This window comes from Stutzerimonas stutzeri, assembly GCF_024448985.1.
Taxonomy (GTDB): Bacteria; Pseudomonadota; Gammaproteobacteria; order Pseudomonadales; family Pseudomonadaceae; genus Stutzerimonas; species Stutzerimonas stutzeri_AP.
Window position 1 is genome coordinate 1 of record NZ_JAMOII010000008.1, and the last position, 56,342, is coordinate 56,342.

The 56,342-nt window shown below is 59.3% G+C and carries 55 protein-coding genes and 1 pseudogene (1 of these 56 running past the window's edge); 12 read left to right on the forward strand and 44 right to left on the reverse strand.

The window, feature by feature from the left end; genetic code table 11:
* The 5 genes from NA647_RS11045 to ispF all read right to left on the reverse strand — a co-directional run.
* Window positions 1-176, reverse strand: a 176-nt coding sequence (locus NA647_RS11045) for an undecaprenyl phosphate translocase family protein (RefSeq protein WP_256057855.1), incomplete at its 3' end; no start/stop codon positions are given.
* Between the two features lie 17 nt (window positions 177-193).
* A complete protein-coding gene (locus tag NA647_RS11050) occupies window positions 194-829 on the reverse strand; it encodes a protein-L-isoaspartate(D-aspartate) O-methyltransferase (protein WP_029404859.1) in 636 nt (211 codons plus the stop codon).
* A gap of 41 nt (window positions 830-870) precedes the next feature.
* Window positions 871-1,620 (reverse strand): 5'/3'-nucleotidase SurE, encoded by a 750-nt coding sequence (gene surE, locus NA647_RS11055; RefSeq protein ID WP_256057739.1) that lies wholly within the window; start codon window positions 1,618-1,620, stop codon window positions 871-873.
* Window positions 1,620-2,660: a tRNA pseudouridine(13) synthase TruD gene (gene truD, locus NA647_RS11060; RefSeq protein ID WP_256057740.1), complete on the reverse strand. Its 1,041-nt coding sequence runs from the start codon at window positions 2,658-2,660 to the stop codon at window positions 1,620-1,622. Before truD ends, surE begins: the two co-directional genes overlap by 1 nt.
* A complete protein-coding gene (gene ispF, locus NA647_RS11065) occupies window positions 2,657-3,130 on the reverse strand; it encodes a 2-C-methyl-D-erythritol 2,4-cyclodiphosphate synthase (protein ID WP_256057741.1) in 474 nt (157 codons plus the stop codon). The genes truD and ispF overlap by 4 nt, the downstream gene beginning before the upstream one ends.
* 179 nt (window positions 3,131-3,309) lie before the next feature.
* On the opposite strand from ispF, the gene NA647_RS11070 reads away from it, so the two are divergent.
* Together NA647_RS11070 and NA647_RS11075 are read left to right on the forward strand one after the other, a co-directional pair.
* Window positions 3,310-3,612, forward strand: coding sequence for an ArsR/SmtB family transcription factor (locus NA647_RS11070; RefSeq protein ID WP_256057742.1), 303 nt, complete (start codon window positions 3,310-3,312; stop codon window positions 3,610-3,612).
* Window positions 3,613-3,636: 24 nt separating this feature from the next.
* A complete protein-coding gene (locus tag NA647_RS11075; protein ID WP_256057743.1) occupies window positions 3,637-4,686 on the forward strand; it encodes an alkene reductase in 1,050 nt (349 codons plus the stop codon).
* A gap of 90 nt (window positions 4,687-4,776) precedes the next feature.
* On the opposite strand, the gene fghA is transcribed toward NA647_RS11075, so the two are convergent.
* Both fghA and NA647_RS11085 read right to left on the reverse strand, forming a co-directional pair.
* Window positions 4,777-5,622: an S-formylglutathione hydrolase gene (gene fghA, locus NA647_RS11080; RefSeq protein WP_256057744.1), complete on the reverse strand. Its 846-nt coding sequence runs from the start codon at window positions 5,620-5,622 to the stop codon at window positions 4,777-4,779.
* Window positions 5,623-5,715: 93 nt separating this feature from the next.
* Window positions 5,716-6,831 (reverse strand): S-(hydroxymethyl)glutathione dehydrogenase/class III alcohol dehydrogenase, encoded by a 1,116-nt coding sequence (locus NA647_RS11085; protein WP_256057745.1) that lies wholly within the window; start codon window positions 6,829-6,831, stop codon window positions 5,716-5,718.
* Window positions 6,832-6,952: 121 nt separating this feature from the next.
* On the opposite strand from NA647_RS11085, the gene NA647_RS11090 reads away from it, so the two are divergent.
* The 3 genes and pseudogenes from NA647_RS11090 (at window position 6,953) to NA647_RS11100 (ending at window position 9,530) form a co-directional block, all read left to right on the forward strand.
* Entirely contained in the window at window positions 6,953-7,852 is a 900-nt protein-coding gene (locus NA647_RS11090) for a LysR family transcriptional regulator (protein WP_256057746.1), read from the forward strand.
* 131 nt (window positions 7,853-7,983) lie between these two features.
* Window positions 7,984-8,286 (forward strand): annotated as a pseudogene (gene hpf / locus NA647_RS11095) (ribosome hibernation-promoting factor, HPF/YfiA family); the annotation flags it as partial.
* A gap of 77 nt (window positions 8,287-8,363) precedes the next feature.
* The gene (locus NA647_RS11100; protein ID WP_256047842.1) at window positions 8,364-9,530 is read left to right on the forward strand and encodes a hypothetical protein; all 1,167 of its coding nucleotides are present in this window, start codon (window positions 8,364-8,366) and stop codon (window positions 9,528-9,530) included.
* Between the two features lie 59 nt (window positions 9,531-9,589).
* Here NA647_RS11100 and ispD read toward each other — a convergent pair whose 3' ends face one another.
* The 23 genes from ispD to rpsB form a co-directional block, all read right to left on the reverse strand.
* The gene (ispD, locus tag NA647_RS11105; protein WP_256057747.1) at window positions 9,590-10,282 is read right to left on the reverse strand and encodes a 2-C-methyl-D-erythritol 4-phosphate cytidylyltransferase; all 693 of its coding nucleotides are present in this window, start codon (window positions 10,280-10,282) and stop codon (window positions 9,590-9,592) included.
* Between the two features lie 8 nt (window positions 10,283-10,290).
* The gene (gene ftsB, locus NA647_RS11110) at window positions 10,291-10,569 is read right to left on the reverse strand and encodes a cell division protein FtsB (RefSeq protein ID WP_131648951.1); all 279 of its coding nucleotides are present in this window, start codon (window positions 10,567-10,569) and stop codon (window positions 10,291-10,293) included.
* Window positions 10,570-10,749: 180 nt separating this feature from the next.
* Window positions 10,750-12,039 (reverse strand): phosphopyruvate hydratase, encoded by a 1,290-nt coding sequence (eno, locus tag NA647_RS11115; protein WP_256057748.1) that lies wholly within the window; start codon window positions 12,037-12,039, stop codon window positions 10,750-10,752.
* A 33-nt stretch (window positions 12,040-12,072) separates the two neighbouring features.
* Window positions 12,073-12,918, reverse strand: coding sequence for a 3-deoxy-8-phosphooctulonate synthase (kdsA, locus tag NA647_RS11120; RefSeq protein WP_256057749.1), 846 nt, complete (start codon window positions 12,916-12,918; stop codon window positions 12,073-12,075).
* The gene (locus NA647_RS11125; RefSeq protein WP_256057750.1) at window positions 12,915-14,546 is read right to left on the reverse strand and encodes a CTP synthase; all 1,632 of its coding nucleotides are present in this window, start codon (window positions 14,544-14,546) and stop codon (window positions 12,915-12,917) included. The genes kdsA and NA647_RS11125 overlap by 4 nt, the downstream gene beginning before the upstream one ends.
* A gap of 171 nt (window positions 14,547-14,717) precedes the next feature.
* On the reverse strand, window positions 14,718-16,001 hold the full coding sequence (tilS, locus tag NA647_RS11130) for a tRNA lysidine(34) synthetase TilS (protein ID WP_256057751.1): 1,284 nt from the start codon (window positions 15,999-16,001) through the stop codon (window positions 14,718-14,720).
* 119 nt (window positions 16,002-16,120) lie between these two features.
* Complete coding sequence (locus NA647_RS11135; protein WP_256057856.1) at window positions 16,121-17,071, reverse strand: acetyl-CoA carboxylase carboxyltransferase subunit alpha; 951 nt, start codon at window positions 17,069-17,071, stop codon at window positions 16,121-16,123.
* A gap of 188 nt (window positions 17,072-17,259) precedes the next feature.
* Window positions 17,260-20,781: a DNA polymerase III subunit alpha gene (gene dnaE, locus NA647_RS11140; RefSeq protein ID WP_256057752.1), complete on the reverse strand. Its 3,522-nt coding sequence runs from the start codon at window positions 20,779-20,781 to the stop codon at window positions 17,260-17,262.
* A 99-nt stretch (window positions 20,782-20,880) separates the two neighbouring features.
* Window positions 20,881-21,522 (reverse strand): ribonuclease HII, encoded by a 642-nt coding sequence (gene rnhB, locus NA647_RS11145; RefSeq protein ID WP_256057753.1) that lies wholly within the window; start codon window positions 21,520-21,522, stop codon window positions 20,881-20,883.
* The gene (gene lpxB / locus NA647_RS11150) at window positions 21,522-22,655 is read right to left on the reverse strand and encodes a lipid-A-disaccharide synthase (RefSeq protein WP_256057754.1); all 1,134 of its coding nucleotides are present in this window, start codon (window positions 22,653-22,655) and stop codon (window positions 21,522-21,524) included. Before lpxB ends, rnhB begins: the two co-directional genes overlap by 1 nt.
* Window position 22,656: 1 nt before the next feature.
* Window positions 22,657-23,433, reverse strand: a complete 777-nt coding sequence (lpxA, locus tag NA647_RS11155) for an acyl-ACP--UDP-N-acetylglucosamine O-acyltransferase (RefSeq protein ID WP_256057755.1) — start codon at window positions 23,431-23,433, stop codon at window positions 22,657-22,659.
* Entirely contained in the window at window positions 23,430-23,870 is a 441-nt protein-coding gene (fabZ, locus tag NA647_RS11160) for a 3-hydroxyacyl-ACP dehydratase FabZ (protein WP_256047852.1), read from the reverse strand. Before fabZ ends, lpxA begins: the two co-directional genes overlap by 4 nt.
* Window positions 23,871-23,965: 95 nt before the next feature.
* Entirely contained in the window at window positions 23,966-25,024 is a 1,059-nt protein-coding gene (gene lpxD / locus NA647_RS11165) for a UDP-3-O-(3-hydroxymyristoyl)glucosamine N-acyltransferase (protein ID WP_256057756.1), read from the reverse strand.
* The gene (locus tag NA647_RS11170) at window positions 25,024-25,527 is read right to left on the reverse strand and encodes an OmpH family outer membrane protein (RefSeq protein ID WP_131648250.1); all 504 of its coding nucleotides are present in this window, start codon (window positions 25,525-25,527) and stop codon (window positions 25,024-25,026) included. The genes lpxD and NA647_RS11170 overlap by 1 nt, the downstream gene beginning before the upstream one ends.
* A 46-nt stretch (window positions 25,528-25,573) precedes the next feature.
* Window positions 25,574-27,940: an outer membrane protein assembly factor BamA gene (gene bamA / locus NA647_RS11175; RefSeq protein WP_256057757.1), complete on the reverse strand. Its 2,367-nt coding sequence runs from the start codon at window positions 27,938-27,940 to the stop codon at window positions 25,574-25,576.
* Between the two features lie 69 nt (window positions 27,941-28,009).
* On the reverse strand, window positions 28,010-29,362 hold the full coding sequence (gene rseP, locus NA647_RS11180; protein WP_256057758.1) for an RIP metalloprotease RseP: 1,353 nt from the start codon (window positions 29,360-29,362) through the stop codon (window positions 28,010-28,012).
* Window positions 29,363-29,442: 80 nt separating this feature from the next.
* A complete protein-coding gene (ispC, locus tag NA647_RS11185) occupies window positions 29,443-30,633 on the reverse strand; it encodes a 1-deoxy-D-xylulose-5-phosphate reductoisomerase (RefSeq protein ID WP_256057759.1) in 1,191 nt (396 codons plus the stop codon).
* Window positions 30,630-31,445, reverse strand: coding sequence for a phosphatidate cytidylyltransferase (locus NA647_RS11190; protein WP_256057760.1), 816 nt, complete (start codon window positions 31,443-31,445; stop codon window positions 30,630-30,632). Before NA647_RS11190 ends, ispC begins: the two co-directional genes overlap by 4 nt.
* Window positions 31,439-32,200: a polyprenyl diphosphate synthase gene (uppS, locus tag NA647_RS11195; protein ID WP_256057761.1), complete on the reverse strand. Its 762-nt coding sequence runs from the start codon at window positions 32,198-32,200 to the stop codon at window positions 31,439-31,441. The genes NA647_RS11190 and uppS overlap by 7 nt, the downstream gene beginning before the upstream one ends.
* Before the next feature lie 148 nt (window positions 32,201-32,348).
* Window positions 32,349-32,906: a ribosome recycling factor gene (gene frr, locus NA647_RS11200; RefSeq protein WP_256057762.1), complete on the reverse strand. Its 558-nt coding sequence runs from the start codon at window positions 32,904-32,906 to the stop codon at window positions 32,349-32,351.
* Window positions 32,903-33,646 carry a UMP kinase gene (gene pyrH, locus NA647_RS11205; RefSeq protein ID WP_131648243.1) on the reverse strand — a complete coding sequence of 248 codons (744 nt, stop codon included), beginning with the start codon at window positions 33,644-33,646 and terminating at the stop codon, window positions 32,903-32,905. Before pyrH ends, frr begins: the two co-directional genes overlap by 4 nt.
* A 193-nt stretch (window positions 33,647-33,839) precedes the next feature.
* Window positions 33,840-34,709, reverse strand: coding sequence for a translation elongation factor Ts (gene tsf / locus NA647_RS11210; protein ID WP_131648242.1), 870 nt, complete (start codon window positions 34,707-34,709; stop codon window positions 33,840-33,842).
* A gap of 125 nt (window positions 34,710-34,834) precedes the next feature.
* A complete protein-coding gene (rpsB, locus tag NA647_RS11215; RefSeq protein WP_131648241.1) occupies window positions 34,835-35,575 on the reverse strand; it encodes a 30S ribosomal protein S2 in 741 nt (246 codons plus the stop codon).
* A gap of 291 nt (window positions 35,576-35,866) precedes the next feature.
* Here rpsB and map point away from each other — a divergent pair, with 291 nt between their 5' ends.
* Window positions 35,867-36,649, forward strand: a complete 783-nt coding sequence (gene map / locus NA647_RS11220) for a type I methionyl aminopeptidase (protein WP_256057763.1) — start codon at window positions 35,867-35,869, stop codon at window positions 36,647-36,649.
* Between the two features lie 37 nt (window positions 36,650-36,686).
* Window positions 36,687-39,389 (forward strand): [protein-PII] uridylyltransferase, encoded by a 2,703-nt coding sequence (locus tag NA647_RS11225; protein ID WP_256057764.1) that lies wholly within the window; start codon window positions 36,687-36,689, stop codon window positions 39,387-39,389.
* An 84-nt stretch (window positions 39,390-39,473) separates the two neighbouring features.
* On the opposite strand, the gene NA647_RS11230 is transcribed toward NA647_RS11225, so the two are convergent.
* From NA647_RS11230 to NA647_RS11260, 7 genes are all read right to left on the reverse strand, one after another.
* Window positions 39,474-39,803, reverse strand: a complete 330-nt coding sequence (locus tag NA647_RS11230) for a Na+/H+ antiporter subunit G (protein WP_256057765.1) — start codon at window positions 39,801-39,803, stop codon at window positions 39,474-39,476.
* Window positions 39,804-39,813: 10 nt separating this feature from the next.
* Window positions 39,814-40,083, reverse strand: a complete 270-nt coding sequence (locus tag NA647_RS11235) for a K+/H+ antiporter subunit F (protein WP_256057766.1) — start codon at window positions 40,081-40,083, stop codon at window positions 39,814-39,816.
* Entirely contained in the window at window positions 40,077-40,571 is a 495-nt protein-coding gene (locus NA647_RS11240; protein WP_256057767.1) for a Na+/H+ antiporter subunit E, read from the reverse strand. Before NA647_RS11240 ends, NA647_RS11235 begins: the two co-directional genes overlap by 7 nt.
* Complete coding sequence (locus NA647_RS11245) at window positions 40,568-42,070, reverse strand: monovalent cation/H+ antiporter subunit D (RefSeq protein ID WP_256057768.1); 1,503 nt, start codon at window positions 42,068-42,070, stop codon at window positions 40,568-40,570. The genes NA647_RS11240 and NA647_RS11245 overlap by 4 nt, the downstream gene beginning before the upstream one ends.
* Window positions 42,067-42,396 carry a Na+/H+ antiporter subunit C gene (locus NA647_RS11250; protein WP_256047867.1) on the reverse strand — a complete coding sequence of 110 codons (330 nt, stop codon included), beginning with the start codon at window positions 42,394-42,396 and terminating at the stop codon, window positions 42,067-42,069. Before NA647_RS11250 ends, NA647_RS11245 begins: the two co-directional genes overlap by 4 nt.
* A complete protein-coding gene (locus NA647_RS11255) occupies window positions 42,396-45,188 on the reverse strand; it encodes a monovalent cation/H+ antiporter subunit A (protein WP_256057769.1) in 2,793 nt (930 codons plus the stop codon). The genes NA647_RS11250 and NA647_RS11255 overlap by 1 nt, the downstream gene beginning before the upstream one ends.
* A gap of 287 nt (window positions 45,189-45,475) precedes the next feature.
* Window positions 45,476-45,937: a glycine zipper domain-containing protein gene (locus tag NA647_RS11260; protein WP_131648232.1), complete on the reverse strand. Its 462-nt coding sequence runs from the start codon at window positions 45,935-45,937 to the stop codon at window positions 45,476-45,478.
* 180 nt (window positions 45,938-46,117) lie between these two features.
* Between NA647_RS11260 and NA647_RS11265 the strand changes: the two genes are divergently transcribed.
* On the forward strand, window positions 46,118-46,354 hold the full coding sequence (locus tag NA647_RS11265; protein ID WP_256057771.1) for a hypothetical protein: 237 nt from the start codon (window positions 46,118-46,120) through the stop codon (window positions 46,352-46,354).
* Between the two features lie 68 nt (window positions 46,355-46,422).
* Here NA647_RS11265 and pdxH read toward each other — a convergent pair whose 3' ends face one another.
* The 4 genes from pdxH to dinG form a co-directional block, all read right to left on the reverse strand.
* Window positions 46,423-47,070, reverse strand: a complete 648-nt coding sequence (gene pdxH, locus NA647_RS11270) for a pyridoxamine 5'-phosphate oxidase (RefSeq protein ID WP_256057772.1) — start codon at window positions 47,068-47,070, stop codon at window positions 46,423-46,425.
* Between the two features lie 105 nt (window positions 47,071-47,175).
* A complete protein-coding gene (locus NA647_RS11275) occupies window positions 47,176-47,805 on the reverse strand; it encodes an OmpA family protein (protein WP_256047871.1) in 630 nt (209 codons plus the stop codon).
* Between the two features lie 136 nt (window positions 47,806-47,941).
* Window positions 47,942-49,090 carry a serine hydrolase domain-containing protein gene (locus NA647_RS11280; protein ID WP_256057773.1) on the reverse strand — a complete coding sequence of 383 codons (1,149 nt, stop codon included), beginning with the start codon at window positions 49,088-49,090 and terminating at the stop codon, window positions 47,942-47,944.
* Window positions 49,091-49,230: 140 nt separating this feature from the next.
* Complete coding sequence (gene dinG / locus NA647_RS11285; protein ID WP_181102700.1) at window positions 49,231-51,375, reverse strand: ATP-dependent DNA helicase DinG; 2,145 nt, start codon at window positions 51,373-51,375, stop codon at window positions 49,231-49,233.
* An 86-nt stretch (window positions 51,376-51,461) separates the two neighbouring features.
* On the opposite strand from dinG, the gene NA647_RS11290 reads away from it, so the two are divergent.
* On the forward strand, window positions 51,462-51,926 hold the full coding sequence (locus tag NA647_RS11290) for a CopD family protein (RefSeq protein ID WP_256057774.1): 465 nt from the start codon (window positions 51,462-51,464) through the stop codon (window positions 51,924-51,926).
* 70 nt (window positions 51,927-51,996) lie between these two features.
* On the opposite strand, the gene NA647_RS19605 is transcribed toward NA647_RS11290, so the two are convergent.
* Window positions 51,997-52,599, reverse strand: a complete 603-nt coding sequence (locus tag NA647_RS19605) for an OmpA family protein (protein WP_131648225.1) — start codon at window positions 52,597-52,599, stop codon at window positions 51,997-51,999.
* Between the two features lie 206 nt (window positions 52,600-52,805).
* Here NA647_RS19605 and NA647_RS11300 point away from each other — a divergent pair, with 206 nt between their 5' ends.
* Both NA647_RS11300 and NA647_RS11305 read left to right on the forward strand, forming a co-directional pair.
* Entirely contained in the window at window positions 52,806-53,303 is a 498-nt protein-coding gene (locus NA647_RS11300; RefSeq protein WP_256057775.1) for a DUF6231 family protein, read from the forward strand.
* A gap of 4 nt (window positions 53,304-53,307) precedes the next feature.
* The gene (locus tag NA647_RS11305; protein ID WP_256057776.1) at window positions 53,308-53,793 is read left to right on the forward strand and encodes a YchJ family protein; all 486 of its coding nucleotides are present in this window, start codon (window positions 53,308-53,310) and stop codon (window positions 53,791-53,793) included.
* 58 nt (window positions 53,794-53,851) lie between these two features.
* Here NA647_RS11305 and fpr read toward each other — a convergent pair whose 3' ends face one another.
* A complete protein-coding gene (gene fpr, locus NA647_RS11310) occupies window positions 53,852-54,628 on the reverse strand; it encodes a ferredoxin-NADP reductase (RefSeq protein WP_131648222.1) in 777 nt (258 codons plus the stop codon).
* A 117-nt stretch (window positions 54,629-54,745) separates the two neighbouring features.
* Between fpr and NA647_RS11315 the strand changes: the two genes are divergently transcribed.
* The gene (locus tag NA647_RS11315; RefSeq protein WP_256057777.1) at window positions 54,746-55,672 is read left to right on the forward strand and encodes a LysR family transcriptional regulator; all 927 of its coding nucleotides are present in this window, start codon (window positions 54,746-54,748) and stop codon (window positions 55,670-55,672) included.
* Window positions 55,673-55,728: 56 nt separating this feature from the next.
* Here the strand turns inward: NA647_RS11315 and erdR are convergent, their stop codons facing one another.
* A protein-coding gene (gene erdR, locus NA647_RS11320) for a response regulator transcription factor ErdR (RefSeq protein ID WP_256057778.1) crosses the window boundary here: on the reverse strand, window positions 55,729-56,342 show its 3' portion. 37 nt of this gene lie beyond the right edge of the window; only the last 614 of its 651 coding nucleotides appear in the window; its start codon lies beyond the right edge, outside the window — the gene reads right to left on this strand; the stop codon is at window positions 55,729-55,731.

A 56,342-nucleotide genomic window follows, 5' to 3' on the forward strand; every position in this document is an offset into this window, starting at 1 on the left:
TCCCGAATGCGGCCACGAAACAACAGCATCGCAGCGCCCGGTACCGCGCCTATTGAACGCAACAGCTCATCGTAGATGCCGGTAATAAAAGCGATGGTACCGCCAGAGACGCCCGGCACGACATCTGCCGCGCCCATCGCGACGCCCTTTAGGTACAACAACAACGCGTTTTTCATGCTTCCTTCCGCTGAGATCAAACTACAGGTCCATTAAGCAGCGGCACGAAGCGCACGGTATCCAGCAAGTGGCGGGAAAAACCGTCTTCCTCTCGAATGATCAGCATCAGTTGCTGGACTTCGCCAACCCCGACCGGAATCACCAGCCGCCCGCCGGGAGCCAGTTGATCGAGCAGGGCTTGTGGTACGTCGGCTGCCGCCGCGGTAACGATGATGCCGTTATAAGGCGCCAATGCAGGCCAACCTTCCCAACCATCACCCCAGCGAAAGACCACATTACGCAATTTGAGTTCGACCAGACGCTCTTTTGCACGATCCTGCAGCGCCTGGATGCGCTCGACCGAGAATACCCGCTCGACCAGTTGTGCCAGCACAGCGGTTTGATAGCCGGAGCCGGTACCGATTTCCAACACTTTATCCAGCGGGCCGTCTGCAAGTAGCAGCTCGCTCATGCGCGCGACCATGAACGGCTGCGAGATGGTCTGGTTGTGTCCGATTGGCAGCGCGGTGTCTTCGTAAGCGCGATGCGACAGAGCCTCGTCGACGAACAGATGACGCGGCGTGCGTCGAATGACCTCGAGCACGCGAGGATCGGACAGACCTTCCTCGTACAACCGCTGAATCAGGCGATCGCGGGTGCGCTGCGAAGTCATGCCGGTGCCGTGGCGCAGCAGATCATCTTGTCCACGGTGATTCACAGTACGTCCTCCAGCCAGTTATCGAGTCCCCTGAACGCTTCATGGAACGTCCGATCGAGCTGCAACGGTGTAATCGACACGTAGCCCTGCATCACCGCATGGAAATCGGTCCCCGGGCCGCCGTCTTCAACGTCGCCGGCAACCGAAATCCAGTATCCATCCTTGCCTCGCGGGTTGGCTTGCTTCACAGGCGGTTTGGCCCGGCTACGGTGCCCAAGGCGGGTCAACTGAATGCCGCGGATATGATCCAGCGGCAGGTTGGGCACGTTGATGCTGAGCACGGTACGTGGCGGCAGTTCGAGCTGATCGTGTTTCTCGACCAGCTTGCGAGCGATGTAGGCAGCCGTAGGCAGATTGTCCGGAGCGCGCGAGATCAGCGAAAACGCAAATGCCGGTTTGCCAGTGAAGCGGCCTTCGATTGCTGCAGCGACGGTGCCTGAGTACAGGACGTCGTCCCCCAGATTGGCGCCCAGATTAATACCGGAAACCACCATGTCGGGTGCTTCGTCGAGCAGCCCATTCATGCCCAGGTGAACGCAATCGGTAGGTGTGCCGTTCACGCCGATGAAACCGTTCGGCATGGTCGTAGGATGAAGCGGGCGATCCAGCGTCAGCGCACTACTGGCGCCGCTCATGTCCTGGATAGGGGCGACTACGCGGCACTCGGCATAATCGGCCAGCGCGTCATAAAGCGCGGCGAGCCCGGGTGCATACACCCCGTCGTCGTTAGCGATCAGAATACGCATCAGATGTCCGTCTGCCCTGCCAGGCTGACCAGCTCGCGCACCACGGCTGTGGCGAAGCATCCGGTCGGCAGGACGAATTCAAGTTGCAGAATGTCAGGCCCGGGATAATGCCACGACAAGCCGCCGATGGGGAGGCGAAGAATACGCCGTTCATGCTTCATTCCAGCTTCTGCGAGCCATTTGGCGATTGCCGGCTCCGTTGCCGCGGCATTCGATTCCAGAACCTGTGTCATGCCGCCTGGGGGCGCCTCGCCGCCGCCCCACAAGGGGCCGGTAGGGTGCAGGTCGAGCATGGCCAGACGCGGGTCGCTGCATTCGGGCTCGCCTGCTGGGAAGAAGCTCCGACTGTCGGTGAAGGCCAACAGATCGCCCACCTGAGCCTTATCCCAGGTCCCGCTCGCGACACGCTCGGCCAAGACCCGATTGAACATATAGCTGCGCCCCGCCGAGAGCAGCCGCGAGCGCAGGTTGCGTTGCACGGGAAGCTCCTGTCGCTCGGCATATTCGCGCGCGCCATGAACGTTGCTGCCCTCGAAGCCGAAGCGCTGCAGGCCGAAATAGTTAGGCACGCCGTGCGTCTTGATTCGCTCGAGGCGCGCGTCCAGTTCAGCGTGTTCGGCCTGCAGTTGTGTCAGGCGCAGGGTGAAGCCGTTAGCCGAGTGGGCGCCGCGCTGCAGTTTACGCTGGTGACGGCAGGTCTTGAGAATCCTCAGTGTTTCGTCTTCAGCTCTATCCAAAGTGGGATCGGCCTTGCCCGGCAGATGCAGGCTGAACCACTGGCGGGTCAGCGCTTGACGATCCTTCAGACCGGCGTAGCTGATATTGCGCACCGGGACTCCGGCGGCGCGGGAGATGCGGCGGGCCGCTTCCTCGGTATTGAGGTTGCGCTTCTCGACCCAGAGCCAGAGGTGCTCGCCTTCGCCGGACAACGGAATGTCCAGCACTTCATCGACTTGAAAGTCCTCGGCCACGGCCTTGAGCACCGCGCTGCCACATGGCCCGCCGTGCGCCTGCGGCCCGAGCAATTGGTCTTCGGTCATGCGCGGACCAGCAGGGCGACGGCGTGAACGGCGATGCCCTCTTCCCGCCCGACGAAACCCAGCTTCTCGGTAGTGGTGGCCTTGACGTTGACCTGGTCCAACTCGACCTGCAGATCTTCGGCGATCAGGCCGCGCATGGCCTCGATATGCGGCGCCATCCTCGGTGCTTGGGCAATGAGGGTGGCGTCGACATTACCGACCTCCCAGCCCTTGCTCTTCACCTGTTCCAGGACATGGCGCAGCAGTACACGGCTGTCGGCGCCCTTGAACTGCGGGTCGGTATCCGGGAAATGCTTGCCGATATCGCCCAGCGCGGCGGCACCGAGCAGCGCATCGCTGAGCGCATGCAGCAGCACGTCACCATCGGAATGCGCCAGCAGACCGAACCTGTGAGGAATCCGTACTCCACCGAGGGTAATGAAGTCGCCCTCGCCGAAGCGGTGCACGTCATAGCCGTGGCCAATACGCATAGTCAGAACACCCTTGAAAGATCAGCGGCGGATTCTACAGGAGACGTGATGGCTTGGCTCATCGGCTCCGGAGCCGGCATCAACGAGCGCGATAGTCACCATCAACCGAATCGATCCCATATCGTTATTCGACGATATATATTTCGCTCCATCGCGATAAACCGAACCAGACGAACCCCATGCCCGACGACTTCGACGACATCATCAAGGCCCTCGCCCACCCGCTACGCCGGGAAATCCTGCAGTGGCTGAAGGAGCCGCAACGGTATTTTCCCGAGCAGCACCATTCCCTGGAGAACGGCGTCTGCGCCGGGCAGATCGACCAGCGGGCCGGTCTTTCGCAATCGACGGTATCGGCCCACTTGGCCACCCTACAGCGAGCCGGGTTGATCACCAGCCGCAAAGTCGGCCAGTGGCATTTCTTTCAACGCAATGAGCCGGTCATCCAGGATTTTCTGGCCCGCATCGGCCAGGAACTCTGAATCTTCTATAGAAGGAGCAACACCATGCCCACACTTTTCGATCCGATCCGCATTGGCGAGCTGGAACTGGCTAACCGCGTCATCATGGCGCCTCTGACCCGCTGCCGTGCCGAGCCCGGCCGCGTACCGGGCGAGCTGATGGTCGAGTACTACGCCCAGCGCGCCGATGCCGGCCTCATCATCAGCGAAGCCACCTCGGTAACGCCCATGGGCGTCGGCTACCCGGACACGCCCGGCATCTGGTCCGCCGAGCAGGTGCAGGGCTGGAAGAAGATCACCGACGCGGTACATGCCAAGGGCGGCAAGATCGTACTGCAGCTCTGGCATGTTGGCCGCATCTCCGACCCGCTCTACCTCGACGGCGAGCTGCCGGTCGCACCCAGCGCCATCAAGCCGGCCGGACATGTAAGCCTGGTACGGCCGATGAAGGATTACGAAACGCCGCGCGCGCTGGAAACCGAAGAAATAGCCGGCATCGTCGAGGCCTACCGCAAAGGTGCCGAAAATGCCAAGGAAGCCGGTTTCGACGGTGTGGAAATTCACGGTGCCAATGGATATCTGCTCGACCAGTTCCTGCAGGACAGCACCAACCAGCGTACCGACCAGTACGGCGGCTCGCTAGCAAATCGCGCACGCCTGATGTTGGAAGTCACCGATGCCGCGATCAGCGTTTGGGGCGCCGGCCGCGTCGGCGTACACCTGGCACCGCGTGCCGACTCCCACGATATGGGCGACTCCAACCGCACCGAGACCTTCGGCTACGTGGCTCGCGAGCTCGGTAAGCGCGGCATCGCATTCATCTGCACGCGTGAAAAAGCCGGAGAAGACAGCCTCGGCCCGCAGCTGAAGCAGATCTTCGGCGGCGTCTACATCGCCAACGAACGCTTCACTGGCGAACAGGCCAACGCCTGGCTGGCCGACGGCAAAGCCGACGCGGTGGCCTTCGGCATTCCTTATATCGCTAACCCGGACCTGGTCGAGCGCCTGCGCCAGGACGCGCCGCTCAACGAGCCCAAACCTGAGCTGTTCTACGCCCAGGGCGCAGAGGGCTACACCGATTATCCATCGCTCTAGCTCCAAGCGATGAAAAGGCCCAGCCGGTCACTCCGGTTGGGCCTTTTTTCGTTTTGATCGTTTCCATTCCCGCGGGGGAACGCCTTCCTGTCAGGACCTCAACGCCTCGGCATGATGTCGCAGATGATCATCAATGAAGCTGGCGATGAAATAGTAGCTGTGGTCGTAGCCCGGCTGGATGCGCAGGGTCAGCGGGTGCCCCGCCGCCTTGGCCGCAGCCTCCAGCGCCTCGGGCTTGAGCTGGTTTTCCATGAAGTCGTCACGGTCACCCTGATCCACCAGCAGCGGTAGCTTCTCGCCGGCTTCGGCCAACAGCGCGCAGGTATCCCATTCGCGCCAGCGCGAGCGATCCTCGCCCAGATAGCGGGAAAACGCCTTTTCGCCCCAGGGGCAATTGGCGGGATTGGTGATGGGCGAGAAGGCCGAAACCGATTGATAACGTCCAGGATTCTTCAGCGCACAGACCAGCGCACCGTGGCCGCCCATGGAGTGCCCACTGATGCCGCGCTTGTCGGACACCGGGAAGTTCGCCTCGATCAACGCCGGCAATTCATCGACCACGTAGTCGTACATGCGGTAGTGCTGCGCCCAGGGCTTCTGTGTAGCGTTGAGGTAGAAACCGGCACCCAGGCCGAAATCCCAGGCACCGTCCGGGTCATCCGGGACGGCCGGCCCGCGCGGGCTGGTATCCGGCGCGACGATGATCAGCCCCAGCTCGGCGGCCAGCCGATGCGCACCGGCTTTCTGCATGAAGTTCTCGTCGGTGCAGGTCAGCCCCGACAACCAATACAGCACCGGCAGCTTCTCGCCCTGCTCCGCCTGCGGCGGCAAGTACACGGCGAACACCATGTCGCAGTTCAGGCTGCTGGAGCGATGACGGTAACGCTTGTGCCAGCCGCCGAAGCTCTTCTGGCAGGAGATGTTTTCAAGAGTCATAAGCCCTCCGGGCCGCTGGAAGCTGGAAGCTGGAAGCTGGAAGCTGGAAGCTGGAAGCGTGTGGCTTCAAGCTAAGAGCTTCCAGCTTCTGGCTTAGAAATGAATGACGGTGCGGATGCTCTTGCCTTCATGCATCAGGTCGAACGCCTGGTTGATCTCATCCAGCCCCATGTTGTGGGTGATGAAAGTATCCAGAGGGATTTCGCCGTTCTGGGACTTTTCGACGTAGCTGGGCAGTTCGGTGCGGCCCTTGACGCCACCGAAGGCGCTACCGCGCCAGACGCGGCCGGTAACCAGCTGGAACGGACGGGTGCTGATCTCCTGTCCCGCACCGGCGACGCCGATGATGACCGATTCGCCCCAGCCCTTGTGCGCGCATTCCAATGCGGCGCGCATCAATTGCACGTTTCCGACGCACTCGAAGGAATAGTCCACGCCTCCGTCGGTCATCTCGACGATGACCTCCTGGATCGCCCTGTCGTGATCCTTCGGATTGACGAAGTCAGTCGCGCCCAACTCTTCGGCGATGCGGAACTTGGAAGGATTAATGTCGATCGCGATGATGCGGCTGGCGCCAGCCATCTTCGCGCCGATGATCGCCGCCAGGCCGATGCCACCGAGACCGAAGATAGCCACCGTCGCGCCCGCCTCCACCTTAGCGGTGTTGAGCACCGCACCGATGCCGGTGGTAACGCCGCAGCCCAGCAGGCAGACCTTGTCCAGCGGCGCTTCCTTGGGAATCTTCGCGACCGAGACTTCCGGCAGCACCGTGTACTCGGAAAAGGTCGAGGTGCCCATGTAGTGGTAGATCGGCTCGCCCTGGTAACTAAAACGGGTGGTGCCGTCCGGCATCAGGCCCTTACCCTGCGTGGCACGCACTGCGCTGCAGAGGTTGGTCTTGCCGGAGGTGCAGAACTTGCACTGGCGGCACTCGGCCGTATACAGCGGGATGACGTGATCGCCCACCGCCACCGAGGTCACGCCCTCGCCAACCGCCTCGACGATACCGCCACCCTCGTGGCCGAGAATGCAGGGAAACACACCTTCGGAATCCTCACCGGACAAGGTGTAGGCGTCGGTATGGCAAACGCCGGTTGCAACGATGCGCACCAGTACCTCGCCGGCCTTGGGCGGCTCGACATCCACTTCGACGATCTGCAGAGGCTGATTGGGGCCAAAGGCTACGGCGGCGCGTGATTTGATGGTCATGAAGGACTCCTCTTGGTGAATGAAACAGAGTGTAGTTTCATCCGTACGCTGGGTTAATGAGCTGAACGTGAAAACATTGTTGCCACATAGGGATAATCACGTCTCTAAATAGGAGTCCGACATGAATCGCTGGGAAGGTCTCGACGAATTCGTCGCCGTCGCCGAATGCGGCAGCTTCATGCGAGCCGCCGAGCAATTGCGGGTATCGTCCTCTCACGTCAGCCGCCAGGTGGCGCGCCTCGAAGAGCGCTTGCAGGCCCGCCTGCTCTACCGCACCACGCGCCGCGTCTCGCTGACCGAGGCAGGGCATACCTTTCTTTCCCGTTGCCAGCGCTTGATCGAAGAGCGCGACGAAGCCTTCCATGCCATCGGTGACCTGCACGCGGCTCCCACCGGGCTACTGCGCATGACCGCTGCCGTGGCTTACGGCGAGCGCTTCATCGTGCCGCTGGTGAACGAGTTCATGGCGCAGCATCCGCAATTGCGGGTCGAGATCGAGCTGTCCAACCGCACCCTGGACTTGGTGCAGGAGGGCTTCGATCTGGCCATACGCTTGGGCCGGCTCAGCGAATCGCGGCTTGTGGCAACCCGCATCGCGCCGCGGGCCATGTACCTGTGTGCCGCGCCGGCCTACCTCGAACGCTACGGGCGCCCGCACACGCTTTCCGAACTGGCGCGGCACAACTGCCTGGTGGGCACGGGCGATAGCTGGATGCTGCAGGTCGATGGCCGTGAGCAACCGTTCAAACCCAGCGGCAATTGGCGTTGCAACAGCGGCCAGGCGGTACTGGACGCCGCCCTGCGCGGCTTCGGGCTGTGTCAGTTGCCGGATTACTACGTGCAGGAGCCGCTGCGCCGAGGTGAGCTGGTGTCGCTGCTGGAAGCCAATCAGCCACCCAATACCGCCGTCTGGGCCGTCTACCCGCAGCGCCGCTATCCGCTGCCAAAGGTGCGCCTGCTGATCCAAGCATTGAAGCAAGGCCTGGCCAGTCGCCCGGAATACCGCAGCGGACGCAACTGAGGTGCTACGGCGCCGCGCGTCTGACTGCCTATTTCGGGAGGAACCCGCCTCCGTAGGCCACGTCGATATTGTGTAGCCGGTGCCCTTTGCGTTTGCCTGGAGCTACCCGGCGATTCAATCAGGAGGACATCATGCAGATTCTGGTGAACAGCAATCACAGCGTCAGCGTAACCAGCAACCTCGAGGAGCACGTGAAAGCAACTGTGGAGAGTGAGCTGGAGCGTTTCGATGATCAGCTGACCCGAGTCGAAGTTCATCTCAACGATGAGAACAGCGGTAAGAGCGGCCCTCAGGACAAGCGTTGTCAGATGGAAGCCCGAGTGAAAGGCCATGAGCCAATTTCGGCCACCCACAAGGCGGACTCCATGACGCTCGCCATCGACGGCGCCGCGGAAAAGCTCAACCATGCCTTGGCGCATGCCCTGGACAAACTCAACCATCACTGACCCGTCACGAACCAGGCCGTCAACGCCCGAGGGACCGAACCACCCGACTACGAAAGAGGCCATGCATGAACAGATTGCTCGATCGTGAAACCATGTCCCAGCTGCTGGCGAAGCGCGAGGCACCCTGCCTGTCGCTGTACCAGCCCACCCACCGCAGCTTTCCCGAGCGCCAGCAAGACCCGATCCGCTTTAAGCATCTGGTGCGACAGCTCGAAGATTCTCTCAAACAGCAGGGCCGAGGCGATCAGGCCAAATCGCTGCTCGAGCCGTTTTACGCGCTGATCGATGATGTCGATTTCTGGAACTCCAATCGCGACGGCTTGGCCGTGTTCGGCGCCAAAGACTATTTCGAGGTGTTCCGACTGCAGCGCAACGTGCCGGAGCTGGCGGTCGCTAATGATCGTATGCACCTTAAGCCGCTGCTGCGCATTGCCCAATCCGCCGATCGTTACCAGATCCTCGCGATAACGCTGGATTCGGTACGCCTGTTCGAAGGCAACCGTGATGGTGTCGATGAAGTTCCGCTTGCCGACGGCGTACCGAAGACTGTGGAAGAGGCACTTGGCCGCGACCTGACTGAGAAAGGTCAAACAGGATTTCCGCAAGGTTATAGCCGCGCCAGCGAGCGTGGCGACCCCATGCAGGTTGAAAGCGGCGGGGCCGGGCGACAGGACGAAATCGATCGAGACCGCGAACGCTTCTTCCGAGAAGTCGATCGCGCCTTCCTTGAGCATCACAGCCGCAAGACCCGACTGCCGCTGATTCTCGCTGGACTCGCAGAACACCAGTCCCACTTCCGCAAGCTCAGTCACAACGAGTTTCTGTTACCCGACGGTATCGAAAACGATGTCTCCCTGCTCAGTCGGGACGAGCTGCGAGAAAAGAGTTGGATGGTAATGCAGCCGCGTTATATCAAACGCCTCGAAGGATTCATCAACCAGTACGGCGAATCGCACGGTCAAGGTCTGGCCACCGATCAGCTCGAACAGATCGGTCAGGCGACTCTGGAAGGTCGGGTGGCGACGTTGCTGGTCGAAGCTGATCGCCAGATACCGGGGATGGCGGACAAGCAGGAAGGCAAGGCGATAGCGGTCGACGATGGGTCAGCCACCACACCCGATCTGCTCGACGAGTTGACGATCTGGACGTTGGAACAAGGCGGCGAAGTGATCTCGGTGCCCACCGAGCGTATGCCAACCGCGAGCGGCGCGGCGGCGATCTACCGCTACTGATCAGTCACCGCCACGAAACTGCGAAAGAATCGCGCTTCACGACGCACAGCGCTGCGCAATCACGATTGCCAGCGCTGCTGCAGCCATTGCAGATCTTCTGGACGCGTGATCTTTAAATTATCTGAGCGCCCTTCTATCAGCCGCGGACTGAATCCCGCCCATTCCAGCGCGGACGCTTCATCAGTAACGGCTGCACCAGCTTCGAGCGCGTTGGTAAGCGCATCGCGTAACGCCCCGAGGCGAAACATTTGCGGTGTGAAAGCCTGCCATATCACGCTACGGTCGATGGTTTCCACGACTCGTCCGTCGGCACCTGCTCGTTTCAAAGTGTCACGAGCCGGTACGGCGAGTAGCCCGCCGACTGGATCGTCGCCCAGTTCGGCCAGCAGTTTGTCGAGATCCTGACGCGAGAGATTGGGCCGAGCGGCATCATGCACCAGCACCCAGTCGCCGTCTCGTGCGCCTAGCTCGGACAGACGATGTAGCCCGGCCAGTACCGAGTCTGCACGTTCGGCGCCGCCGTCAGCGCGTTGAATGCGAGGGTCCTTGGCGCAGTCCAGACTCGCCCAGTACGGATCATCGGCGGCCAAGCCGACGACCAACCCAAGCAAACCGGGATGGTTGAGAAAACAGCTGAGCGTATGTTCGATGACGCTCTTGCCGGCCAAGGGCAGGTATTGCTTAGGCCGATCGGCGCGCATGCGGCTACCGACACCGGCAGCCGGTATCACGGTCCAGAACTCCGGGAACATGGCCGTCCTTACTCTGTGAGCTGGAATAGCGTCTCGCCTTCCTTGACCATCCCAAGCTCCTGACGAGCACGTTCTTCGACGGTTTCCATGCCCTGCTTGAGCTCCATCACCTCAGCCTCGAGGATGCGATTGCGCTCGAGCAAACGCTGGTTCTCGCCTTGCTGTTCAGCGATCTGCTTGTTCAGCCCGCTGACCTGAGCAAGGCTCCCCTCGCCCACCCACAGACGGTACTGAAGACCACCCAACAACAGGATCAGAACGACGAACAACCAGTAGGGGCTACGCATGGACGGCATGGAACGGCTTCGGTTGGTTTCAGATGACGTGATATATGCAGCGGTCAGCGACATGGCCTGGCTTCCTTTGCTGGCGGGCGCATCGCCTCATTTCGACGGCGACCTTATCAGTGCTGAACGTTATCCACAAAAAAGGGCGACTAACGCCGCCCCTTTCTAGCATGCGAAGTATTAGCCGCGAAACTCGGCACGCCCCTTGTAGGCCGCTTTTCCGCCGAGCTGCTCCTCGATACGCAGCAGCTGGTTGTACTTCGAAACACGGTCAGAGCGGCACAGCGAACCGGTCTTGATCTGACCAGCAGCAGTGCCCACGGCCAGATCCGCGATGGTGTGGTCTTCGGTTTCGCCGGAACGGTGGGAAATCACCGCCGTGTAACCTGCGGCCTTGGCCATCTGGATGGCTTCTAGGGTTTCGGTCAACGAGCCAATCTGGTTGAACTTGATCAGGATCGAGTTACCGATGCCCTTCTCGATACCTTCCTTGAGGATCTTGGTATTGGTCACGAACAGATCGTCGCCAACCAGCTGAACCTTGCTGCCGATCTTGTCGGTCAGAACCTTCCAGCCGTCCCAGTCGGATTCATCCATGCCATCTTCGATGGAGATGATCGGATAACGCTGAGTCAGACCCGCTAGGTAATCGGCGAAACCGGCGGCGTCGAATGCCTTGCCTTCGCCTGCAAGATCGTACTTGCCGTCCTTGTAGAACTCGCTCGAAGCGCAGTCCAGCGCCAGGGTCACGTCATCGCCCAGCTTGTAGCCGGCCTTCTCGACGGCTTCGGCGATGGCCGCCAGCGCATCTTCGTTGGACGCCAGGTTCGGTGCGAAGCCACCTTCGTCGCCGACCGAAGTGCTCAGGCCACGGGCTTTCAGCACGGCCTTGAGGTTATGGAAGATTTCAGTGCCCATGCGCAGGGCATCGGCAAAGGTCTTAGCGCCGACGGGCTGCACCATGAATTCTTGGATGTCGACGTTGTTGTCGGCATGCTCGCCGCCGTTGATGATGTTCATCATCGGTACCGGCATGGAGTACTGGCCAGGCGTGCCGTTGAGGTTGGCGATATGCGCATAGAGAGGCAGGTCCTGGTCCTGAGCGGCGGCCTTGGCAGCAGCGAGGGACACAGCGAGGATGGCGTTGGCACCCAGCTTGGCTTTGTTGTCGGTGCCGTCCAGCTCGATCATTGCTCGATCCAGAGCCTTCTGGTCGACAGGGTCCTTGCCCAGCAGCAGATCGCGAATCGGTCCATTGATGTTGCCGATGGCCTTCAGTACGCCTTTACCCATATAACGGCTTTTGTCGCCATCGCGCAGCTCCAGCGCCTCGCGCGAACCGGTGGACGCACCGGACGGCGCACAAGCGCTACCGATGATGCCGTTATCGAGGATAACGTCCGCTTCCACGGTGGGGTTGCCACGGGAGTCGAGAACTTCACGCCCTTTGATGTCGACGATCTTTGCCATTTTTATTAACACTCCGTAGATAGCTTCAAGGCTTCAAGCAGTTTCGATTGGCGAAAAATTCTTGATCAGATCATCCAGCTGCTTGAGCTGGGTGAGGAAAGGCTCGAGCTTGTCCAGGCGCAAGGCGCAAGGACCGTCGCACTTGGCGTTGTCCGGATCAGGGTGCGCTTCGAGAAACAGGCCGGCCAGCCCTTGGCTGAGTCCAGCCTTCCCCAGATCGGTAACCTGGGCGCGACGACCGCCGGCAGAGTCGGCACGACCACCAGGCATCTGCAACGCATGAGTGACATCGAAAATCACCGGATACTGCATCCGCTTCATGATGTCGAAGCCGAGCATGTCGACGACCAGATTGTTGTAGCCGAAGGACGAGCCACGCTCGCAGAGAATCAATTGATCGTTACCGGCTTCCTCGCATTTGGCGAGGATGTGCTTCATTTCCTGCGGCGCAAGAAACTGAGCCTTCTTGATGTTGATCACCGCACCGGTCTTGGCCATGGCGACGACTAGATCGGTCTGTCGCGACAGAAAAGCCGGCAGCTGGATGATGTCGCAAACCTCGGCCACCGGCTGAGCCTGATGGGGTTCGTGTACGTCGGTGATCACCGGCACGCCAAAGGTCTTCTTTACCTCTTCGAAGATGCGCATGCCTTCTTCCAGGCCTGGACCGCGGAAGGAGTTGATCGAAGAACGGTTGGCCTTGTCGAAGCTAGCCTTGAAGATGTAAGGAATGCCGAGCTTCTCGGTCACCTTCACATAGGTTTCGCAAATCTGCAGCGCCAGGTCGCGGGACTCCAGCACGTTCATGCCGCCGAACAGCACGAACGGCTTGTCGTTGGCGATCTCGATATTGCCGACGCGGATGGTCTTCTGGTTCATGCCTTGCTCGCCTTGTAATCCAGCGCCGCCTGAACGAAGCCGCTGAACAGCGGATGACCGTCACGTGGCGTGGAAGTGAATTCGGGGTGGAACTGGCAGGCCACGAACCATGGATGATCCGGCGCCTCGACGACCTCTACCAACGCGCCGTCGCTGGAACGGCCGGTGATTTTCAAACCAGCGGCTTGCAGCTGCGGCAGCAGATTGTTGTTCACTTCGTAGCGATGACGGTGACGCTCGACGATGCGCTCTGCGCCATAGCAGTCGAACACCTTGGAACCGGTCTCAAGGCCGCATTCCTGAGCCCCCAGGCGCATGGTGCCGCCCAGATCGGAAGCATCGCTGCGGGTCTCCACGGCGCCTGTCGCATCGGCCCACTCGGTGATCAGGCCCACCACAGGATGGGTACTGTCCTTGTCGAACTCCGTGGAGTTGGCGTCGGACCAGCCGAGCACGTCACGGGCAAACTCGATCACCGCAACCTGCATGCCGAGACAGATCCCGAGGTAGGGAATTTTGTTCTCGCGCGCGTACTTAACGGTAGTGATCTTGCCTTCCACGCCGCGCAGACCGAAACCACCCGGCACCAGTATCGCGTCCATGCCTTCCAGCAGACCGGTGCCCTGATTTTCGATATCTTCGGAGTCGATGTAACGGAGATTCACTTTGGTACGGCTCTGGATGCCAGCGTGGCTCATCGCCTCGATCAGAGATTTATAGGCGTCCAGAAGTTCCATGTATTTGCCAACCATGGCGATGGTGACTTCCTTTTCCGGGTTCAGCTTGGCATCGACCACGCGGTCCCACTCGGAGAGGTCGGCGCCACCGCACTCCAGCCCGAAGCGCTCGACGACGAAATCATCCAGCCCCTGCGCATGCAGCATGCCGGGAATCTTGTAGATAGTGTCGGCATCCGGCAGGCTGATCACCGCGCGCTCTTCGACGTTGGTGAACAAGGCAATCTTGCGCCGCGAGGACAGGTCGATCGGCACTTCAGAACGGCATACCAGCACATCCGGCTGCAGGCCGATGGAACGCAGCTCCTTCACCGAATGCTGGGTCGGCTTGGTCTTGGTCTCGCCAGCGGTGGCGATATAAGGCACCAGCGTCAGGTGCATCAGCATGGCGCGCTTGGCGCCGACCTCCACGCGCAACTGGCGAATCGCCTCGAGAAACGGCTGCGATTCGATGTCACCTACGGTACCGCCCACTTCCACCAAGGCCACGTCGGCATCGCCGGCGCCCTTGATGACGCGACGCTTGATCTCGTCGGTGATGTGCGGAATGACCTGGATGGTCGCGCCCAGGTAATCACCACGGCGCTCGCGGCGCAGCACGTCCTCATAGACGCGGCCGGTGGTGAAGTTGTTGTTCTGAGTCATACGCGTGCGAATGAAACGCTCGTAATGGCCCAGGTCGAGGTCGGTTTCAGCGCCGTCGTGGGTGACGAACACCTCACCGTGCTGGAACGGGCTCATGGTGCCCGGATCGACGTTGATGTAAGGGTCCAGCTTGAGCATCGTGACCTTCAGGCCCCGCGCCTCCAGGATGGCCGCCAATGAAGCCGAGGCGATGCCTTTCCCCAATGAAGAAACAACACCACCCGTGACGAAGATGTAGCGCGTCATGAAAAACCCTAGAAGTCTGCGTTAAGCGGCCGGCGCCGCCGGGGGAAAGCGAAGGTGCCATTGCGCATCGAGCGGCAATAGCGCAACTGCCACGGATTCGAAGAAACCGCAGAAGCTGTATTGAGACGGGAGCGTAGTCTACTGGAAAGACCCCATCAGCTCAAACACGCATCATGCCGGCGGCGTCCAGACGAGTGACACCGGGGCGACATCGAATTGGGGCAGATTCGCGATTGCAATCAACTCGCCATCGAGATAGAGCAGCGGCAGGCGTGAACGGACGAATCCCGGCACCTGGGCTTCGTTGAGCAGGCGCTTCAGATCGCGTCTGCCACGTCCGGGTACTGTCATGCTCTCGCCGCCTTGCCGATAACGAATCTCGAACGCGCCCTGCATCGCTCCTTCGAGGCTCACCGCGCCGTTACCGGCCAATGCCAGCGTGGTGACCCTTCGCTCCAAGGGAAACGCACCTGCGACCGCTTCGAGCCAGGGCCCGTAAAGCCACCATAGCCGACGTCCGGCACGATGAAGCTCGCCGCCCTCCAAACGCCAGCGGGGCGTGGCATCCACAGCGGCATCGCGCAGCGCCTCCCAGCCGGCCCAGTGGTCGGTATCCGGCAACAGCGTGAAATCAGCCAGCCAGTGGCGTAGCGCATTGCGCTGTCTAGCCGAACTCAGTGAGCGCAGTACGGATAAGTCCAAGCTCCGCAGGGGAAGCCATGGCCAGTCATCTGGCGCTCGAGCCGCCAGTAGATCCATCTCGGCGAGCTCATCGAGCAGCGACTGCGCTTCGGCCAGGTGCGCAGCGGTTCGAGCCATGCTAGACGGCGCGCGCGGCCAGCGCTGCTTCAGCACCGGCATCACTTGGCGGCGAAGGTAGTTGCGCGAATGCACAAGGCTTGCGTTTGAGGGATCTTCGATCCACTCCAACTCTTGCGCGCGAGCGTAGGATTCCAAATCGGCCCGATCGATAGCGAGTAACGGCCGCACCAGCTTGCCTTGCCCTAGCGCGCGACTGATAGGCATCGCTCCGAGGCCGCGCACGCCGGCACCACGCAACATACGAAACAGCAGTGTTTCGGCTTGGTCATCTTGGTGCTGAGCCATGAGCAGCACCTCACCCTCGCCAAGTTTGTCGGCGAAAGCCTTGTAGCGAGCCACTCGGGCGGCGCGCTCGATACTCGCGCCTGCCGCCACTTGCACCGGCACGACTTCAAGCGGAACACCCAAGCCATCGCAGATCTTCGCGCAGCGTGCAGGCCAGCTATCGGCGACCGCCTGCAAGCCATGATGAACATGAACGGCACTGAGCGGCGGCAACCGATGCTGCTGTCGCAGACGGACCAATGCAGTGAGCAGCACGGTCGAATCCAGCCCTCCGGAAAAAGCAACACGCCACGCCGGTGCATCGAGCCAGGGTTTCAGCGAGCAAAGGAGATGGGATTCAAGTGTCATGCGCCTGCGCTCGGAAAGGCGAAACGCCAAGGATCGGGCTGAAACGCTATTGATAACGCAGCCTGACCCGCACAGAGAAACGGCGAGCTTATGCCCGCCGTTATGTCAGACCGTCACGCTCAAGCGATGCCGTAGCTCATTAGACGATCATAGCGACGGGCCAGCAGCGCGTCGGTATCGAGGCTCTTGAGCATATCAAGCTGCGAGGTCAGCTCGTCACGCAACGAGGCGGCCGTCACCGCAGGATTCCGATGCGCGCCACCCAACGGCTCAGGAATGATCTTGTCGACGATGCCCAGATCTTTCAAACGCTCAGCGGTAACGCCCATGGCCTCGGCTGCTTCCGGCGCCTTTTCGGCGGTACGCCAGAGAATCGAGGCACAGCCCTCCGGAGAAATGACCGCATAGGTGGAGTACTGAAGCATGTTCAACTGATCGCAGACACCAATGGCCAGCGCACCACCGGAACCGCCTTCACCGATGACGGTGGCGATGATCGGGGTCTTCAAACGAGACATCACGCGAAGGTTCCAGGCAATCGCCTCACTCTGATTGCGCTCTTCGGCATCGATGCCCGGATAGGCGCCAGGCGTATCTATGAAGGTCAGGATCGGCATCTTGAAACGCTCGGCCATTTCCATCAGACGGCAGGCCTTGCGGTAGCCTTCAGGACGCGGCATGCCGAAGTTGCGGCGCACCTTTTCGCGGACTTCGCGGCCCTTCTGATGCCCGATGATCATCACAGGCTCACCGTTAAGGCGAGCCGTACCGCCAACAATCGCGGCGTCATCAGAGAAATGCCGGTCGCCGTGCAGTTCTTCGAACTCGGTGAACAGATGTTTGACGTAATCGAGGGTATAGGGGCGCTGCGGGTGACGAGCCAGACGAGCGATCTGCCAGCTGGTGAGATTGCCGAAAATGCTCTCAGTGAGCGACTCGCTCTTGTCCTGCAGTCTGGCAATCTCATCGCCAATATTCAGCGAGTTGTCGTTACCAACCAAGCGCAACTCTTCGATCTTGGCTTGCAGGTCGGCGATCGGCTGTTCGAAATCGAGAAAATTCGGGTTCATAGTCATCCGTCATGCGTCGACGGCCAGGCGGCCGGGAAGCTGTTCCGTTTTTTGCGCCCTACCTTACGGGACGGACGCATTCAGGTCGAACAAAAAATGTTCGCAATTTTGACCGATTCAGGATCGGATCGTATCGGCGGTCATCCGGACCGGCTACCAGCATTGGCACGCCAATCCGTTACGTCCCGCTATCGGTATTGCAAAAAGACGTTGTCGCGCCCGAACTGGTCACGCAATGCCTGAATCAAGTTGTCTGCTGGGTCGATCCGCCAGCTCTCGCCGAACTGCAACAACGCTCGTGCGTCGCTTCCGGTGTACTCCATTGTGATCGGGCAGGCGCCGCGGTGACGTCCGCAGACATCAGCCAGCCAGCGCACCCGATCGCCTTTCAGCGCATCGCCAGCGACCTTGACACGCAAGCTCTCAGCCAGCCCGGTACGAGCCTCTTCAAGACTCATGACTCGCTTGGCGCGCAGACGCAAACCGCCGGAAAATTCATCGTTACTGACCTCGCCCTCAACTACTACCAGGGCGTCAGTCTGCAGCAGCGCCTGGGCGCTGTTGAAAGCTTCGGCGAACAGCGAGGCCTCGATCCGCCCCGAACGATCATCGAGGGTAATGAAGCCCATCTTGTCGCCCTTCTTGTTCTTCATTACCCGCAGGTTGACGATCAAGCCGGCAATAGTCTGCTCACCACGTGCAGGGCGCAGATCGACGATCCGCTGCCGGGCGAAGCGGCGAACTTCACCCTCGTATTCATCGATCGGATGGCCGGTCAGATACAACCCCAGCGTGTCTTTCTCGCCCTTCAGACGTTCTTTCAGCGACAGTTCGCGCGCATTGCGATGGTTGGCATAGACATCGGCCTCAGGCTCGGCAAACAGGCCGCCGAAAAGATCCATGTGGCCACTCTCCGCGCTACGTGCCGTCTGCTCGGCCGCCTGAATGGCTTCTTCCATGGCCGACAGCAGCACCGCACGGTTGCGGTCGATATTGGCTTGATATGCCTTGGGCTCGTCTGAGAAATAAGGACCGAGGCGATCCAGCGCGCCACCCCGAATCAGCGCTTCCAGGGTGCGCTTGTTGATTCGCTTGAGGTCGACGCGACTGCAGAAATCGAACAGATCCTTGAACGGACCGCCCTCGTTGCGGCATTCGCAAATTGCTTCTACCGGACCTTCGCCGACACCCTTGATCGCACCAAGACCGTAGATGATCCGTCCATCGTCGCTGACCGTGAACTTGAACTCGGAATTGTTCACGTCCGGCGCATCGATGCGCAGCTTCATGCTGCGACATTCTTCGATCAGCGTGACCACCTTGTCGGTGTTGTGCATATCCGCCGACAGAACCGCAGCCATGAACGGCGACGGGTGGTGCGCCTTGAGCCAAGCGGTTTGGTACGAAACCAGACCGTAAGCAGCCGAGTGCGACTTATTGAAGCCGTAGCCCGCGAACTTTTCCACCAGATCGAAGATGTTGCCCGCCAGATCGGCATCAATGCCGTTGTTGGCACACCCCTCGATGAAGCCGCCGCGCTGCTTGGCCATCTCCTCGGGTTTCTTCTTACCCATGGCACGGCGCAGCATGTCCGCCTGGCCGAGTGTGTAGCCGCCCATCACCTGAGCGATCTGCATCACCTGCTCCTGGTACAGGATGATGCCGTAGGTAGGCGCCAGCACCGGCTTGAGACCTTCGTACTGGTAATCCGAGTGCGGGTAGGAAATCTCCGCACGGCCGTGCTTACGGTTGATGAAGTCGTCGACCATGCCCGACTGCAGCGGCCCCGGACGGAACAGCGCCACCAGAGCGATCAGGTCTTCCAGGCAGTCCGGCTTGAGCTTCTTGATCAGCTCCTTCATGCCGCGTGATTCGAGCTGGAACACCGCGGTGGTCTCGGCCTTCTGCAGCAGCGAGAAGGTCGGCTTGTCGTCCAGCGGGATGAAGTCGATGTTCAGCGGTTCAAGGCCTTTCTTCGCCTGCTCGCGGTTGATCGTCTCCATGGCCCATTTGATGATGGTCAGGGTGCGCAAGCCGAGGAAGTCGAACTTGACCAGCCCGGCTTGTTCGACGTCATCCTTGTCGAACTGGGTAACCAGGCTGCCGCCCTCGTCATCGCAAGCAATAGGCGCGAAATCCGTGAGTTTGGTCGGCGCTATCACCACCCCGCCCGCGTGCTTTCCCGTGCCGCGCGTGATGCCTTCGAGCTTGAGCGCCATGTCCCAGATCTCTCGGGCGTCCTCATCGACGGCAAGAAAATCACGGAGCGGCTCTTCCATCTCGTAGGCTTTTTCCAGCGTCATGCCGACTTCGAAGGGAATCATCTTCGACAATCGGTCCGCCAGGCCGTAGGACTTGCCTTGGACTCGCGCAACATCACGCACCACCGCCTTCGCGGCCATGGTGCCAAAGGTGATGATCTGGCTGACCGCGTTGCGGCCGTACTTTTCCGCCACGTAGTCGATGACCCGGTCACGGCCGTCCATGCAGAAATCGACGTCGAAGTCGGGCATGGAAATCCGCTCGGGGTTGAGGAAGCGTTCGAACAGTAGGTCGTAGGCCAGTGGGTCGAGGTCGGTAATCTTCTGCACGTAAGCAACCAGCGAACCCGCGCCCGACCCACGTCCGGGCCCCACCGGGACGCCGTTGTTCTTGGCCCACTGGATGAAGTCCATCACGATCAGGAAGTAACCCGGAAAGCCCATCTGGATGATGATGTCGAGTTCGAAATTCAGCCGATCTACATAGACCTGCTTCTTCGCCTCGTAGTCAGGCGTGTCCTTGGGCAGCAGCACCTCAAGACGTTCTTCCAGCCCTTCGAACGAGACCTTGCGGAAATACTCGTCCATGGTCATGCCATCCGGCACGGGGAAGTCCGGCAGGAAATAGGTGCCCAGCTGTACTTCGATGTTGCAGCGTCTGGCGATCTCGACCGTGTTTTCCAACGCCTCGGGCAGATCACTGAACAGTTCCCACATTTCCTCGGGCGTTTTCAGGTACTGCTGATCGGAATAATTTCGCGGCCGCCGTGAATCATCCAGGATGCGGCTCTCGCCGATACAGACACGGGTTTCGTGGGCTTCGAAATCTTCCTGTTTGAGAAAACGCACGTCGTTGGTAGCCACCAGCGGAACGTCACAACGCTGAGCCAGAGCGACCGCCGCGTGCAGATGCTCCTCATCATTGACGCGACTGGTGCGCTGCACCTCGAGATAGAAGCGCTGAGGGAAAACCGTTTGCCACTCGGTCAGCAATGCCTCGGCTGTCGCCTCCTCGCCTGCGAGCAGGGCGTGACCGATCTCCCCTTCCTTGGCGCCGGAGAGCGCGATCAATCCTTCGGCTGCGGCCTTTACCCAATCGCGCTCGATGATGATCTGATCGTTGCGCTGCCCCTCGGTCCAGCCGCGCGATACCAACTCGGTGAGGTTCCGATAACCTTTGCCGTTCATCGCCAGCAACGTCAGCCGACTGAGCGGGCCGTCTTCGTCGCGACCGGCAAGCCAGATATCGGCACCACAGATCGGCTTGATCCCGGCTCCTTGCGCAGCTTTGTAGAACTTGACCAGCGAGCACATGTTGCTCTGATCGGTGACGGCCACCGCCGGCATGCCCGCGCCAGCAACCGACTTGACCAGCGGTTTGACCCGCACCAGACCATCGACCAGAGAATATTCGGTGTGCAGACGGAGATGGACGAAGGAGACGGGCATGAAAGAACCTTGAACTGGTGAAACGACAGGCCGCAAATTGTACCGGAAAGCCTGAACGATGAAGGCGACGGGTGATCACCAGTCGCGAAACGCGCCGGCTCAGACCGGTAAGGCAACCATGATGCTGACAGACTCTGCGAGGGCGGTCTGCTCCAGCAGATTGCGTACCGGTGCAAACGATCGCCGATGGATGACTGACGGGCCGAGCCGCTGCAGTGCTTCCAAATGATGCGGCGTCGGGTACCCCTTGTGAGCCGACAGGCCGTAGCCCGGATAGCATAGATCCAGCGCACACATCTCCCGGTCACGGCTGACTTTCGCCAGGATCGAGGCAGCCGCGATGGCAGGCACCTGAGCGTCGCCTTGGATCACCGGAGCACTGGGCACTGCAAGCTGCGGGCATCGGTTACCGTCGATAAGGGCCAATCGGGGCGTCACACTCAGCCCTTCGACCGCTCGCTGCATCGCCAGCATGGTGGCGTGCAGGATGTTCAACTGGTCGATCTCGTGTACCTCGGCGCGGGCAATGCACCAGGCGAGCGCCTTCGCACAAATCTCGTCGAACAGCGCCTCTCGCCTTGCTTCGGTGAGCTTCTTCGAGTCATTGAGACCCTCGATCGGCCGCGCGGGATCGAGAATCACCGCAGCCGTCACGACAGGTCCGCACAGGGGGCCACGGCCGACCTCGTCGACGCCAGCGACCAGCTCTTCGACGAGGTTGAAATCGAGACCGATCTGCATCAGCTTGCCTCGACCAGTTCGAGTACCGCACTGGCAGCCTGACTCGACGCATCGCAACGCAGCGTCCGATGGATGGCGTCGAAGCCTTCGGTTTGTATATCGCCGTTGTCCAGCAGGGGCGACAGCAGTTGCGCCATGGCATCCGGAGTCGCGGCGTCCTGCAGAAGCTCTGGCACCAGCAAGCGCTGGGCAAGAAGATTGGGTAATGACACGTACGGACTTTTCACCATGCGTTTGAGGATGCGAAAGGTCAACGGCGCAACGCTATAGGCCACGACCATGGGGCGCTTGAATAACAAGGCCTCGAGCGTCGCAGTACCAGAGGCGATCAGCACTGCATTGCACGCCGCCAACGCCTCATGGGACCGCCCATCGAGCAGCGACAGCGGTAAGTCGCGGCCAGCCAACATCTGCTCCAGCTGCGCACGTCTTTCGGGACTGGCACAGGGAACAATGAAGCGGATACCGGGGCGCATCGAACGTAGTCGGTCCGCGGCGTCGAGGAAAAGCTCGCCCAGACGACCCACTTCGCCACCCCGGCTACCCGGCATCAGCGCAACGATCATTCCTTCCTGCGGAAGGTTCAACGCAGCTCGTGCCGCGGCGCGATCGGGTTCCAGCGGAATGGTATCGGCCAAGGGATGGCCGACGAAACGCACCGCAACCTGGTGCGCGTCGTAGAACTTCGCCTCGAACGGAAAAAGGGTAAGCATCAGGTCGCAGGCGTCTCGGATCTTCATCACGCGCTTCTGCCGCCACGCCCATACCGAGGGGCTGACGTAGTGCACAGTCTTGATACCGTTGCGCCGCAGCTTGAGGGCCAGATCCAGGTTGAAATCCGGTGCATCTATACCAATGAACACGTCGGGGCGGACTTCGAGCAGCGTTTTCAGCAAACGCTTGCGGCGTGCAAGAAGTTCGGGCAGCCGACCGAGTACCTCCACCAAGCCCATCACCGCCAGACGTTCCAGCGGGAAGTAGGATTTAAGCCCCTGCGCCTCCATGAGAGGACCGCCCACGCCAATGAATTCGACCTCCGGGTGCTGCGCTCTGAGCGCCTGCATCAGACCCGAACCAAGAATGTCGCCAGAGGCCTCACCGGCCACCAGCGCGACTGTCAGCGGCCTGGACATATCAGCGCGTGATGCCACGTTTCGAGGCTTGCACCGAATCACGGAACAGCGCCACTTCGGGAAACGTCTGCGCATCGGCGGCGAGCGCGGTCAACGCAGCGTCGACCGTCAGCCCTTTGCGGTAGACGACCTTGTAGGCGTTGCGCAGGGCTGTGATGGCCTCGGCACTGAAACCGCGGCGGCGCATGCCCTCGAAATTCATGCTGCGTGCCTCGGCGGGATTACCGAATACAGTGACGAACGCCGGAACGTCTTTGCCAATGGCGGTACCCATGCCCGAAAAGCTGTATGCGCCGATATGGCAATACTGATGAACCAAGGTGTATCCCGACAAAATCGCCCAATCGCCGACATGCACATGCCCCGCCAGCGCGGTGTTGTTCACCAGGATGCAATGGTTGGCGATCACGCTGTCATGACCGATGTGCGCGTAGGCCATGATGAGGTTATGGTCCCCGATGGTGGTTTCGCTTCGATCCTGCACGGTACCGCGGTGAATGGTCACGCCTTCGCGGATCACGTTGTGGTCACCGATCACCAGACGCGTCGGCTCGCCTTTGTACTTAAGGTCGGGCGTGTCCTCGCCAATCGAAGAAAACTGAAAAATACGATTATGGCGACCGATGCGGGTCGGCCCCTTGATGACCACATGCGACGCGATCACCGTCCCCTCGCCTATTTCGACGTCCGGGCCGATGATCGACCATGGCCCGACCTGGACGTCATCCGGCAGCCTGGCCGAAGGATCGACGATAGCGCGAGGGTCGATCAAACTCATATCTTCTGTTCCGCGCAAATGATTTCGGCGGAGCAGACGAGCTTGCCTTCAACACTCGCGCGGCAATCGAACTTCCAGATCCCGCGCTTGGCACTGATGAAAGACGCTTCAAGGCTCAGCTGATCGCCCGGCACGACCGGCTGGCGGAAGCGCAGCTTATCCGAGCCGACGAAATAATAAAGCGTACCGTCAGCCGGCTTGGCGCCCATCATCTTGAACCCAAGCAGTCCGGCCGCCTGCGCCATAGCTTCGATGATCAGCACGCCTGGCATGATGGGATGCTGTGGAAAATGACCATTGAAGAACGGTTCGTTGACGGAGACGTTCTTGTATGCGCGAACACGCTTGGCGTCCGTATCCAGCTCCGTCACCCGATCAACCAATAAAAAGGGGTAACGGTGAGGAAGGTATTCGCGAATCTCGTTGATATCCATCATATGAAGAAAATGCCCGTAAGAATTATGGGAGCCAGCACGGCCAGGGTCGTGCACCCGCGGTAAAAGCCTCTAGCAGGGACGATCAGGCGATAGGGTCAGGCATCAGAAGCCGCATCCCCACGCGGGGTCACGGAAGCCAGGCGTTTTTCCACTTGCTGCAGGCGACGAGCCATATCGTCGAGATGACGAATCCGGGCGGCACTCTTGCGCCATTCCGCGGCTGGCTGCATGGCCGTCCCCGACGAATAGCTTCCCGGCTCTGTGATTGACCGAGTGACCATAGTCATACCGGTAATGAAGACGTTATCGCACACTTCGATATGTCCAACGAGCCCGACACCACCGGCAATCATACAGTTGCGGCCGATCTTGGTGCTTCCGGAAATACCGCTGCAACCGGCCATGGCGGTGTTATCGCCGATCTGGACGTTGTGCGCGATCATGATCTGGTTATCTAGCTTTACGCCATTCCCGATGATCGTGTCGGAGAGTGCCCCACGATCGATCGTGGTATTAGCACCAATCTCGACATCGTCGCCGATTCGCACGCCGCCGAGCTGAGCGATCTTTTCCCAACTGCCATTCTCGTTGGCGAAACCGAAACCTTCGCCACCGATCACAGCACCCGGCTGAATCACGACTCGCTCACCGATGCAGACGTCGTGGCAGAGGGTGACACGCGAAGCCAGACGGCCACCGGCGCCCACGCGGGTACGGGCACCGACGAACGACTGAGCACCAATCACGACGTCCGGACCGATCCAGGCATCCGCCTCGATCACGGCTTGGGCGCCAATACTAGCGCTGGGGTCGACCTGTGCACTTGGATCAATGATGGCGCTTGGGTGAATGCCGCTGGCAGCCTTCGGCCGCGTCTCGAACAAGTGCGAGATGCGTGCATAAGCAAGGTAGGGATTGGCAACGAGCAGCGCAGTGCCGCTGTAACTTTCGGCGTCCTTCGGCGTAAGCAGCACGGCTCCGGCGCGGGTGTTCGTAAGAAACTTGCGGTACTGGGCGTTGGCCAGAAAACTCAGCTGTTGCGGGCCGGCGTCCTGTAGCGTGGCCAGCCCCGACACCGGTTGTGCTGCATCGCCACGCAGGCTGGCGCCCAGCTGCTCGGCGAGCTCGCCGAGCGTATAGACGATCGTATTCATTAGCGCAGCTGATTCATGCGCTCGATGACTTGGCGGGTGATGTCGTACTGCGGCTTGACATCAACTACCGCGCCGCGTTCGAGCACCAGATCGTAGTCACCCTTCTTGATGACCTCTTCCACCGCCTTGTCCAGCTTCGGCTTGAGCTGCTTGAGCATATCGCGATCAGCAGCGGCCTTGGATTCGTTCAGCTCCTTGGAAAGAAACTGGAAATCACGCGCCTTCTGTTTGAATTCCAGCTCGAGGCGCTCACGTTCCGCCTGCTGCATCTTGTCCCCATCCTTGCCTAGACGGTCCTGGATGCGCTTGGCATCGCTTTCCAAGCCTTTGAGCTTGTCCAACTGCGGACCGAACTTCTTTTCCGCATCGACGGAATAACGCTTGGCAGCATCCGATTCGAGCAGCGCCATCTGGTAGTTCATTACTGCAATCTTCATGTCAGCGAATGCAGGGGTCGCCGCTAGAGCAGCAGCCACAAGGAGCAATTGAGTCAACTTACGCACGGTATATACCACTCTAAGAAATACACTGGAGCAACGCTCCGGATGATTAAAAGGTTTGGCCCAGCGAGAACTGGAAAACCTGAGTATCTGCATCGTCGGGCTTCACGACTGGCATCGCCAAGCTGAAACTCAAGGGTCCCATGGCGGTGATCCAAGTCAGACCCACACCGACCGAACTGGCCATGTCGCCGAAATCGATATCGCTGCACTTGGTCGATCCCGACGGACAGTTGGTGTCGTAGACGTTACCGATATCCCAGAACACAGAGGTACGCAGCGAGCGCTGATCCTTGACGAAGGGCATTGGGAAAAGCACTTCCATTCCACCTTGGATCAGCACGTTACCACCAAAGGGCAGCTCATCTTGGTCAGGATCTCTAATGGTTCCAGGTTTTCCGCCGGGATTACCCTCCCCTCGGCTCGGCGTACTGCGTGGCCCAAGACTACTGTCCTCGAAGCCCCGCACCGAGCTGAATCCGCCGGCATAGTAGTGCTCGTAGAACGGCAAGCGCGATGTCGAGCCGTAAGCATCGCCATACCCTAGCTGAGTATGCAGACGCATGGTGTAGCTCTCGCTCAACGGCACGAAAAGCTGACCGTTATAGTCGATCTTGTAGAAGGACAGGTCACTGCCTGGAATGGTGGTTTCCAGCGAGAGACTTTGCGAGTGACCGCGCGTCGCCAGTACACCGCGGTTCAGTGTGGATTCGGACCAGCCAACGGACGCCTTGAAGTTGAGGTAGCTGTCACCCTCCTCCTCCATGAAATCGAAAATCTCGTCGACGGTGTAGCGACCAGTGTCGATGGTGTCCTGCTGCGCGGACAGACCAAACGACAACCGCGACGTCTCGCTGATCGGATAACCGATATTGACCCCGCCGCCCAGGCTGTCGACCGAGTAGCTGGACACGTCATAGTCCAGCTCGTCGTAGTCAGTGGTCCGGTAGAAGGCGTTATAGCCAAGACTGACACCGTCTTCGGTCCAGTAGGGATCGACGAAGCCGAAGTTGTAACGCGACTGGTATTCGCTGCGGGTCAAACCGATGCTGACCCGGTTACCGGTCCCCAGAAAGTTGTTCTGGCTGATCGAACCACCCAGGATCAGACCAGCATTCTGAGCGAAGCCAATGCTCGCCATGATCGAACCGGAAGGCTGCTCTTCGACGCTGTAATTCACATCGATCTGGTCATCGGTGCCAGGCACCTGCGGGGTTTCGACGTTAACTTCCTTGAAGAATCCCAAGCGCTCCAGACGGGTCTTGGACTGATCGATCAGGTAGGTCGAGGCCCAGCCGCCTTCCATCTGGCGCATTTCGCGACGCAGTACTTCGTCTTCAGTCTTGGTGTTGCCACGGAAATTGATGCGATTGACGTAAGCCCGCTTGCCTGGATCGACGACGAAAGTAATCGATACGGTGTTGTCTTCATCATTGGCTTGCGGCACGCCGTTGACGTTGGCGAAGGTATAGCCTTCATTACCCAGTCGTCGCGTGATCAGTTCGGAGGTGGTGGTCATCACCTTTCGCGAGAAAACCTGGCCTTCTTTCGCCAGCAGCAGAGACTGCAATTCTTCCTGCGGAACCTTGAGATCACCACTCAGTTTTACGTCGCTGACCGTGTAGCGATCGCCTTCGGCGATATTCACGGTGACGTAAACGTCTTTCTTGTCAGGCGTGATGGATACCTGGGTGGAGGTGATATCCATGTTGATATAGCCACGATCCAGGTAGTAGGAACGCAGGCGTTCGAGGTCACCGGAGAGCTTTTCCCGAGCATATTTGTCGTCGTTACGGAAGAACGACAACCAATTGCTGGTCTTCAGCTCGAACAGATCGGTTAGGTCTTCATCGGGGAAGACCGAATTGCCAACGACGTTGATGTGCTTGATCGAAGCGACCGAGCCTTCGTTGATGTTGATCTTCAGCGCGACGCGATTACGCGGCTGCGGGACGACCTCGGTCTCGATGGTGGCCGAGTAACGGCCCTGTGCAACGTATTGGCGTTGCAACTCGTTGCGTACGCCTTCGAGCGTCGCGCGCTGAAATATCTCACCCTCGGCGAGGCCCGACTGCTGCAAACCGGAAAGCAGATCTTCGGTTTTGATGGCCTTGTTGCCGTCGATTTCGATACCGGAAATCGATGGTCGCTCGACCACATTGATTACCAGCACATCGCCTTCGCGACCAAGCTGGATATCCTCGAAGAAGCCGGTACGGAACAGCGCGCGGGTTGCATCTACCAGACGACTGTCATCGGCAGCCTGACCGACGTTCAACGGCAACGCACCAAAGACACTGCCTGCGGAGACGCGTTGCAGGCCATTGACACGTATATCGGAGATGGTGAAGGACTCGGCGTGAACTTCGGCAATCATCAGTGCGGAAATAACCGCAGGCAGCAGCAGACGTTTCATGAAGTCCTTTCTTTTCAAACCTGATAATTGAACCTGCGCTTTGCGCGGCGACATCAAGGTATATGGCAATTAAAGGCGGCCAAGGTCGTTGACCAGCGCAAGCAGCATCACCCCAACAACCAGGCTGATACCGATCTGTACTCCCCAGCCCTGGACCCTGTCCGACAAGGGACGTCCACGGACCCACTCAACCAGATAGAAGAGCAAATGCCCACCATCCAGGACCGGGATAGGCAATAGATTGAGTACCCCAAGGCTAATACTCAGGTAGGCGAGGAAGTTCAGAAAGTCGCCCACGCCCGACTGTGCAGAAGCGCCCGCCACTTTAGCAATGGTTATCGGGCCGCTCAAGTTTTTTACCGAGAGCTCCCCGAAGAGCATTTTTTTCAAAGAATCGAGCGTCAGAACGCTCATTGTCCAGGTCCGACGGAGCCCTTCGACTACCGCTTCGAGCGGCCCGTAACTGACGTTTCGCAGCATTTCCGCCGGCCACTCACCGGCTGCGACTCCAGCACCAAGATACCCACGACGGCTACCGTCTTCACCCCGCTCGGCTAACGTTAGAGGCAGCTCCAACCGCTGCCCATCGCGTTCGATTTCGAGTTGAACGGCCTGACCGTACAGCGGCGTGACACGATCGATCACGTCCTGCCATTCGTTAAGCGCCTCGCCATCGAGGCTGAGCAGCCGATCGCCGAGACGCACGCCGGCCGCCTGAGCAGGCCCTTGTGGATCGAGTTGAGCGACTACCGGGGCGATTTCCGGACGCCAGGGGCGTATACCCAGCGAACCGATCGGGTCCGGTTCCTCGGCGCCTTTCAGCCAATCATTCAACTCCAACTGCAGTCGCTGCGACTGACTGCTATCACTATCGCACACCAGCAATTCGAGCGAGCCGCTTTCGCCCAGCCGCCTGATCAGTTGAAGATTCACCTCTGACCAGCCCGAGGTAGATTTGCCGTTGACCTCTACGATTTCATGCCCGGCCATCAGCCCGGCGCGCTCGGCGAGGCTGCCCGCTTCGACAGCACCAACTACCGGTCGAATCTGCTCGGCCCCAAGCATTGCCAGCGCCCAGAAAAACACCAGCGCAAGGAGGAAGTTCGCCAAGGGCCCAGCCGAGACGATGGCGAAGCGTTGTTTCACTGACTTGCGGTTGAACGTCTGATCCAGCAAGGCCGGTGGGACATCACCTTCGCGTTCATCGAGCATCTTCACATAGCCGCCGAGCGGAATCGCCGCTATGACGAACTCGGTGCCTTGACGATCATGCCAACGCACCAGTGGACGACCGAAGCCTACCGAAAAACGCAGAACTTTGACGCCGCAACGACGCGCGACCCAGAAATGTCCGTACTCGTGAAAGGTTACCAGCACTCCCAGCGCCACTAGGGTGCCGATGATCATGTACAGCGCGCCCATATTTTCCTCTGCCTCGAAAGGCCTGATTAGAAGCCACCGACTCCGGTGAAATCAATTCCGCGCATCGCCACTGCCGGCCACTACCGATCGCGATTATGCAACCAGCGCGACGCCAACGTGCGAGCCTGGGCGTCGGCAGCAAGCACATCTGCCAAGCAACGAGCCGGAACCGATGCTTCCTGGTCGAGTACGGCCTCGATGATACTCGCGATTTCAGTGAAGCGAATGCGACCGTCGAGGAACGCATCCACCGCCACCTCGTTCGCGGCATTGAGCATAGCCGGCGCCGTCCCACCGTCCTGAGCGGCCTGCCGAGCAATGCGAAGGCATGGGAACCGCTGCAAGTCTGGAGCTTCGAAGTTAAGACTTCCTGTCTGCAACAGGTCCAGCGCCGAAACTCCTGATTCGATTCGCTCCGGCCAGGCCAGCGCGTGCGCTATTGGAGTGCGCATGTCGGGATTACCGAGCTGCGCCAGCACAGAGCCATCGATATAGTCGACCATGGAATGGATGACGCTTTGCGGGTGAATGACCACCTCGACTTGTTCAGGGCGCGCATCGAACAGCCAGCACGCCTCGATGAGCTCGAGTCCCTTGTTCATCATGCTCGCCGAGTCCACGGAGATCTTGCGCCCCATGGACCAGTTCGGATGCGCACATGCCTGCTCGGCGGTTACGTCTGAAAGCTGTTCCAGCGGTAGCTGGCGGAACGGTCCTCCGGACGCGGTTAGCAGTATCCGCCGCACCCCGACGCTGCTGAGCCCTTGCGCATAGTTGCCCGGCAGGCATTGGAAGATAGCGTTATGTTCGCTGTCGATTGGCAGCAGTACGGCCTCGCTGTCCCGAAGCGCCTGCATGAACAGCGCGCCGGACATTACCAGCGCCTCCTTATTCGCCAACAGCACGCGTTTGCTGGCCTGCACGGCTGCGAGCGTGGGACGCAAGCCAGCCGCACCGACAATAGCGGCCATCACCACATCAACCTCGGGATGCGCCGCAACCTCACTCAGCCCTCCCTCTCCGACCAGCACGCGAGTCTTTACAGCATCGCTGTCGAGCTGACTCTGCAGCTCGCGCCCCTTGTCGCTGTCAGCCACCACGGCATAACGTGGACGATGCATGCGGCAGAGCTCGCGCAGTTCAGCGACACGGCTGAAGGCAGTCAATGCGAACGTCTGGTAGCGTTCTGGATGACGAGAGATAACGTCCAGCGTGCTCAGGCCGATCGAACCGGTCGCCCCCAACACCGTTACCTGTAAGGGTCGATTCACCAAGCACCCCAGCCAGCAAGCCACAACAAAACGGTAAACACCGGTACCGCCGCGGTCAGACTGTCGATGCGATCCATCACACCACCATGTCCGGGCAAAAGCTGGCTGCTATCTTTGATGCCGGAGCTACGCTTGAACATGCTTTCGGTCAGATCGCCCACAACAGAGATCACAACCACCAGAGCAGCGCCGAGTAGCGCCAATACCAGCGCCCGCGGCGACCAGCCCTGATACAAGCCGACACCGAGCGTGATCAGCAGACTCGTGACCAGCCCGCCAATCAAGCCTTCCCAGCTTTTACCCGGGCTAACCTGAGGCGCCAGCTTGCGACGACCAAAGGTCTTACCTGAAAAATAGGCACCGATGTCTGCCGCCCAAACCAGCACCATCACCGCTACGATCAGCCAATTTCCTTGCGGCCATTGTTTGAGCACGACGAGCGCCAACCAAGCCGGAAGCAAAATCAACAAACCGATCGCGAGGCTGCCAAAGCGCCCTCCCCAGTGGCGTTGACTGCCTGGATATCCGAGCACCAATGCCGTTGCGATCAGCCACCAGACGACGCTGATCGAGAGCAACCAAGGAGTCAGTGATGGCAGCTGGTACAGCGCAACGAGCAACAGGGCAACGACCAGCGCATAGCCGATTCTCGCGAACTGACCGGAAAAACCCGCCAGACGCGCCCATTCCCAGCCACCCAATACCACCACCACACCAATAAACAGCGCGAATGCGAGACCGTCGAGGAGAAAGAAGCCGATCAGTGCGATCGGCAGCAGGATGGCGGCGGTGATGATGCGTTGTTTCAACATTCTGCACGGACCTCTGTCTCGACTTGATCGCCGGTCTTACCGAAACGCCGTTGCCGCTTGGCGAAATCGGCCAGAGCGGCGCGCATTGCATCGTGTTTGAAATCCGGCCAGAACAGGTCGGAGAAATACAGCTCAGCGTATGCCAGCTGCCACAGTAGAAAATTACTGATGCGCCGCTCGCCGCCGGTGCGAATGCATAGATCCGGCAGCGGCATATCGCTGGTAGCGAGATAGCTCTGGAAAAGCGCCGGTGTAACCGACTCAGGATCTAGACGACCACTCTGTGCTTCACGAGCCATCCGCTGGGCCGCCTGCAGGATGTCCCACTGACCGCCATAATTCGCTGCGACCTGAAGAACGAAACGGCCAGCACCAGCTGTTATCTCTTCGGCCTCGAGCATTGCGGTCTGCAGCTCGGGATGAAAGCGCGAGCGATCACCGATGATTCGCAGGCTGATGCCGTTCTCATTGAGCTTGCGCGCCTCTCGGCGCAGCGCGGTCAGAAACAGCTCCATCAACGCGCCAACCTCATCAGCCGGCCTTTGCCAGTTCTCGCTGGAGAAAGCGAATAGCGTCAGCACTTCGACACCCGCCTCGGCACAAACCTCGATGACGGCTCGCACCGCATCGACACCCGCTTTGTGGCCGGCCACGCCCGGCAAGAGACGGCGCTTGGCCCAGCGATTGTTGCCATCCATGATGACTGCGACGTGACGGGGCACATGCCGCCCGGCAATCTGCCTGACCTTTTCCATGAAACGACTCTACCTGCGCTCAATCACGTTGCGAACAATGGGTGGAACTGACGAAGGCAATTCCCGGGGCACATCCCCTCGCGCTTGGGATCCTGGACGGATCGCGCGCTCCGACGCGAGCAATACGGACGAAGTCCTGTACCGCCCATCAAACGGCCATCAGGTCGCTTTCCTTGCCCTCAAGCGCCTTGTCGATTTCCGCAACATACTTGTCGGTCAGCTTTTGAATGTCGTCCTGAGCCCGCCGATCTTCGTCTTCGCTGATTTCCTTTTCTTTCAGCAAATCCTTGAATTGAGCGATGGCATCGCGGCGAATATTACGCACCGCAACACGAGCGTTCTCGGCTTCGGCACGCGCCTGCTTGGTATAACCCTTGCGTGTCTCCTCGGTGAGCGCAGGCATCGGAACACGGATAGTGGTACCGGCAGTTGCAGGATTCAATCCCAGATCAGACGTCATGATGGCCTTCTCGACGGCCTGAATCATGCTCTTGTCGAAAACGGTCAGGGCCAGGGTACGGGAATCTTCGGCAACCACGTTTGCAACCTGACGCAACGGGGTATCGCTGCCGTAGTACGACACCATCACGCTATCGAGGATGCTCGGGTGAGCACGGCCGGTACGGATCTTGGCGAATGCATGCCCCAGAGATTCCAGGGTCTTCGTCATACGCTCCTGGGCGTCTTGCTTGATCTCGTTGATCATTGGTTCTGTTCCTCGATCAGTGTTCCTTCAGCGCCGCCGAGCACGATATTGAGCAGGGCACCGGGCTTGTTCATGTTGAACACTCGCAGCGGCATATTGTGGTCGCGGCATAGGCAAATGGCGGTCAGGTCCATGACGCCCAGCTTGCGGTCGAGCACGTCATCATAAGTCAGTTGTTCGAATTTCTCGGCATTCGGATCCTTGAAAGGATCAGCGGTGTAAACGCCGTCAACCTTGGTAGCCTTGAGCACCACATCAGCATGGATCTCGATAGCGCGCAGACAGGCGGCCGAATCAGTGGTGAAGAAAGGATTGCCGGTGCCGGCCGAGAAGATCACCACTTCGCCGCTTTTGAGATGGCGCATCGCCTTGCGTCGATCGTAATGATCAGTCACACCGACCATGGAAATCGACGACATGACCAGAGCGGGAATGTTCGAGCGTTCCAGAGCGTCGCGCATGGCCAGCGAGTTCATCACCGTTGCCAGCATTCCCATGTGATCGCCGGTTACGCGGTCCATACCGGCTGCCGAAAGGGCGGCGCCACGGAACAGGTTCCCGCCGCCGATAACCAGACCCACCTCTACGCCGATGCCTACCAGCTGCCCGACCTCCAAGGCCATGCGATCAAGCACCTTGGGATCAATGCCGAAGTCTTCCGAACCCATCAGGGCTTCGCCGCTTAATTTGAGCAGAATGCGTTTATAGCGAGGATTGCGTGCACTCATCTGCTGAGCCATTGGCGTTGTCTCTCCTGCGGCGTTTGTATGACTAAGCTGGCTCTACTGCCAGAAAATATCTGCGCTATGACAGCACAGTGACGGGTTGGTGCCAGCGCTGACTATAGCGCGGCAGAAAACATTTCCACCCTCCAGTCTGACGAAGAGGCCGCGCGCGTGAGCGGGCAGCCTCTTCGAGGACAGCAGAAGCGTCTTATTGCTTAGTGGCAGCTACCTGAGCCGCAACTTCAGCAGCGAAGTCGACTTCAGCACGCTCGATGCCTTCACCCACTTCGTAACGGACGAAGGATACGATCTCTGCACCGGCTTTCTTCGCCAGCTCGCCGACCTTGACGTCAGGATCTTTGACAAAGGCCTGCTCGACCAAGCTGGCTTCAGCAAGGAACTTACTGATGCGACCGGCAACCATCTTCTCGACGATTTCGGCGGGCTTGCCCTTGATCTTATCTTCGTTCAGCGCCAGGAAAATTTCCTTTTCCTTCGCGACGGCCTCTTCGGAAACCTGCGACGGATCCAGGAACTGGGGGTTGCTGGCCGCGACGTGCATGGCAATTTCTTTAGCCAACTCGACGTTACCACCCTTCAGGGCTACCAGAACGCCGATGCGATGACCATGCAGATAGGAACCAACCAGATCAGCTTCAACAGTGGTCAGACGGCGAATATTGACGTTCTCGCCGCACTTGGCAACCAGCGCCTCACGATCAGTTTCCTGAGCGGCAATCAGCGGAGCTGCATCGACCATCTTCTCGGCGAAGGCCTTCTCGACGCTGTTGCTTACGAAATTCTTAAAGTCGTCCTGCAGAGCCAGGAAGTCGGTCTGCGAGTTAACTTCGATAATTACGGCACGCTTGTTGTCATCGGCGACTTTGACCGCAATGGAACCTTCAGCGGCGATGTTGCCCGCCTTCTTGGCGGCCTTGATGGCACCAGCGGCACGCATGTCGTCGATGGCTTTCTCGATGTCGCCGCCGGCAGCGGTGAGTGCCTTTTTGCAATCCATCATGCCTTGGCCAGTGCGCTCGCGCAGTTCTTTAACCAGGGCTGCAGTGATCTCTGCCATGTTCGCAAATCCTCTCGATTCGATTTTCGATCATGCCCTATAACTCGGGCGATCAATTCGTGATTGGCAAAAAGGGGGCATAGCCCCCTTTCTGTTCAACGGGTATCAGCTATGCGACCGCGCGCTCAGCCTTGAGCGGCCTCGGGGGCGGCTTCTTCGACGAACTCGTCAGCACCACCGGCGCCATTCTGACGGCCACGCAGCACAGCATCTGCCATGGAGCCCAGATACAGTTGCACGGCGCGGATGGCATCGTCATTACCAGGAATGATGTAGTCGACGCCTTCCGGGCTGCTGTTGGTATCGACGATACCGATGACCGGAATGCCCAGCTTGTTGGCTTCGGAAATGGCAATGCGCTCGTGATCGACGTCAACGACGAACATCGCGTCCGGCAGACCGCCCATGTCCTTGATACCACCCAGGCTACGATCCAGCTTTTCCAGATCACGGGTACGCATCAGGGCTTCTTTCTTGGTCAGCTTGTCGAAAGTACCGTCCTGGGACTGGGCTTCCAGCTCGCGCAGGCGCTTGATCGACGCACGGATGGTCTTGTAGTTGGTCAGCATGCCGCCCAACCAGCGATGATCGACATACGGCGAGCCACAACGAGCGGCTTCTTCGCGAACGATCTTGCCAGCGGAACGCTTGGTACCAACGAACAGAATCTTGTTTTTGCCCGCAGCCAGCTTTTCAACGAACTGCAGCGCGTCGTTGAACATCGGCAGGGTTTTTTCGAGGTTGATGATATGGATCTTGTTGCGCGCACCGAAGATGAACTTGTTCATTTTCGGGTTCCAGTAACGGGTCTGGTGGCCGAAGTGCACACCGGCCTTCAGCATGTCGCGCATGGTGACTTGAGTCATGATACTTCCTCGGATAAGTCGGGTTAGGCCTCCACGCGTCCCGATATCCAACTCTTGCGAGCACCCAGGATACCGTGTCGACACGTGTGTGGGGTTAAGCGCAACGGGCCTCCCCGTTGAGCGGCGCGTTTTATAGCACAAAGACAGCCTGGAAGGCTAGGCGGAAATTCTCGCGCACCCTGTTCTCGTTGAGCCCTCTAGCCTCCAGCGCTTTTATCAGCTCCTCATTCATTTGGTTTATCATTTGCGCTTTCGTTTTTCGCAGCGCTCCCCGGCGCCAATGAGGTTTGCATGACTGTCACTATCAAGACTCCCGAAGATATCGAGAAGATGCGCATTGCCGGACGGCTCGCCGCCGAGGTGCTCGAGATGATCGGCGAGCACGTCAAGCCGGGCGTCACCACCGATGAACTGGATCGCCTCTGTCACGACCATATCGTCAATGTGCAGCAGGCCGTACCTGCCCCGCTCAACTACAAGGGCTTCCCTAAGTCGATCTGCACTTCGATCAACCACGTGGTCTGTCATGGGATTCCCAACGACAAGCCTTTGAAGGATGGCGACATTCTCAATATCGACATCACGGTCATCAAGGATGGTTACCACGGCGACACCAGCAGGATGTTCATCGTCGGCAAAGCGCCGGAATGGGCCGAGCGCCTGTGTAAGGTGACTCAAGAGTGCCTCTATAAAGGTATCGAGATTGTCCGTCCCGGCACGCGTCTAGGCGATATTGGCGAAGTGATCCAAAAGCACGCCGAGAAAAATGGTTTCTCCGTGGTCCGTGAATATTGTGGTCATGGCATCGGCAAGGTTTTTCACGAGGAACCCCAGGTGCTTCACTATGGCCGCGCGGGAACCGGTCTTGAACTTACGGAAGGTATGACCTTCACGATCGAGCCAATGATCAATCAGGGCCGTTCGGAAACCCGCCTGCTCGGCGATGGTTGGACAGCCATCACCAAGGACCGCAAGCTGTCCGCTCAATGGGAACACACGATTGTGGTCACCGCTGACGGCTATGAAATATTCACACTGCGCAGCGATGACACCATAGCTCGCACATCGCCATGATTGCTTACCGATTTGATGTTTGACGGAGGGCGGCGACATGCCTCAGGTTGATCCAGAGTTATTCGACCGCAGCCAGTTCCAAGCAGAATTGGCGCTCAAGGCCAGCCCCATCGCCGCCTTCAAAAAGGCCATTCGCAATGCGCGGGAAGTGCTCGACGCGCGCTTCCTGGCTGGCCGTGATATCCGCCGCCTGATCGAAGACCGAGCATGGTTCGTAGATCAGATCCTCAGGGCCGCCTGGGGCCGCTTCGACTGGAGCAGCGATGCCGAAATCGCACTGGTTGCCGTTGGCGGCTATGGCCGCGGCGAGCTACATCCTTATTCCGATATCGATTTGCTGATCCTGCTCGAAGACAACAGCCACGAGAAATTTCGCGTCTCCATCGAAGGCCTTCTGACCCTGCTCTGGGACATCGGACTCGAGGTCGGCCAGAGCGTGCGTTCGGTCCGGGAGTGCGCCGAAGAGGCGCGTGCGGACCTGACGGTCATAACCAATCTCATGGAAAGCCGTACCATCGCTGGCCCCGAGCACCTACGGCAAAACATGCTGAAGGTCACCAACCCATCGGAAATGTGGCCGAGCAAGGAATTCTTTCTCGCCAAGCGTAACGAGCAGGCGGCACGCCACTCCAAGTACAACAACACCGAATACAACCTGGAGCCGAACGTCAAAGGCTCACCCGGCGGGTTGCGCGACATTCAGACGATCCTGTGGATCGCACGCCGGCAGTTCGGCAGCCTGAACCTGAATGCGATCGTCGACCAGGGGTTCTTGACCGAAGGTGAATTCGCCTTGCTGGTTTCAGGCCAGGAGTTCATCTGGCGAGTCCGTTACGGGCTGCACATGCTGGCTGGACGCGCGGAGGATCGCCTGCTATTCGACCATCAGCGCAGCCTCGCCGCCCTCCTCGGCTATAAGGACAGCGACGCCAAGCTGGCGATCGAACGCTTCATGCAGAAGTACTACCGTGTCGTCATGAGCATCTCCGAGCTCAGCGATCTGGTGGGACAGCACTTTGCGGAAGTTATTCTTTGGGAAGGCGACAGCGGTGATGCCGTACCGCTCAATAGCCGCTTTCTAGTACGCGACGGTTATCTTGAAGTAACTGACGACTCGGTGTTTCAACGCAGGCCCTTTGCGATTCTCGAAATCTTCGTACTGCTGGCGCAGCACCCTGAAATTCAAGGCGTTCGGGCAGAAACCATTCGTCTGTTACGTGACCATCGCCACCTCATCGACGATGATTTCCGCAGCGACATTCGCAACACCAGCCTGTTCGTCGAGCTATTCAAGTGCAAGGAAGGCATCCACCGCAACCTGCGTCGAATGAACCGCTACGGCATCCTGGGGCGTTATCTGCCCGAGTTCGGCCATATCGTCGGACAGATGCAACATGACCTGTTCCATATCTACACAGTCGATGCCCACACGCTCAACGTTATCAAATACCTGCGCAAGCTCAGCAAGCCCGGCGTGGCGGAAAAATACCCGCTGGCCAGCAAGCTGGTCGAGCGCCTGCCCAAGCCTGAACTCATCTACATCGCAGGGCTTTATCACGACATTGCCAAAGGCCGCGGCGGCGACCATTCGGAACTTGGCGCAGTGGACGCCCAGGTATTCTGTGAGCGCCACAAGCTTCCCGCCTGGGATACACGCTTGGTGGTCTGGCTGGTAGAAAACCATCTGGTCATGTCCACCACCGCTCAGCGCAAGGACCTATCGGATCCTCAGGTCATCAACGATTTCGCCCAGCTGGTCGGCGATGAGACCCACCTCGATTACCTCTACGTGCTGACGGTGGCGGACATCAACGCAACCAACCCAACCCTCTGGAATTCGTGGCGCGCCAGCCTGCTGCGCCAGCTATATACCGAAACCAAACGAGCCCTCAAACGTGGCCTAGAAAACCCACTAGGTCGCGAGGAGCAGATTCGCCAGACCCAGCGCGCCGCGCTCGATAACCTGGTGCGCAACGGCACCGATCCCGACGACGCAGAACAGCTGTGGTCGCAGCTGGGCGACGATTACTTCATGCGCCACAGCTCCACTGATGTCGCCTGGCATACCGAAGCCATCATCGAGCACCCAAGCGACGGCGGCCCGCTGGTTTTAATCAAGGAAACCACCCAGCGCGAGTTCGAAGGCGGCACGCACATTTTCATTTACGCACCGGATCAACACGACTTCTTCGCGGTGACCGTAGCGGCTATGGATCAGTTAAATCTGAACATTCACGACGCCCGCATCATCACCTCAAGCAGCCAGTTCACCCTGGACACCTACATCGTGCTGGATGCCGACGGCACACCTATCGGCAACGATCCGAAGCGCACCGAAGAAATCCGCCAAGGCCTGATCGATGCGCTGCGCAATCCGGACGATTACCTGACGATCATCAAGAAGCGCGTACCTCGCCAGCTGAAGCATTTCGCATTTCCTCCGCAGGTCACCATCCATAACGATATGCAACGCCCGCAGACTATTATCGAAGTGATTGCGCCCGACCGCCCGGGCCTGCTGGCACGTATCGGCCAGCTGTTCCAAGACTTCGATCTGTCCGTGCAAAACGCCAAGATCGCCACGCTCGGCGAGCGCGTCGAGGACGTTTTCTTCGTCACCAACGCAGACAATCAACCACTATCGGATCTGAAACTTTGCGTTCAGCTACAACAGGCGATGATCAAGCAGCTGTCCCAGGAAAATGAGCACCAGCCCTCTCCAAGCAGCATCGTCATCTAACGTGCCGCTTGGGGAAATGACGGCAGCAAGCACGCGGCAAAGAGCGAGACCCTACGCAGAGGCCGGGCTCAATGCATAGCGCCGTCAGTCCCAAGGCTTGCCACGGGTTCGCTCGGTGCAGCTCAGCTTCTGCTGCATGGCAGCCTTCGCCAGTATGTGCGCGCTGACCGGAGCGGTGATGAAGAGAAACATGGTGATCAGCAACTCATGCAGGCTCAGGCCGTCGTTCATGCTGCTGAAGAAAATCATCGAGGCGATGACAATGCCGCCAACGCCGAGCGTCGTGGCCTTGGTCGGCCCATGCAGGCGCGTATAGAAATCGGGTAGACGATACAGGCCTATCGCACCGATCAATGCAAAGATACTTCCGATGATCAGGCAGGCGCTGACCAGCAACTCAATCCAGAACGGCATGTGCTCTCCCTCAATCGATGATGTCGCCATGCAGCAAATGCTTGCCCACCGCGACGGTACTGACGAACCCCATCACCGCAATCAGCAGCGCGGCTTCGAAAAACAGATCGGAAGCCAGCCAGATACCGAACAGCACGATCAGCGCCAGGCCGTTTATGTACAGCGTATCCAGCGCCAATACCCGATCAGGCATTTCTGGCCCCTTGACCAAACGAATGACATTGAGCAATGCCGCCACACCCAACAGGCCCATACAGAACGGAATCACATAGGCTAGCATTCGAAAATCTCCAGCAGCGGCGCCTCGTAGCTGCTCTTCACCTCAGCGACCAGCGCCTCGATATCGGGTGCGTCCAGCGCATGCAGAATCAACACCTTATGGTCCTCACTAAGGCCGGCTGACACCGTGCCGGGAGTCAACGAGATGATGCTGGTCAGCATTGCCAGCACGAACTCATTCTCGATCACCATCGGTACCTCGATGAATGCGGGCTGCAGCTTCTCCTGTGGTCCAAGCACCAGCTTCGCCACATGCATGTTGGCCACGACGATGTCATAGAACACTTTCAGCATGAACAGGCACAGCTTGAGCGGTTTGCGCACAGGCGGCACTTCGATCAGAAAACCTGAGACCAACAGCGGAATCGCCCAACCGAGGAACAGACCCAGCAAGATATGACCGGCCCCCAGGGTGTTGTTGAGCAAGAGCCATAGCGCCGTCAGCAATAATGTCAAAGCAGGGTTCGGCAACAGGCGGGACTTCTTCATGCACCAGCTCCCTGAATAATCTGCAGATAAGGACCAAGATCGAACAGCTGTGCAGCCGTGGCCTGGACGTAAGCCTGGATCGGCTGCGCGGCAACGACCAGCAGCACACTGCCCAACAGCAACCCAAAGGTTGCCAGCATGCGCAGCGAGTCGGCAGGCACCGCCACCACTGCCGCCTCGCTCGATCTCCAGAACACCAGGCTTCCAGCGCGGCTCAGCGCTATCACCATACCCAACCCACCGATCAGCACCACAGACCAGAGCAAAGAGGCACCGCTACCGGGTGACACCGCCTGCAACAGCATCACCTTGCCTAAGAACCCGGAAAACGGAGGCAAGCCCGCGACCGAAATCGCGCCGGCAAAAAATAGTGCTCCCAGCGTGAGAGGTTGTCTCAATGCTGGTGCCGAAGCCAAATCCGACGCCATCTCGCCCCGCTGACGAGCAATCACATCCGCCAGCAAGAACAGGCCGCCTGTCACCAATGTGCTGTGCAGCAGGTAGTAAAGCGCAGCGCTCATCCCTTGTTCAGTGCCCAGCGCAACACCTGCCAGCAGCGTACCCACCGAAACCACAACCAGATAAGACAGGAGAATCTGCAGGTTGCGCGCAGCCAGAGCGCCCAGCACGCCGGCGGCGAGCGTGAGCATTGATAATGGCCACAGCCAATCGAGCACCATGTTGCTCAAGGTGCCCGCCTCGCTGCCGTAGATGAGCGTAAACACTCGGACGATCGCATAGAGACCGAGCTTGGTCATGATCGCAAACAGCGCCGCAACCGGTGCCGTCGCTGAGGCATAAGCACGCGGAAGCCAAAAGTACAGCGGCAGGATTGCGCCCTTGAGGGCGAACACCACCAGCAGCAGATAACCCGCCGCCGCTAGAAGCGGCGCATCGGCAGGGTCAGCTGCCCCAACTCGGATGGCCAGGTCGGCCATGTTCAGCGTCCCGGTGAGCCCATAAAGCATGCTTACGCCCACCAGGAACAGCGCAGAACCCAGCAGATTCAGCACCACATAGTGGATGCCAGCTTGTACGCGCTTGGCACCGTTGCCGTGCAGCAACAACGCATAGGATGAAATCAGCAGGATTTCAAAGAACACGAACAGGTTGAACAGATCCCCGGTCAGAAACGCACCGTTGATCCCGGCCAATTGAAACTGAAACAGCGCATGGAAGTTCGGCCCTTTCTCGTCGTCCCCACGCGACGCATAAAGCGCCACGAAGCCGGCAAGTACCGCAGTTACCAACAACATCAACGCACTCAGGCGGTCGAGCAGCAATATGATGCCGAACGGCGGCAGCCAATCTCCCAGTTGGTAAACGAACAGAGTGCCAGTGTTTGCCTGTAGCAGCAGCCATAGGGCCAGCGGCACCAGCAGCCAAGTCGCCAACAATGACACCAGACGTTTGAAGGGCAACGCCTGCTTATGGGTCAGCAGCAACAAACTACCGACGAACAGCGGAAGCAAGATCGGGAGGATCAACGCATGATTCATTCGCGCGGCTCCCTGCCATCCACATGGTCGGTGCGCAACTCACCCAGGCCGCGCAGTGACAGCACCACAATGAATGCGGTCATGGCGAAGCCGATGACAATGGCGGTTAGCACCAGAGCCTGCGGAAGCGGATCACCGTACTCGGCGCTTCTGCCTATTACGGCCGGCACGCCCGTGGCAAGCCTACCCATGGAGAAAATGAACAGGTTCACCGCGTAAGAAATTAGCGTCAGCCCCATCACCACGGGAAATATTCGCGCGCGAAGCAGCAGGTACACCCCACTTGCCATCATGATTCCCAGCGTTATCGCCAGTACAGCTTCCATCAGAGCACCTCCTTGCACGATTGATCCTGACTGACATGGCCGATGTTGGACAAAATCAACAAAGTCGCGCCTACCACCGTCAGATAAACGCCCAGGTCGAACAGCATGGCCGTAGCCAGCTCGAACTCACCAATCAACGGAAGATGGAAATGACCGAAAGCCGAGGTCAGGAACGGCCGTCCGAACAACCAACTACCCAGCCCGGTCAGCCCGGCGATCAGAACCCCCAGTCCCGCGATACCGTGGTAGCTGAACGGTTGCCGCTGCTGTGCCCAGGTAACACCGTGTGAAATGTATTGCAGGATCAGTGCGACCGCGGTGATCAGGCCGGCAATGAAGCCTCCACCCGGCAGGTTGTGGCCACGCAGGAAGATGAAAACAGAAATCAGCAAGGCCATCGGGAGCAGCGTACGTGACAGCGTATCCAGAACCATCGGATGACTATCGGTACTCCATAAACGTCCATGGTAATCCCGAAGCGGATGAGGCAGATGCAACCCATAGAGCAACCCATAGATGCCCACCGCAGCGATGGCCAGTACCGCTATCTCGCCAAAGGTATCGAAGCCCCGGAAGTCGACCAGAATGACATTGACCACGTTGGTTCCACCGCCGCCGGAAACGCTGTTTTCTAGGAAGAACGATGCAATGCTGTCGTAAGGACGCGTCAGCACTGCATAAGCGAGCAAGGCGATCATGGTGCCGAAGCTGCCGGCCAGAACCAGATCACGGAAGCTGCGCAGGCTGCTCGACTCTGTGGGCGTGCGGTCAGGCATGAAGAACAGCGCCAGGATCAACAAGATAATGGTCACCACTTCGACCGAAAGCTGTGTCAGCGCCAGGTCGGGTGCCGAGTAGCGGGCGAACGCCAGCGCTACCATCAGGCCGACGACGCTCAGCACCATCAACGCCACCAGACGCCGGCGGTGGAAAAATACCGTCAGCAGCGACGCCAGGCAGAGGACCAGCATCCCAAAAACAGTGATTGTGTCCGGCGGAGTGAGCGCAACCGGACCGCTCAACGCTTTCAATGGCGTCAGGGCGTACACCACTAGCAACAGGGAACTAAGTAGAACCAGCATCAGATAGCGTTGCAATGAGCCAGTTTCCAAGCGCTCGGTTAACCAGCGCGCGCTCCCGGCAAGATCGCTGATCACGCGCGTGAAGACCTGCAGCGAATCCACTCGAGGAAGCCCCTCGTACCAGCGGAACGCCCACTTGCGCAGCGAATAAATGAGCAACCCCCCCGCCAGCGCGACAAAGCTCATCAGCAGCGGCAGGTTGAAACCGTGCCAGATCGACAGACTGTATTCGGGGACCGGGCCATTCAGGCTTCCGGCAACCGCAGCCGCCAGTAGCGGCGCTACGGTGTAGGCCGGCAACATTCCAACCAGTAGGCAGAGCAGTACCAGAATCTCCACCGGAATCTTCATGTAGCGAGCCGGTTCGTGTGGAGGATACTTGGGCAGATCGATCGGCTCGCCATTGAAGAAAACGTCATGCACGAAGCGCAGCGAATAAGCCACCGAAAAAGCACTTGCCAGGGTCGCCAGTGCCGGAATCGTCCAATAGAAGCTGCCCAGCAGATGCTGATCGAGGGTTTCGGCGAAAAACATTTCCTTGCTGAGGAATCCATTGAGCAAGGGCACCCCGGCCATGGCCAGCGAGGCGATCATCGCCAGCGCCGCCGTGTGCGGCATGTATTTCAGCATGCCGTTGATGCGCCGCATGTCGCGGGTCCCGGTTTCATGGTCGATGATGCCGGCAGCCATGAACAGCGACGCCTTGAAGGTGGCGTGGTTGATGATGTGGAAGATTGCCGCCACCGCACCCAGCCGCGAATCAAGCCCGAACAGCAAAGTGATCAACCCAAGGTGGCTGATGGTCGAGTAAGCCAACAAGCCTTTGAGGTCGTGCTGGAACAGCGCCATGACCGCGCCGATCAACAGTGTTGCCAGCCCGGTCAAGCTGACCAGATAGAACCACCACTCCGAATCCGAAAGTGCTGGATAAAGCCGCGCCAGCAGAAACACACCAGCCTTGACCATGGTTGCCGAATGCAGAAAGGCCGAAACCGGTGTCGGTGCCGCCATTGCCTGCGGTAACCAGAAGTGAAACGGAAACTGTGCGGATTTGGTGAAAACCCCAAGCAGCACCAGGATCAGCGTCAGCGGATATAGTGAGTGCGCCCGAATCAGGTCGCCCGACGCCAATACGGTGGTCAGCTCATAGCTACCGACAATATGACCGATCAGCAGAATGCCAGCCAGCAGCGCCAACCCGCCCCCGCCAGTCACCGCCAACGCCATACGCGCGCCCTGACGGGCTTCGGTCCGATGATTCCAGAAGCCGATCAGGAGAAACGACGAGAGGCTGGTCAGCTCCCAGAACATCAGCATCAGCAGCAGGTTTTCAGCCAGCACCACGCCGAGCATCGCACCCATGAAAAGCAGGAAAAATCCATAAAAGCGCCCCATCGGCTCATGCTTGGATAGGTAATAACGCGCATAAAGGATGACCAGCAGACCAATGCCTAGAATCAGCAACGCAAACAAGAAGCCGAGTCCGTCGAGCCTCAGGCTCAGGTTCAACCCGAGTTCTGGCAGCCAGGGCATCATCTGTACGTCTATTTCGCCACCAAAGACAGCGGCACGTTTGGATAACAGAAGAACCAGAGCCGCCAACGGAGCCAACCCAGCACCGAACGCACAGGCGGATCTACCAAAACGTTCGAACAGTAGCGGTAGGCAAATCCCTAAAAATGGCAGAGCGATTATCAGCGCAAGCGCCATGAGCAAAAACCCCTTAAGCCGCGCATGCGCGCGGCAGTTATGTTCCCTGTCACGGATCTAAGCCCGAAGAGACATGGCGGTGTGGGCCGATTATCCATACCGGTCGAAGCAACGTCATGGACTCAAGTATTTCGAAAAACAAAAGGCCCAGCCCAACACCGAGCCAGACGCTGCTCAGCCTGGGCGTAAAAGCGCACGCGACGCGCATAACTTCAGGCCGGCATGCTTATAGCAAAATCACGGTGCGCGGCGACAGTGATCGTTCAGCCACAGCAGATTTGCCTACTTCAAGGTGCGATACGACTCGTACCATTGACCGTCATGATGCGTACGCGCTGACCGACGCGAAAGACTTGGTTGGGCTCAACTTCCTGCACATAGGCGCGCATGTTTCCATCGTCCTCCCGCACTGTGATTTCAACCCCTTGTGCACGGGTGATGCCCTCCTCCGCCGCGGCGCCAAGCATGCCGCCAGCCACCGCGCCGATCACCGCCGCAACCGCACTGCCACGGCCACCGCCGACGCCACTGCCGGCTATACCGCCCACCACGGCGCCAGCACCGCTGCCGATTGGCGTCTTGGTGCCCTCGAGCTTGACCGGGCGCAGTGATTCAATGGTTCCGTAACGGACGGTCTGAACCGTTCGTGCTTCGTCGCGGGAATAAGAATCCCCGGTGAGGTTCGATGTACAACCGCCGATGGTTAGCGCTATGGCGGTAAACGAAGCAACAAAGATGGAGTTGCGCATGAAGTACTCTCCTCGAAACGGGTTGGCATTCCCGACCGCATCGCCCAGATGCCTGTGACGAACAGACACTTGGCAGCGGTCTCGACCTTGCTCAGCATTCCTGAACTAAGACCTTACTTTACCCGAGGCGATCCCGCCCCGCATGTAAGCTGCTGTTCAAGCTATTTCACAGGACTACCAATGGACTACTTCATCATCACCGTTGTCACGCTCGCCGGACTGGTTTTTCATGCCTGGCTGTTTGTGCGCTTCAGGCGCTGGGCGGACCGGGACCTGGCGCTGTCCCTGGCGGGAAGCGATCCGAAAACTCGAGAGTGGGCGTTGCAGCGACTCGCGGCAGCGAAGGACGCTGGCGTGAGAAGGAAGGATTTGCAGGTTTGGCTGGAGCGAGAAATGGGGCGCTACGACGCCGAATGACTCATGGTGGAGCCGGTTATACCGGCCTCCGCCATGTGGACGCAGTCATGCTCCGAATGTAACAGCGCTCAGGGCGCCAGACGCTCACGCTTCCAGTTATTGGAGACGCACCGATAGTTGAGACGATCATGCAGACGGCTGGGGCGCCCCTGCCAGAATTCCATCCGCTCCGGCAGCAAACGGTAACCTCCCCAATGAGGAGGACAATGAGGCGCCTGATCGAGAAAACGTTGCTCGGTCTCGGCGAGCAGCCGCTCGAGCTCGGCCCGATCACGAATCGCTCGGCTTTGCGGTGAAGCCCAGGCCCCCAAGCGGCTCCCCAGCGGCCGCACCTGGTAATAGGCGTCCGACTCGGCAGCACTGACTTTCTCGACCCGCCCCTCGATTCGCACCTGACGTTCCAGGCTAGGCCAGAAGAACGTCATTGCAGCAAACGGACGAGCCGCCAGCTGCTCGGCCTTGGCACTTTCGTAGTTGGTAAAGAAGGTAAAGCCTTGATCATCCAACGCCTTGAGCAAGAGCACACGGCAATGCGGGCGACCTTCGGCATCGACCGTAGCCAGCGTCATAGCGTTCGGCTCGACTGGCAACTGCTCCGTCTGCACCGCGTCAGCGAACCACTGGCGAAAGAGTGCAAAAGGCTCGTCCGGCGCGTTCGCTTCGCTGAGCCCTTCGCGCGTGTAGTCGCGTCGCATGTCGGCCAAGGTCTGGGTCATCTCGGAATCCTGGAAACAGTCGAAGCCAATAGTTTATCGATTTGCTATTGGGTCCCGCTTGATTCAACACAACAAGGCCAAACAGGAATTCGCTTAGCGGCTTGGTTATTTGGCCTTGGTCACCTCGGCAACCGCAACCTGGGTCTCTTTGGTGGGCGCCTCACTGTACTGGGCAACCAACGACAGCAATGTCGGCTGAGGTGCCAGCACCATTTCGACTCGACGATTCAGAGCACGGCCTTCCTCGTTCTCGTTGGACGCGCGCGGCATATCCGAGCCCAGCCCTCGAATGCGCAGACGGTCGTGCTTCAAGCCGCTGAGACGAAAGATCGCCGCAACGGCACCGGCACGCTGGCGGCTGATGTCGCGATTGATTTCCAGCGATCCAGTGCTGTCGGCATGACCAAGCACGATAACGGCGGTTTTCTCGTCACCTTCGACCAGTTTCGCCACGCGGCTGAGCGGGCCAAGTGTCACAGGCAGCAACATGCCAGGGCGGTCAGGATTGAACGATGCATCGACCGGCGCAGTGACCACCAGCACACCCTCACGCCGCTCGAGCTCGAAGCGACTATCCTTCAATGCATCGCGTAGCCGCGGCTCGTAGCCGTCCAGCCAGGCATGATCGATAACAGTCTCCGGCACAACGACCGTCTCTTTTGGTTTCTCGCTGTTGGAGCTACAGCCACCAATGACCATGCAGAGAATGAAGAAGGCGCTTTTCGGCAAGTTCATGAGCCAGGTTCCGTGAGGTGGGTTGGCGAAACAGGTTGCGTGTGAATCTAGGCGTAGCTTAAGCAAGGATTTGTCTTAAATTGTGGACGCAGGTCATTGTTATGAAAAGCTCTGCAATAGCGAACAGACGAGCGGTTCAACTCAAGCAAGCGTTCACGGTACGAGCCAGAGTCTGCGCACGTGGGTCCATCAAGACATAGGGACCTAGCGTATTGGTGACATAGCCGAACGCCAAGTCGCGTTGCGGGTCGGCGAAACCGATGCAGCCACCCGCACCCGGATGGCCAAAGGCGCCGGGCCCCGCACCGAACCTTGCGTTCTCCACATCCGGCTGATCCAGCCAGCAACCCAAGCCGAAACGAGTACGACTCAGCAGCGTACGGTCTTCACCGAGACAATGCTCACGGGTCATCTCGGTCAACAACTCATAATCGAGCAGCTCACCTCGCAGCAATCCGTCATAAAAGCCGGCCAGCGCCCGAGCATTGCCGTGTCCGTTAGCGGCGGGCTGAACCATTCGGCGCCACTCCGGCTTGTTGGCACTGTTCATGATCGATGGCGGGTTGGTGAACGCGCGGGCGGTGAGCGACTGCGGATCACCCGTCAACGCCTTGAGCATGCGCTGAGCTGCCGCATCGCCGAAATTGTTCTTCTGCCTGGTCAAGTAACCGACACGGTCGAATTCGGCGTCGGCCAGCCCTAGATGAAAATCCAGCTTCAAAGGTCGGGCAGTACGCGCGACGATCGCTTCGCCCGGCTCACGGCCGTCGGCGCGGCGGATCAGCTCGCCGAGCAGCCAGCCGTAGGTAATCGCGGCATATCCATGACCGTCACCTGGCGTCCACCATGGGCTCTCGGCCGCCAAAGCGGTGATCATCGCGTCCCAGTCGTACAACGCCTCTGGGGGCAACGGCTGTCGGATAGCAGACAGCCCGGCTTGATGGCTAAGCAGCTGCCGCAAGGTAATGGCCTGCTTGCCATTGGCGGCGAACTCCGGCCAGACACCTGCGACAGGTTCGTCCAGCTGCAGCTTGCCTTCGCCTACCAGTTGTAGGGCGGCGACCGCAGTAAAGGTCTTAGTGCACGAAAAAAGATTGACCAGGGTGTCGCTTTGCCAGGCTTGCTCACCGGCATTGTCGGCTACGCCGGCCCAGAGATCGACAACGGTTTCGCCGCTAACCTTCACGCAGACCGCCGCTCCGCGCTGCTGGGTCTGCTCGAACAGATCGCTGAACGCGTCTTTGACGGCCTCGAAACGAAGATCGAAATATCCTTGAACCTGCACGTTCGCGCCCCTTGGTTATTAAGTATCCGGCGCATTGTCCCAGCCGCGCCGACGCAAGAAAACAGACTCGACGTCGATTACCGAACCATCAGCCGTTTGAATAAGTCCCCATGAGGCGTACCGGATCGCCGCGAAAGGCGTTAACTGATTTCTCTTCGAAACGGGGGCAACGCATTGAGGATGGCCTTGCCGTAGCGTTGAGTGACGACACGACGGTCAAGCAAAGTAATCGTGCCGCGGTCCTCTTCGGTTCGCAGCAATCGGCCACAGGCCTGGACCAGGCGTAATGACGCATCGGGCACGGCGATCTCCATGAAGGGATTGCCGCCCCGCGCCTCGATCCATTCGGCAAGCGCAGCTTCTACAGGATCATCGGGAACCGCAAACGGGATCTTGGCGATCACCACGTGCTCGCAATAGGCACCCGGCAGATCGACGCCTTCGGCAAAGCTTGCCAGCCCGAACAGCACGCTTTTCTCACCGTCATCCACACGCGCCTTGTGCTTGTTCAGCGTTTCCTGCTTGGACAAATTCCCCTGGATCAGTACCCGACGGCGCCAGTCACGGTCCAGTCCGTCGAATACGTCCTGCATCTGCTTGCGTGACGAGAACAACACCAACGTCCCGCGCGAGGCCTCCACCTGCGCCGGAAGGTCACGTACGATCGCGGCCGTATGCGCGGTCGCGTCACGAGGGTCGGCATTGAGGTTGGGAACGCGCAGCACGCCGGCATCGGCATGATGAAACGGGCTCGGCACCACCGCAGTCACTGCGCATCGCGGCAGCCCGGCACGCATGCGGTATCGATCGAAACTGTTCAGTGCAGTGAGGGTTGCCGAGGTCACCAGCGCGCCGTAGCAGACGTTCCACAGATTACGCCGCAGCGTCTCGGCGGCCAGAATCGGGCTGGCGTTGACCTCGATATCGAATAGCGCGCCGCCTTCAGCCAGGGTCAGCCAACGTGCCATTGGCGGGCTGTCTTCCGGGTCGTCGACGGTAAAGGCCGTCCATAGCTCCCAGTTGCCCTGAGCGCGGGTCAACAGGCTGCCGAACAACGGGTACCACTCTTCGGCCTGATGGCTGGCGATGCCGACACCCGCCTCGCCATCCATCGCTTCCTTCAGCAGCTCGGTCAATCGCGTGAACAGATCGTTGAGCTTGGCGAAGCCTTTTTTCAGCTCAATGCCCAGTTCGATCAGGTGCTCGGGCACCACGCCGCCGACAAAACGGTGTCTTGGCCGTTCGCGCCCTTCCATGTCCTCGCCTGCCTTGAAATCTGCCAACTGCTCGCAGGCGCTGAACATGAATTGCTGCTGACTGCGCAGGTCTCGGGCGATCTCTGGCACCGCCTCGATCAACCGACCCAGATCACCCGGTAGCGGATGCTGGGCAAGCAATTTGGTCAGGTTCTTTTCGATCTGCGCGAGCCAGTCGGCGGTGGAGCGCAGACGGGTAAAGTGTGCGAAATGGCCGATGGCCTTGTCTGGCAGATGATGACCTTCATCGAAGACATAAAGCGTGTCACGCGGGTCCGGCAGCACCGCACCGCCACCCAGCGCCAAGTCGGCGAGCACCATGTCGTGGTTAGTAACGATGACGTCGACCTTGGTCATGCCTTCCCGCGCCTTGTAGAACGCGCACTGCTGGAAATTGGGGCAGTGACGACCGGTGCACTGGCTGTGGTCTGTGGTCAAGCGCGCCCAGTCCGGATCGGCCAGCTCTTCCGGCCAGCTGTCGCGATCACCGTCCCAGCGATTGCCGGCCAGCTTCTCGATCATGCTGCCGAATAGCTTCTCGCTGCGCTCATCCACGTCGATGCGAAAGCCTTCTTCCTCGAAGAGCTGAGCGGTAGCGCTCTGCGCCTGGCCTTCCTGAAGCAGGACGTCGAGCTTGGATAAACACAGATAACGGCCTCGCCCCTTGGCGAGCGCGAAGGAGAAATTCAAACCACTGTTGCGCAGCAGGTCCGGTAGATCCTTGTTTACGATTTGCTCCTGCAACGCGACGGTAGCGGTCGCGATCACCAGACGCTTGCCCGCTGCCTTCGCCGTCGGAATGGTCGCCAGACTGTAGGCAACCGTCTTGCCGGTACCCGTTCCAGCCTCGACCGCGACGACCGCAGGCTCACCGTCCCGGCGACCCTCGTCATCAACCTTGATCGCGCCCAGAACCTTCGCCACTTCGGCAATCATCAGGCGCTGGCCGTAGCGGGGCTTGAGGCCTTTGGCTTCGAGGAATCGCGAGTAGGCGCCCTGGATCTGGGACTTGAGTTCGGTGCTGAGCATGGGCGCGTGGGCTGTATATATTTTCAGTATTCCGGAGAGGTGGCTATGATAGCGCGCGTTTCTTCAATCGCCACCGGAGATTTACCGTGACCGCCTTCGCCCTGCCCTATTCGCTCCACGTTCTGGCCGCCATGATCTGGGTCGGCGGTATGTTTTTCGCCTGGATGATAGTGCGCCCTGCCGCTGTCTCCGAGCTGCAGGCCCCCGAGCAGTTGAAGTTGTGGGCAGAAGTATTTCGCCGCTTCTTCAAATGGGTCTGGGTCACGGTACTGGTATTGCCGATCAGCGGTATCGGCATGTGGCACATGCGCTTCGACGGGTTGGCGGCGGCGCCCCGCTATGTACACATCATGGCTGGAGTGTTTTTGGTAATGCTGGCGCTGTTTCTGCGCATCCAGTTGTTGCAGCTGCCTGAACTCAAGCGCGCGATCACCGCCCAAAACTGGCCGGAAGGCGGCGCGGCGCTGGGACGGATCCGCCGGCTGGTAGGTATCAATCTATTGCTGGGACTGCTGCTCATCTTGCTGGCCAGCGCTCACCCATTGCTCTGAACCAGACGACTCGACTCGATGACATGAAAAAGCCGGGCGCAGTGCCCGGCTTCGTCATTTCAGCCACACCTTAAGGGCGAGCTTCTACTTCCGCTTCTACACGACGGTTGATGGCCCGTCCTTCATCCGTCGAGTTGTCGGCAACCGGACGAGACTCTCCATAACCCACTGCGTCGACTCGACTACCATCCAGACCATGCTGATTGACCAGCACGTCGCGCACAGCGTTGGCACGGCGCTCGGACAGACGCTGGTTGTACGCATCGGTACCAACCGAGTCGGTATGCCCCTCGACGACGGTCGAAGTCTGGCCATACTGCTTCATGAAGTCAGCCAGATCCTTGATGTCGGCCATGCTGTCCTGCTTGACTTGCGCACGGTCGAAGTCGAACTTGACGTCCAGCTCGACACGCACGGGCTCGGCCATGGGCTCTGGTTCAGGCTCGGCAACCGGCGTTGGCTCGACGGTCTCGACCACGGCGACCGTCTCCTGTTCGGTACCGTTGGCCCAGCAGTACGCCGCAGCCACACCGCCACCGATCAAGGCACCGTACCCGGCGTAAGTGCTGCTTTCTATCGCACCCAACGCTGCACCGGTGACACCGCCGACCGCCGCACAGCTAGGCCAATCCTGCTTTTGCACCCCTGCACAGCCGGCCAGGAAGGTGGTCATTACAATCACGGGTACTGCTGTCCGTAAGCTACTCATCGGTAAAACCTCCTAGTTTGGAATCGGCCAGAGCGCCATGCGGGATGGCAAAGCGGCTCCAGTTATAACGAGACTAGGACGGCGCACGCCGTCGCGCTAGTCTTTACACCTTGGCAAAACATACGAACCGCAATCTGCAGCGTGCAGTACGTAACTTCGAGGATCCCGGCTTGATCGCATCCGGCTCACTACAATCGCCGCAACAGGCACTGGCTGCACTGCTTGAGCAGTACGTGCCGATGCGGCTCCTGCAGGTTGGCCGTAGCGCCATGCCAGCAGTCGATGCGTTCAGCCGCAGCCATCTGAACAGCCACATCGACCACGCCCCGACCGCTCCGCTGCCCGACGAACTGGCGAGCCAACGTTATGATCTGGCGATCGTCGCCGATTGCCTCGAACATCTGCCCAAGCACGAAGGTCTGCAACTGCTCGGTGGCATCCGCAATCTCAACGCCAACCGAATCGCGGTTCTGATCGACCTCAATGCATGCGACTGGCAGGCCACCGACTTCTTTGCCCTCGCTCTGCAGATCAGCGCGCACTTCGAACGTGACCGCCAGACCCTGACCCTCTTCACCTACGACCTGCTTGCTTACAAGCAGGTTCCGGATTGGCTGAACGCGAAGTTTTGGGCCAATCCCCAGATGTTCGGTAAATATTGGTGGTGAATCGATGATCAGCGAAACACAACATGACGCCAATTGCCCTTGCGGCAGCGGCGACTCGCTCAGCGAGTGCTGCGGGCGATACCACGGCGGCCAGCCGGCGCCGAGTGCGGAACGGCTGATGCGTTCACGCTATAGCGCCTACGTCTTAGGGCTCGTCGATTATCTCAAGGCCACGACGCTGCCCGTGCAGCAGCAGTCGCTAGACGTGCAATCGATGAGAGACTGGAGCGCCACGAGCACCTGGCTCGGGCTGGAAGTGGAAGACAGCCAACTCATTGGTGGGCAGCCGGAACACGCGCTGGTGACGTTCACCGCTCGCTGGCACGATCCGGCGGGGCAGCATGCTCAGCATGAACGTTCGGCTTTTGTTCAGCACGACGGGAAATGGTATTTCATCGATCCGACCGTCCCACTGAAAGCCGGTCGCAACGATCCCTGCCCTTGCCGCAGCGGCCAAAAATTCAAGAAGTGCTGCGCTACCTATATATGAAAAAAGGCCGGCAAACGCATCGCGCCAGCCGGCCTTCTTTCACGATTTCACCGAGTGCTTACTTCTCGACGAAAGCACGCTCGATCAGATAATGCCCTGGATCGCCCATGCGCGGCGACGCCTTGAGGCCGAAGCTGTTCAGCACCTCGCTGGTTTCAGTCAGCATACTCGGGCTTCCGCAGATCATGGCGCGATCATCTTCGGGATTGATTGGAGGCAGACCAATGTCGGTGAACAACTTGCCGCTGCGCATCAGGTCCGTCAGGCGTCCCTGATTTTCGAACGGCTCGCGCGTCACGGTCGGATAGTAAATCAGCTTTTCTTTCAGCGCTTCGCCGAAAAATTCGTTCTGCGGGAGGTGCTCGGTGATGAATTCCCGGTAAGCGACTTCGTTCACGTAGCGCACGCCGTGAATCAGCACGACCTTTTCGAAACGCTCATAGGTCTCCGGATCCTGAATTACGCTCATGAATGGCGCCAAACCGGTACCCGTGCTCAGCAAATAGAGATGTTTGCCTGGCAGCAGGTCGTCCAGGACGAGCGTGCCGGTAGGCTTACGGCTGATCATCAGCGAGTCGCCTTCCTTGAGGTGCTGCAGGCGCGACGTCAGGGGGCCATCCGGAACCTTGATGCTGAAAAATTCCAGATGCTCTTCATAATTCGGGCTGGCGATGCTGTAGGCGCGCATCAGCGGTCGGCCCTCGACTTCGAGACCGATCATCACGAACTGGCCATTTTCAAAGCGCAGCCCTGGATTACGGGTGGTTTTGAAACTGAACAGCGTGTCGTTCCAATGATGAACACTGAGGACTCGCTCGACGTTCAGGTTACTCATGTTACGGATTCCCCTTCTAGCTCGCGAAGAGCACGCTTTGATATTTACGAGAGTTTACCGGCATCGTTAATATCCGCTAAGTGAATATTAACGATATATGTTATCGGTTATATAGATATGCATTTTACGCTGCGTCAGCTTCAGGTATTTGTTTCCATCGCCCGCCAGGAAAGCGTTTCCCGCGCGGCGCAAAGTCTTGCGCTGTCCCAATCGGCTACCAGTACTTCGCTAGCCGAACTGGAGCGGCAATCGGGCTGCCAGTTGTTCGACCGCGCCGGCAAGCGCCTGTGGCTCAATTCACTAGGTCATCAGCTGCTGCCGCAAGCGGTGAGCCTGCTGGATCAGGCCAAGGCCATTGAGGACCTGCTGGCCGGCAAGACCGGCTTCGGCTCACTCAACGTCGGCGCAACCCTGACGATTGGCAACTATCTCGCCACCTTGCTGATTGGCAGTTTCATGCAGCGTCACCCCGAGTGCCGAGTGAAGCTGCATGTGCAAAATACGGCGCATATTGTCCATCAGGTCGCACAACATGAACTTGACCTGGGTCTGATCGAAGGCGATTGCCAGCACCCCGATATCGAAGTGTTGCCTTGGGTAGAAGATGAGCTGGTGGTCTTCTGCGCACCACAACATGTCCTGGCGGGACGCACCGAAGTAAGCATGGAAGAGCTTTCGCGTGAGGCGTGGATCCTTCGTGAACAGGGTTCCGGCACTCGGCGGACATTCGATCACGCGATGCGCCATCATCCCGCCAAACTGAATATCCGGCTCGAACTGGAACATACCGAAGCGATCAAGCGCGCCGTCGAATCGGGTTTGGGGATCGGCTGCATATCACGGTTGGCACTGCGCGACGCGTTTCGGCGCGGCAGTCTGGTTGCGGTGGAAACACCCGAACTGGATTTGACTCGGCAGTTTTATTTCATCTGGCATTCGCTGAAATACCAGACCGCAGCGATGCGCGAATTCATCGAGCAATGCCGGGCGCTGACTGCAGGGGTACGGCGCAGCGATGAAATCGTCCTACCATCGATCGCCTGATCGTAATCGTCTCGGTTTACGGGCCGCGCGCTCTTCGGCAAACCGTGACGCAGCCTTCAGCTGCCTGGAATCGACCCCATCTGCTGTAGCAACAACGCCGCTTGTGTCCGGGTACGAACGCCCAGCTTGCGGAAGATCGCAGTGACATGCGCCTTGATGGTCGCCTCGGACACGCTCAGCTCGTAGGCGATTTGCTTGTTCAGCAGGCCGTCACAAACCATGGTCAATACCCGGAACTGCTGAGGCGTGAGGCTGGCGAGACCCTCGCTGGCTGCCTTGGCCTCGGGGCTGACATGGGCAACGTCCTGAATATTGCTGGGCCACCAGACGTCGCCGTCCAGCACCATTCGCACCGCTTCCTGAATAGTTTCCAGCGAACTGGATTTGGGGATGAAGCCACTGGCGCCGAACTCGCGCGAACGGGCGACTACTGCCGCGTCTTCCTGGGCGGAAATCATCACTACCGGTAGCTGAGGATACTGCCCTCTGAGCAGCACCAATCCTGAAAAGCCATAAGCGCCCGGCATATTCAGATCCAGCAGGACCAAATCCCAATCTACGGTCCGGGTCAGTTGAGCTTCCAGCTCGGCGATGCTCGCCGCTTCGGACAAATGCACGCCGTCGCCCAGACCAAGCGTCAAGGCTTGCTGGAGCGCACTGCGGAATAGAG

What these genes read in the sequence shown, in the direction of transcription:
- bamA (WP_256057757.1), bottom strand. Translation starts at nt 27,940, where the DNA reads ATGAAACGTCTGCTGCTGCCTGCGGTTATTTCCGCACTGATGATTGCC.
- rpsB (WP_131648241.1), bottom strand. Translation starts at nt 35,575, where the DNA reads ATGACTCAAGTCACCATGCGCGACATGCTGAAGGCCGGTGTGCACTTC.
- NA647_RS11315 (WP_256057777.1), top strand. Translation starts at nt 54,746, where the DNA reads ATGCATTTTACGCTGCGTCAGCTTCAGGTATTTGTTTCCATCGCCCGC.
- lpxA (WP_256057755.1), bottom strand. Translation starts at nt 23,433, where the DNA reads ATGAGTTTGATCGACCCTCGCGCTATCGTCGATCCTTCGGCCAGGCTG.
- NA647_RS19605 (WP_131648225.1), bottom strand. Translation starts at nt 52,599, where the DNA reads ATGACCACCTTCCTGGCCGGCTGTGCAGGGGTGCAAAAGCAGGATTGG.
- uppS (WP_256057761.1), bottom strand. Translation starts at nt 32,200, where the DNA reads ATGGAAAAGGTCAGGCAGATTGCCGGGCGGCATGTGCCCCGTCACGTC.
- NA647_RS11245 (WP_256057768.1), bottom strand. Translation starts at nt 42,070, where the DNA reads ATGAATCATGCGTTGATCCTCCCGATCTTGCTTCCGCTGTTCGTCGGT.
- lpxD (WP_256057756.1), bottom strand. Translation starts at nt 25,024, where the DNA reads ATGAATACGATCGTCTATACGCTCGGCGAGCTCGCCGAGCAGCTGGGC.
- NA647_RS11070 (WP_256057742.1), top strand. Translation starts at nt 3,310, where the DNA reads ATGCCCGACGACTTCGACGACATCATCAAGGCCCTCGCCCACCCGCTA.
- ftsB (WP_131648951.1), bottom strand. Translation starts at nt 10,569, where the DNA reads ATGCGTAGCCCCTACTGGTTGTTCGTCGTTCTGATCCTGTTGTTGGGT.
- dnaE (WP_256057752.1), bottom strand. Translation starts at nt 20,781, where the DNA reads ATGCCCGTCTCCTTCGTCCATCTCCGTCTGCACACCGAATATTCTCTG.
- surE (WP_256057739.1), bottom strand. Translation starts at nt 1,620, where the DNA reads ATGCGTATTCTGATCGCTAACGACGACGGGGTGTATGCACCCGGGCTC.
- fghA (WP_256057744.1), bottom strand. Translation starts at nt 5,622, where the DNA reads ATGACTCTTGAAAACATCTCCTGCCAGAAGAGCTTCGGCGGCTGGCAC.
- NA647_RS11225 (WP_256057764.1), top strand. Translation starts at nt 36,687, where the DNA reads ATGCCTCAGGTTGATCCAGAGTTATTCGACCGCAGCCAGTTCCAAGCA.
- NA647_RS11275 (WP_256047871.1), bottom strand. Translation starts at nt 47,805, where the DNA reads ATGAACTTGCCGAAAAGCGCCTTCTTCATTCTCTGCATGGTCATTGGT.
- frr (WP_256057762.1), bottom strand. Translation starts at nt 32,906, where the DNA reads ATGATCAACGAGATCAAGCAAGACGCCCAGGAGCGTATGACGAAGACC.
- NA647_RS11050 (WP_029404859.1), bottom strand. Translation starts at nt 829, where the DNA reads ATGACTTCGCAGCGCACCCGCGATCGCCTGATTCAGCGGTTGTACGAG.
- NA647_RS11190 (WP_256057760.1), bottom strand. Translation starts at nt 31,445, where the DNA reads ATGTTGAAACAACGCATCATCACCGCCGCCATCCTGCTGCCGATCGCA.
- NA647_RS11305 (WP_256057776.1), top strand. Translation starts at nt 53,308, where the DNA reads ATGATCAGCGAAACACAACATGACGCCAATTGCCCTTGCGGCAGCGGC.
- dinG (WP_181102700.1), bottom strand. Translation starts at nt 51,375, where the DNA reads ATGCTCAGCACCGAACTCAAGTCCCAGATCCAGGGCGCCTACTCGCGA.
- tilS (WP_256057751.1), bottom strand. Translation starts at nt 16,001, where the DNA reads ATGACACTTGAATCCCATCTCCTTTGCTCGCTGAAACCCTGGCTCGAT.
- NA647_RS11240 (WP_256057767.1), bottom strand. Translation starts at nt 40,571, where the DNA reads ATGAAGAAGTCCCGCCTGTTGCCGAACCCTGCTTTGACATTATTGCTG.
- rnhB (WP_256057753.1), bottom strand. Translation starts at nt 21,522, where the DNA reads ATGCAGATCGGTCTCGATTTCAACCTCGTCGAAGAGCTGGTCGCTGGC.
- NA647_RS11135 (WP_256057856.1), bottom strand. Translation starts at nt 17,071, where the DNA reads ATGAACCCGAATTTTCTCGATTTCGAACAGCCGATCGCCGACCTGCAA.
- NA647_RS11250 (WP_256047867.1), bottom strand. Translation starts at nt 42,396, where the DNA reads ATGGAAGCTGTACTGGCGATAACGCTGGGAATCATGATGGCAAGTGGG.
- NA647_RS11085 (WP_256057745.1), bottom strand. Translation starts at nt 6,831, where the DNA reads ATGACCATCAAATCACGCGCCGCCGTAGCCTTTGGCCCCAATCAGCCT.
- NA647_RS11125 (WP_256057750.1), bottom strand. Translation starts at nt 14,546, where the DNA reads ATGACGCGCTACATCTTCGTCACGGGTGGTGTTGTTTCTTCATTGGGG.
- NA647_RS11255 (WP_256057769.1), bottom strand. Translation starts at nt 45,188, where the DNA reads ATGGCGCTTGCGCTGATAATCGCTCTGCCATTTTTAGGGATTTGCCTA.
- NA647_RS11090 (WP_256057746.1), top strand. Translation starts at nt 6,953, where the DNA reads ATGAATCGCTGGGAAGGTCTCGACGAATTCGTCGCCGTCGCCGAATGC.
- pdxH (WP_256057772.1), bottom strand. Translation starts at nt 47,070, where the DNA reads ATGACCCAGACCTTGGCCGACATGCGACGCGACTACACGCGCGAAGGG.
- pyrH (WP_131648243.1), bottom strand. Translation starts at nt 33,646, where the DNA reads ATGGCTCAGCAGATGAGTGCACGCAATCCTCGCTATAAACGCATTCTG.
- NA647_RS11075 (WP_256057743.1), top strand. Translation starts at nt 3,637, where the DNA reads ATGCCCACACTTTTCGATCCGATCCGCATTGGCGAGCTGGAACTGGCT.
- ispD (WP_256057747.1), bottom strand. Translation starts at nt 10,282, where the DNA reads ATGTTCCCGGAGTTCTGGACCGTGATACCGGCTGCCGGTGTCGGTAGC.
- NA647_RS11260 (WP_131648232.1), bottom strand. Translation starts at nt 45,937, where the DNA reads ATGCGCAACTCCATCTTTGTTGCTTCGTTTACCGCCATAGCGCTAACC.
- eno (WP_256057748.1), bottom strand. Translation starts at nt 12,039, where the DNA reads ATGGCAAAGATCGTCGACATCAAAGGGCGTGAAGTTCTCGACTCCCGT.
- fabZ (WP_256047852.1), bottom strand. Translation starts at nt 23,870, where the DNA reads ATGATGGATATCAACGAGATTCGCGAATACCTTCCTCACCGTTACCCC.
- rseP (WP_256057758.1), bottom strand. Translation starts at nt 29,362, where the DNA reads ATGGGCGCGCTGTACATGATCATCGGCACCCTAGTGGCGCTGGGAGTG.
- kdsA (WP_256057749.1), bottom strand. Translation starts at nt 12,918, where the DNA reads ATGAACCAGAAGACCATCCGCGTCGGCAATATCGAGATCGCCAACGAC.
- NA647_RS11265 (WP_256057771.1), top strand. Translation starts at nt 46,118, where the DNA reads ATGGACTACTTCATCATCACCGTTGTCACGCTCGCCGGACTGGTTTTT.
- lpxB (WP_256057754.1), bottom strand. Translation starts at nt 22,655, where the DNA reads ATGTCCAGGCCGCTGACAGTCGCGCTGGTGGCCGGTGAGGCCTCTGGC.
- tsf (WP_131648242.1), bottom strand. Translation starts at nt 34,709, where the DNA reads ATGGCAGAGATCACTGCAGCCCTGGTTAAAGAACTGCGCGAGCGCACT.
- fpr (WP_131648222.1), bottom strand. Translation starts at nt 54,628, where the DNA reads ATGAGTAACCTGAACGTCGAGCGAGTCCTCAGTGTTCATCATTGGAAC.
- map (WP_256057763.1), top strand. Translation starts at nt 35,867, where the DNA reads ATGACTGTCACTATCAAGACTCCCGAAGATATCGAGAAGATGCGCATT.
- truD (WP_256057740.1), bottom strand. Translation starts at nt 2,660, where the DNA reads ATGACCGAAGACCAATTGCTCGGGCCGCAGGCGCACGGCGGGCCATGT.
- NA647_RS11100 (WP_256047842.1), top strand. Translation starts at nt 8,364, where the DNA reads ATGAACAGATTGCTCGATCGTGAAACCATGTCCCAGCTGCTGGCGAAG.
- NA647_RS11235 (WP_256057766.1), bottom strand. Translation starts at nt 40,083, where the DNA reads ATGCTAGCCTATGTGATTCCGTTCTGTATGGGCCTGTTGGGTGTGGCG.
- ispF (WP_256057741.1), bottom strand. Translation starts at nt 3,130, where the DNA reads ATGCGTATTGGCCACGGCTATGACGTGCACCGCTTCGGCGAGGGCGAC.
- NA647_RS11230 (WP_256057765.1), bottom strand. Translation starts at nt 39,803, where the DNA reads ATGCCGTTCTGGATTGAGTTGCTGGTCAGCGCCTGCCTGATCATCGGA.